General features: G+C 63.7%; 52 protein-coding genes, 1 tRNA gene and 3 pseudogenes. 39 read left to right on the top strand and 17 right to left on the bottom strand.

All coding sequences use genetic code 11. The features are described 5' to 3' along the window. Together QZ213_RS00620 and QZ213_RS00625 are read right to left on the bottom strand one after the other, a co-directional pair. A partial coding sequence (locus QZ213_RS00620; RefSeq protein WP_291684102.1) for an ABC transporter transmembrane domain-containing protein occupies positions 1-779 on the bottom strand: 779 nt, incomplete at its 3' end. Between the two features lie 102 nt (positions 780-881). After that, positions 882-1,883, bottom strand: a complete 1,002-nt coding sequence (locus QZ213_RS00625) for an ABC transporter substrate-binding protein (RefSeq protein WP_291684146.1) — start codon at positions 1,881-1,883, stop codon at positions 882-884. A 295-nt stretch (positions 1,884-2,178) separates the two neighbouring features. Between QZ213_RS00625 and QZ213_RS00630 the strand changes: the two genes are divergently transcribed. The 5 genes from QZ213_RS00630 (at position 2,179) to QZ213_RS00650 (ending at position 5,540) form a co-directional block, all read left to right on the top strand. After that, positions 2,179-2,595: a hypothetical protein gene (locus tag QZ213_RS00630; protein ID WP_291684103.1), complete on the top strand. Its 417-nt coding sequence runs from the start codon at positions 2,179-2,181 to the stop codon at positions 2,593-2,595. 160 nt (positions 2,596-2,755) lie between these two features. Beyond that, positions 2,756-3,166: a phosphoribosyl-ATP diphosphatase gene (gene hisE / locus QZ213_RS00635; RefSeq protein ID WP_291684104.1), complete on the top strand. Its 411-nt coding sequence runs from the start codon at positions 2,756-2,758 to the stop codon at positions 3,164-3,166. A gap of 46 nt (positions 3,167-3,212) precedes the next feature. Then, complete coding sequence (locus QZ213_RS00640; protein WP_291684105.1) at positions 3,213-3,812, top strand: YqaA family protein; 600 nt, start codon at positions 3,213-3,215, stop codon at positions 3,810-3,812. A gap of 55 nt (positions 3,813-3,867) precedes the next feature. Further along, complete coding sequence (locus QZ213_RS00645; protein ID WP_291684106.1) at positions 3,868-4,455, top strand: hypothetical protein; 588 nt, start codon at positions 3,868-3,870, stop codon at positions 4,453-4,455. A 116-nt stretch (positions 4,456-4,571) separates the two neighbouring features. After that, entirely contained in the window at positions 4,572-5,540 is a 969-nt protein-coding gene (locus QZ213_RS00650) for a nitronate monooxygenase family protein (RefSeq protein ID WP_291684107.1), read from the top strand. A gap of 86 nt (positions 5,541-5,626) precedes the next feature. Here QZ213_RS00650 and QZ213_RS00655 read toward each other — a convergent pair whose 3' ends face one another. Continuing rightward, positions 5,627-7,186, bottom strand: a complete 1,560-nt coding sequence (locus QZ213_RS00655; RefSeq protein WP_291684108.1) for an ABC transporter substrate-binding protein — start codon at positions 7,184-7,186, stop codon at positions 5,627-5,629. Positions 7,187-7,265: 79 nt separating this feature from the next. Next, complete coding sequence (locus QZ213_RS00660) at positions 7,266-7,868, bottom strand: hypothetical protein (protein ID WP_291684109.1); 603 nt, start codon at positions 7,866-7,868, stop codon at positions 7,266-7,268. A 618-nt stretch (positions 7,869-8,486) separates the two neighbouring features. On the opposite strand from QZ213_RS00660, the gene minC reads away from it, so the two are divergent. The 6 genes from minC to QZ213_RS00690 all read left to right on the top strand — a co-directional run bounded on the left by minC (position 8,487) and on the right by QZ213_RS00690 (position 14,846). Beyond that, positions 8,487-9,179, top strand: a complete 693-nt coding sequence (gene minC / locus QZ213_RS00665) for a septum site-determining protein MinC (RefSeq protein WP_291684110.1) — start codon at positions 8,487-8,489, stop codon at positions 9,177-9,179. Positions 9,180-9,196: 17 nt separating this feature from the next. Then, positions 9,197-10,012, top strand: coding sequence for a septum site-determining protein MinD (gene minD / locus QZ213_RS00670; RefSeq protein ID WP_291684111.1), 816 nt, complete (start codon positions 9,197-9,199; stop codon positions 10,010-10,012). Next, a complete protein-coding gene (gene minE, locus QZ213_RS00675; protein WP_291684147.1) occupies positions 10,012-10,287 on the top strand; it encodes a cell division topological specificity factor MinE in 276 nt (91 codons plus the stop codon). Before minD ends, minE begins: the two co-directional genes overlap by 1 nt. Positions 10,288-10,403: 116 nt before the next feature. Continuing rightward, positions 10,404-11,177, top strand: coding sequence for a thioesterase family protein (locus tag QZ213_RS00680; RefSeq protein WP_291684112.1), 774 nt, complete (start codon positions 10,404-10,406; stop codon positions 11,175-11,177). A gap of 118 nt (positions 11,178-11,295) precedes the next feature. Continuing rightward, complete coding sequence (locus tag QZ213_RS00685) at positions 11,296-12,795, top strand: ATPase domain-containing protein (protein ID WP_291684113.1); 1,500 nt, start codon at positions 11,296-11,298, stop codon at positions 12,793-12,795. Then, complete coding sequence (locus tag QZ213_RS00690) at positions 12,792-14,846, top strand: hybrid sensor histidine kinase/response regulator (RefSeq protein ID WP_291684114.1); 2,055 nt, start codon at positions 12,792-12,794, stop codon at positions 14,844-14,846. The genes QZ213_RS00685 and QZ213_RS00690 overlap by 4 nt, the downstream gene beginning before the upstream one ends. A gap of 157 nt (positions 14,847-15,003) precedes the next feature. Here QZ213_RS00690 and QZ213_RS00695 read toward each other — a convergent pair whose 3' ends face one another. Next, positions 15,004-16,566: an AMP-binding protein gene (locus QZ213_RS00695; RefSeq protein ID WP_291684115.1), complete on the bottom strand. Its 1,563-nt coding sequence runs from the start codon at positions 16,564-16,566 to the stop codon at positions 15,004-15,006. An 82-nt stretch (positions 16,567-16,648) separates the two neighbouring features. Here QZ213_RS00695 and QZ213_RS00700 point away from each other — a divergent pair, with 82 nt between their 5' ends. The 4 genes from QZ213_RS00700 (at position 16,649) to QZ213_RS00715 (ending at position 20,768) form a co-directional block, all read left to right on the top strand. Continuing rightward, positions 16,649-17,635: a nitronate monooxygenase gene (locus QZ213_RS00700; RefSeq protein WP_291684148.1), complete on the top strand. Its 987-nt coding sequence runs from the start codon at positions 16,649-16,651 to the stop codon at positions 17,633-17,635. Between the two features lie 95 nt (positions 17,636-17,730). Further along, positions 17,731-19,572 carry a dihydroxy-acid dehydratase gene (ilvD, locus tag QZ213_RS00705; RefSeq protein ID WP_291684116.1) on the top strand — a complete coding sequence of 614 codons (1,842 nt, stop codon included), beginning with the start codon at positions 17,731-17,733 and terminating at the stop codon, positions 19,570-19,572. Between the two features lie 162 nt (positions 19,573-19,734). Continuing rightward, positions 19,735-19,980, top strand: coding sequence for a hypothetical protein (locus tag QZ213_RS00710; RefSeq protein WP_291684117.1), 246 nt, complete (start codon positions 19,735-19,737; stop codon positions 19,978-19,980). 119 nt (positions 19,981-20,099) lie between these two features. Next, positions 20,100-20,768, top strand: coding sequence for a hypothetical protein (locus QZ213_RS00715; RefSeq protein WP_291684118.1), 669 nt, complete (start codon positions 20,100-20,102; stop codon positions 20,766-20,768). Between the two features lie 153 nt (positions 20,769-20,921). On the opposite strand, the gene QZ213_RS00720 is transcribed toward QZ213_RS00715, so the two are convergent. Both QZ213_RS00720 and QZ213_RS00725 read right to left on the bottom strand, forming a co-directional pair. After that, the gene (locus tag QZ213_RS00720) at positions 20,922-21,503 is read right to left on the bottom strand and encodes a L,D-transpeptidase (protein WP_291684149.1); all 582 of its coding nucleotides are present in this window, start codon (positions 21,501-21,503) and stop codon (positions 20,922-20,924) included. Between the two features lie 420 nt (positions 21,504-21,923). Further along, positions 21,924-22,008 (bottom strand) — tRNA-Leu (locus tag QZ213_RS00725). A gap of 283 nt (positions 22,009-22,291) precedes the next feature. On the opposite strand from QZ213_RS00725, the gene QZ213_RS00730 reads away from it, so the two are divergent. Next, a complete protein-coding gene (locus QZ213_RS00730) occupies positions 22,292-22,834 on the top strand; it encodes a disulfide bond formation protein B (RefSeq protein WP_291684119.1) in 543 nt (180 codons plus the stop codon). 22 nt (positions 22,835-22,856) lie between these two features. Here QZ213_RS00730 and QZ213_RS00735 read toward each other — a convergent pair whose 3' ends face one another. Further along, positions 22,857-23,942 (bottom strand): AbrB family transcriptional regulator, encoded by a 1,086-nt coding sequence (locus tag QZ213_RS00735; protein ID WP_291684120.1) that lies wholly within the window; start codon positions 23,940-23,942, stop codon positions 22,857-22,859. Positions 23,943-23,976: 34 nt separating this feature from the next. Here QZ213_RS00735 and QZ213_RS00740 point away from each other — a divergent pair, with 34 nt between their 5' ends. Next, entirely contained in the window at positions 23,977-24,213 is a 237-nt protein-coding gene (locus QZ213_RS00740; RefSeq protein ID WP_291684153.1) for a hypothetical protein, read from the top strand. Between the two features lie 13 nt (positions 24,214-24,226). Here the strand turns inward: QZ213_RS00740 and QZ213_RS00745 are convergent, their stop codons facing one another. Further along, a complete protein-coding gene (locus QZ213_RS00745; protein ID WP_291684121.1) occupies positions 24,227-25,090 on the bottom strand; it encodes a hypothetical protein in 864 nt (287 codons plus the stop codon). 64 nt (positions 25,091-25,154) lie between these two features. After that, complete coding sequence (gene ispH / locus QZ213_RS00750) at positions 25,155-26,105, bottom strand: 4-hydroxy-3-methylbut-2-enyl diphosphate reductase (RefSeq protein WP_291684150.1); 951 nt, start codon at positions 26,103-26,105, stop codon at positions 25,155-25,157. 150 nt (positions 26,106-26,255) lie between these two features. On the opposite strand from ispH, the gene QZ213_RS00755 reads away from it, so the two are divergent. Then, complete coding sequence (locus QZ213_RS00755) at positions 26,256-26,420, top strand: hypothetical protein (protein WP_291684122.1); 165 nt, start codon at positions 26,256-26,258, stop codon at positions 26,418-26,420. 315 nt (positions 26,421-26,735) lie between these two features. Here QZ213_RS00755 and QZ213_RS00760 read toward each other — a convergent pair whose 3' ends face one another. Continuing rightward, positions 26,736-27,509, bottom strand: coding sequence for an AraC family transcriptional regulator (locus QZ213_RS00760; RefSeq protein WP_291684123.1), 774 nt, complete (start codon positions 27,507-27,509; stop codon positions 26,736-26,738). Between the two features lie 296 nt (positions 27,510-27,805). Between QZ213_RS00760 and QZ213_RS00765 the strand changes: the two genes are divergently transcribed. From QZ213_RS00765 to QZ213_RS00785, 5 genes are all read left to right on the top strand, one after another. Further along, entirely contained in the window at positions 27,806-28,252 is a 447-nt protein-coding gene (locus tag QZ213_RS00765; RefSeq protein ID WP_291684124.1) for a nuclear transport factor 2 family protein, read from the top strand. A 36-nt stretch (positions 28,253-28,288) separates the two neighbouring features. Continuing rightward, entirely contained in the window at positions 28,289-28,897 is a 609-nt protein-coding gene (locus QZ213_RS00770; protein ID WP_291684125.1) for an FMN-dependent NADH-azoreductase, read from the top strand. Positions 28,898-29,082: 185 nt separating this feature from the next. Then, on the top strand, positions 29,083-29,907 hold the full coding sequence (locus QZ213_RS00775; protein WP_291684126.1) for an alpha/beta hydrolase: 825 nt from the start codon (positions 29,083-29,085) through the stop codon (positions 29,905-29,907). Positions 29,908-29,979: 72 nt separating this feature from the next. Beyond that, the gene (locus QZ213_RS00780; protein WP_291684127.1) at positions 29,980-30,486 is read left to right on the top strand and encodes a DUF305 domain-containing protein; all 507 of its coding nucleotides are present in this window, start codon (positions 29,980-29,982) and stop codon (positions 30,484-30,486) included. A 57-nt stretch (positions 30,487-30,543) separates the two neighbouring features. Continuing rightward, complete coding sequence (locus QZ213_RS00785) at positions 30,544-31,986, top strand: YncE family protein (RefSeq protein ID WP_291684128.1); 1,443 nt, start codon at positions 30,544-30,546, stop codon at positions 31,984-31,986. Between the two features lie 256 nt (positions 31,987-32,242). Here QZ213_RS00785 and QZ213_RS00790 read toward each other — a convergent pair whose 3' ends face one another. Further along, positions 32,243-32,512: a PsiF family protein gene (locus QZ213_RS00790; protein WP_291684151.1), complete on the bottom strand. Its 270-nt coding sequence runs from the start codon at positions 32,510-32,512 to the stop codon at positions 32,243-32,245. Positions 32,513-32,705: 193 nt separating this feature from the next. Between QZ213_RS00790 and QZ213_RS00795 the strand changes: the two genes are divergently transcribed. After that, positions 32,706-33,188: a hypothetical protein gene (locus tag QZ213_RS00795; protein WP_291684129.1), complete on the top strand. Its 483-nt coding sequence runs from the start codon at positions 32,706-32,708 to the stop codon at positions 33,186-33,188. Positions 33,189-33,329: 141 nt separating this feature from the next. On the opposite strand, the gene QZ213_RS00800 is transcribed toward QZ213_RS00795, so the two are convergent. Next, positions 33,330-33,881, bottom strand: coding sequence for a TetR/AcrR family transcriptional regulator (locus tag QZ213_RS00800; protein WP_291684130.1), 552 nt, complete (start codon positions 33,879-33,881; stop codon positions 33,330-33,332). A 98-nt stretch (positions 33,882-33,979) separates the two neighbouring features. Between QZ213_RS00800 and QZ213_RS00805 the strand changes: the two genes are divergently transcribed. The 6 genes and pseudogenes from QZ213_RS00805 (at position 33,980) to QZ213_RS00830 (ending at position 36,965) form a co-directional block, all read left to right on the top strand. Continuing rightward, positions 33,980-34,414, top strand: a complete 435-nt coding sequence (locus tag QZ213_RS00805; protein ID WP_291684131.1) for a thioesterase family protein — start codon at positions 33,980-33,982, stop codon at positions 34,412-34,414. Positions 34,415-34,422: 8 nt separating this feature from the next. Continuing rightward, positions 34,423-34,866, top strand: coding sequence for a PaaI family thioesterase (locus QZ213_RS00810; RefSeq protein ID WP_291684132.1), 444 nt, complete (start codon positions 34,423-34,425; stop codon positions 34,864-34,866). Positions 34,867-34,955: 89 nt separating this feature from the next. Then, positions 34,956-35,114, top strand: a pseudogene (locus QZ213_RS00815) (CidA/LrgA family protein); the annotation flags it as partial. A gap of 2 nt (positions 35,115-35,116) precedes the next feature. Further along, positions 35,117-35,380: pseudogene (locus QZ213_RS00820) on the top strand (LrgB family protein); the annotation flags it as partial. 89 nt (positions 35,381-35,469) lie between these two features. After that, a complete protein-coding gene (locus QZ213_RS00825) occupies positions 35,470-36,264 on the top strand; it encodes a sulfite exporter TauE/SafE family protein (protein WP_291684152.1) in 795 nt (264 codons plus the stop codon). A gap of 20 nt (positions 36,265-36,284) precedes the next feature. Then, on the top strand, positions 36,285-36,965 hold the full coding sequence (locus QZ213_RS00830) for a DsbA family protein (RefSeq protein ID WP_291684133.1): 681 nt from the start codon (positions 36,285-36,287) through the stop codon (positions 36,963-36,965). Between the two features lie 71 nt (positions 36,966-37,036). On the opposite strand, the gene QZ213_RS00835 is transcribed toward QZ213_RS00830, so the two are convergent. After that, positions 37,037-37,243, bottom strand: coding sequence for a hypothetical protein (locus tag QZ213_RS00835; protein WP_291684134.1), 207 nt, complete (start codon positions 37,241-37,243; stop codon positions 37,037-37,039). A gap of 153 nt (positions 37,244-37,396) precedes the next feature. On the opposite strand from QZ213_RS00835, the gene QZ213_RS00840 reads away from it, so the two are divergent. Continuing rightward, positions 37,397-38,137: an SDR family oxidoreductase gene (locus QZ213_RS00840; protein ID WP_291684135.1), complete on the top strand. Its 741-nt coding sequence runs from the start codon at positions 37,397-37,399 to the stop codon at positions 38,135-38,137. 3 nt (positions 38,138-38,140) lie between these two features. On the opposite strand, the gene QZ213_RS00845 is transcribed toward QZ213_RS00840, so the two are convergent. The 3 genes from QZ213_RS00845 to greA form a co-directional block, all read right to left on the bottom strand. Then, positions 38,141-39,214: a phospholipase gene (locus QZ213_RS00845; protein ID WP_291684136.1), complete on the bottom strand. Its 1,074-nt coding sequence runs from the start codon at positions 39,212-39,214 to the stop codon at positions 38,141-38,143. Positions 39,215-39,300: 86 nt separating this feature from the next. Further along, on the bottom strand, positions 39,301-40,272 hold the full coding sequence (locus tag QZ213_RS00850; RefSeq protein ID WP_291684137.1) for a S1C family serine protease: 972 nt from the start codon (positions 40,270-40,272) through the stop codon (positions 39,301-39,303). Between the two features lie 183 nt (positions 40,273-40,455). Then, complete coding sequence (gene greA / locus QZ213_RS00855) at positions 40,456-40,920, bottom strand: transcription elongation factor GreA (RefSeq protein WP_291684138.1); 465 nt, start codon at positions 40,918-40,920, stop codon at positions 40,456-40,458. Positions 40,921-41,033: 113 nt separating this feature from the next. On the opposite strand from greA, the gene QZ213_RS00860 reads away from it, so the two are divergent. The 8 genes and pseudogenes from QZ213_RS00860 to QZ213_RS00895 all read left to right on the top strand — a co-directional run. Continuing rightward, positions 41,034-41,456, top strand: coding sequence for a DUF1810 domain-containing protein (locus QZ213_RS00860; protein ID WP_291684139.1), 423 nt, complete (start codon positions 41,034-41,036; stop codon positions 41,454-41,456). Between the two features lie 156 nt (positions 41,457-41,612). After that, a complete protein-coding gene (locus QZ213_RS00865; RefSeq protein ID WP_291684140.1) occupies positions 41,613-43,031 on the top strand; it encodes a M20 family metallopeptidase in 1,419 nt (472 codons plus the stop codon). 299 nt (positions 43,032-43,330) lie between these two features. Next, entirely contained in the window at positions 43,331-45,121 is a 1,791-nt protein-coding gene (locus QZ213_RS00870) for a peptide ABC transporter substrate-binding protein (protein WP_291684141.1), read from the top strand. A gap of 28 nt (positions 45,122-45,149) precedes the next feature. Continuing rightward, a complete protein-coding gene (locus tag QZ213_RS00875) occupies positions 45,150-46,109 on the top strand; it encodes an ABC transporter permease (protein WP_291684142.1) in 960 nt (319 codons plus the stop codon). Then, positions 46,075-46,992: an ABC transporter permease gene (locus QZ213_RS00880; RefSeq protein ID WP_291684143.1), complete on the top strand. Its 918-nt coding sequence runs from the start codon at positions 46,075-46,077 to the stop codon at positions 46,990-46,992. Before QZ213_RS00875 ends, QZ213_RS00880 begins: the two co-directional genes overlap by 35 nt. Next, a complete protein-coding gene (locus QZ213_RS00885) occupies positions 46,992-47,972 on the top strand; it encodes an ABC transporter ATP-binding protein (protein ID WP_291684144.1) in 981 nt (326 codons plus the stop codon). The genes QZ213_RS00880 and QZ213_RS00885 overlap by 1 nt, the downstream gene beginning before the upstream one ends. Further along, entirely contained in the window at positions 47,969-48,967 is a 999-nt protein-coding gene (locus QZ213_RS00890) for a dipeptide ABC transporter ATP-binding protein (protein WP_291684145.1), read from the top strand. The genes QZ213_RS00885 and QZ213_RS00890 overlap by 4 nt, the downstream gene beginning before the upstream one ends. 244 nt (positions 48,968-49,211) lie before the next feature. Continuing rightward, a pseudogene (locus QZ213_RS00895) lies at positions 49,212-50,219 on the top strand (lytic transglycosylase domain-containing protein); the annotation flags it as partial.

Consider the following 50,219-nt stretch of genomic DNA (forward strand, 5'->3'; position numbering starts at 1 on the left):
ATGGTGGTCGACGCCCGCGTGATGACGGTGACCAGCGCCCACCATGACAATACCGGCATCTGCACCGCGAGCAGCTTGTCGGCGACGAAGCGCAGACCCTGCACCTCGGCATCGATGCGCACGAAGCTCTGCACCAGCGCGACATTGCCGAGCGCGTCGGAAGCGCGCGCGGACAGATCGCTGTAATGGGCCTCCACCTCGTTCTGCATGCCGTAGGTCTTACGCACCACCAGCGTCGTCAGCACCGTGAACACCACGCACAGCACGAACAGGAGAATCGCCAGCCGCCAGTTGATGTAGAGCGCGAGCGGCAACAGCACCACCAGCGACATGATCGCGGCGAAATGCTCGCGGAAAAATCCGAGCCACAGCCGCCATAATGCGTCGGTGCCGTTCAGCATCACCTTCATCAGGCGGCCGGAATGGGTGCCGGTGTGGAAGGTCAGCGGCAACTGCATGATGTGCTCGAAATAATTCGTCAGCACCGCCTGGCGCTGGCGGTGCGCCAGCCGGTCGGCGTGCAGCGCCACTGCGGCGCTGGCGCCGATGGTGAACAGGCCGAACGCCGCCCAGGCCGCCAGCAGCGGCCAGGCCGACGACGATCCGAGCGGGCCGGCCGATGGCTTGCCGGAGAGGACGTCGACGATGCGGCCGAACAGTACCGGCTCGGCGAATTGCGCGCCGGCGAGCAGCAGGTTGGCGCCAGCAAGGATCCAGCCCAGCCGCGCCTCTTTGCCGAGCAGCTCAAGGACGCGCGCGTAAAGCCGAAACAGGGACATGCCGCTAGGACTCGCATAGAGGGCTGCCGGCGCACCCGCCGTCAGAGGTTCCATTCTAATCAGGGAATGCCGGGAAGATACAGGGCGCCGGCGATGTTTTGCTCAATTGATGAGGCGCCCGTCCAGCGGCGGCAAGAAGCTCTCGTCGAAAATATCCGCCGCGGATGGCCGTTTGCGGAATTTGAAATCCTCGGCGACCTCGGCGATCGACCGGTCGAGACGGGCAGGGTCGACGGCGCCGATGCCGTAGCGCCTGACCTCGCCGGTCAGGATGTTATCGGAAATCAGCGTATGCAGCCGCTCAAGTTCCAGATCGCGGGATCCGCCATCCATCCGGCTGATGACTTCATCCACCGCGCGTTCGGGTTGCTTGATCGCGAGATGCGTCCCGGCTATCAGCGCGCGCACGAAGCCCTTCACGGCCTCGGGCCTTGCGGCACCAAACGCCGGATTGACGATGACGGCAAAACCGTAGGCCTCGCAGCCATAGTCGGCAAATCGAAGCACGGTGAGGTCGTCGGCCGGCACGCCGCGATCTCTCAGATTGACCGCCGACAGGTAGGAAAACCCGGTCACGGCGTCCACCTGACCCGCCGACAGCATCGGCTCGCGCACGGCGGCGCCGATCCCTTGCTGCTTCACACCCGCGATCTTGATTCCGTCCTGCCGCGCCAAGGCCGGCCACAGCCGGATCGACAGATCGCCGTCGGCGACGCCGAGCGTCTTGCCCTCGATATCGGAGAGCGCGTGGATGCCCCGGCTCTTGCGCGCGATGATGGCGTAGGGCGACTGGTTGAACAGCACGAACACCGCCTTGACGGGCGGCGCATCGGGTCTACCGCGAAAGCGGATCAGTTCGTTGATGTCGGCCAGCGCGAAATCGCTAGCGCCGGAGGCGACGCGTGCAATCGCGTCCGGCGAACCGCTGGCGACGTTGGTGGTGACCGCGAGGCCCTCCGAGCTGAACAGACCGCTGGCCGAGGCCAGCAAGACAGGCGCCGCGCCCGCATCGATCGGACGATCAAAGGAGAACTGGATCGGGATCGGTTGCCGCGGGGCAGCCTGTGCGCAGGCCTTGTCCGCACCGAAGCATGCAAGACCCATAAGGCCTGTCAGCACAGCCGAAACGCATTTGGCGGCAATGGTCGGACTCGCGCGCATTGGCACTACTTCGGATTCACGGGATTCACGGCACCAGCAGCCCCGGGATCCATGATGATTTGATGACGGCTGGAGCGCGGTTAACCAACACACTGCCGGTTGAAATCTGAACGGCCGATGAGCGCCACGATCTCGCCATCTATTGCTCAGACCGGGTTCGGTCTTGGGAACCTAACATGGGTTCAGCGGTTGGCTACAGGCGGCCTGACGGGCCGGGCCTCCATGGAGGATATTCGAGATGTTTACGCGAAAAGCAGTGTTTTCATCGATCGGCCGCGCCACTGTGATGGCGACGGTTGCGGCGATGGCGCTGACAGTCGTTGCGCCCTCGCTGGCTCGCGCCGGATCGGCGCCGTCGGCCCAGGGTATTTCGGCCGCGACCCCGGCCAGCGGAGCCACCGACATCAGCGCTCGCCGCAGGGGTTACGGGGGTGGAGGCGGCGCCGCTGCAGCGGCCGCGTTTGCCGGCATTGTCGGCACCGGCCTTGCGATCGCGGCCACCCAGAACCGCCGCGCCTATTATGACGATTACGATGGCGGCCCGGCCTACTACGGCGGCGGCCCCGCCTATTATGGCGGTCCCGGCTATTACGGTCCCGGCTACGGTTACCACGGCCGAAGTTCCCAGTTTGGCGGCCAACCATACCCCAACTAGCAGCGGGTGCCTGTCCAGCGGTTCTCCGCTTACCGGCTGGTAACCATGTCCGCCAACCGATCGATCCGCCGGACGCGCCCTCCCGCGCGTCCGGCGGATTTCTTCGTAATGTGCCGCGGCCGTTAACACGCTTGCCACGGGTTTGGATTAGCTTGAAATCATGAGTGATTCGCTCGAACGGCTCTATCAGGCGGTGCTCGCGGCCAAGGATCTCGATCCGGCAATCTCGCGAACCGCGCGGCTGTTCCAGCGCGGCCCGGCCAAGATGGCCAAGAAGCTGGCCGAGGAAGCCATCGAGGTCGTGATCGACGCCGTCAACCGTAATCCCGAAGCGGTGGTCCGCGAGAGCGCCGACCTGCTCTACAATCTCACGGTTTTATGGGCGTCGGCGGGTGTGCGGCCGGACGACGTGTGGCGCGAAATGGCGCAGCGCGAACGTCTGCTCGGAATCGCCGAGAAGATGCCGAAGATGCCGAAATCCACCGTGAAGATGCCCAAGACTTCACCGGCCCGGGTCGCGCGGCGACCAATTGTCGCGCTCGAAGGCCGTGGGCTCCGCAAGCGCTACTGAGATTTAACGACATTCCGCAAGACCCCGGCATGGACAAATCCGTCCCATGGTGGTTCATCGCGCCATGCTGAGACGGATCTACGACTGGTGTATTGACGCCGCCCACAAGCCCTACGCGCTCTGGATCATGGGCGCGGTAGCGTTCGCGGAAAGCTCGTTCTTTCCGGTACCCCCGGACGTGATGCTGATCCCGATGTCGCTGGCGCGCCCGCAGCGGGCCTGGCTCTACGCCCTGATCTGCACCGCGACGTCGGTGGTGGGCGGCATGCTCGGCTATGCGATCGGCGCGCTGCTCTACGATTCCATCGGGCATTGGCTGATCGAGTTCTACGGTCTTGGCGGCAAGGTCGAAGCCTTCCGTTCCTCCTACGCCGAATGGGGCGCCCTGATCATCATCGGCAAGGGCCTGACGCCGATCCCCTACAAGCTCGTGACCATCACCTCGGGTTTTGCCGGCTATAACATCTGGCTATTCGTGCTGTGCTCGATCATCGCCCGCGGCGGACGCTTCTTCATCGTCGCGATCCTGCTCAACCGCTACGGCGAATGGATCCGGGTGAGGATCGAGAAACATCTGGGGCTGTGGGTGGCGCTCGGCGCCGCCGTGCTCGTGCTCGGTTTTGTCGTCGCGTTTCGAATGATCTGAAGACCGCCGTGAAAGGCTTTGCCGCTGCGCGGGGCTTCAGGCTACGCTCGCTGTCATGAAGGCTCGATCCGACGACTTTATCGTGCCGGCGAGGGCACATGTCGCGGCCGCGGCGGCGATGCTCACGATGTTGCTGCTCACCGCCGGCGTCGCCTGGCCGCAAGCCGCCTCGGCGCCACCCGCGCTCGGCGTTCAGGAGCCGGCGCAGCAGGGCTTGCCCCAACAAGGCTTGCCCCAGCAAGGCACGCCCGGCCCGGCGCGCGAGGAAAATCCGGGACTGCTCAACGAAATCGGAAAGTTGTTCGACAAGCTACCGCCGCTGAAAGGCCCGCAGGAGACCATCGAGGATTTGAATGCGCGAGCCCGGGATGCGGCGAAGGACGCTTCCGACAGCCTGTCGCGCCTGGCCAAGCCGGCCTCCATGGTCTCCGGGCGCATGATCTGTCCGGTGTCGGCAAACGGCTCGCCGGACTGCAAGCTCGGCGCCGACAAGCTCTGCCAGTCAAAGGGCTACAAAGAGGGCAGGAGCCTCAACACCGATTCCGCCGAAACCTGCTCGGCGAAAGTGCTGATACCGGGCCGGCCCCGCAAGCCGGACGACTGCCGGACCGACAATTACGTCACCAGCGCGCTGTGCCAGTAGCGCCTTGGCGCAAGCGTAACGGATTTGCCTTGTTGGTATGATGTCTGGCATCTTTGGCTCAACCCCGCCTCTCCGTGGATCGCCAATCCCTGGAAAACCAAAAAGGATTTTACCTGATGTCCATGCCTGCCTTGTTCAAGGGCCGTCTGTCGATTCCCGTGATCGGTGCGCCGCTGTTCATCATTTCTGTGCCTGATCTCGTGATCGCGCAGTGCAAGGCGGGCGTGGTCGGATCGTTTCCGGCGCTGAACGCGCGCCCCGCAGCGCTGCTCGACGAGTGGCTGGTGCGGATCAAGGAAGAACTGGCGGCCTACGACAGGGCTCACCCCGAGCGGCCGTCGGCGCCGTTCGCCGTCAATCAGATCGTGCACCGCTCGAACAACCGGCTCGACCAGGATCTCGCGCTTTGCGAGAAGCACAAGGTGCCGATGATCATCACTTCATTGGGCGCGCGCGAAGAACTCAATCAGGCCGCGCATCGCTGGGGCGGCATCGTCTTTCACGACGTGATCAACCAGAAGTTCGCGCACAAGGCGGTCGAGAAGGGTGCGGACGGCCTGATCCTGGTGTCGGCCGGCGCCGGCGGCCACGCCGGGACGATATCGCCGTTCGCCTTCGTGGCGGAGACCCGGCAATGGTTCGACGGGCCGATCGCGCTGTCGGGCGCCATCGGCAATGGCCGCGCCATCCGTGCGGCGCGGATACTCGGGGCCGACTTCGCCTATATCGGCTCCGCGTTCATCGCCACCACCGAAGCCAACGCGGTGGAGGGATACAAGCAGATGATCACCGGTTCGGCCGCCGAGGACATCGTCTATTCCAACCTGTTCACCGGCGTGCACGGCAACTACCTGAAGCCGTCGATCGTGGCGGCCGGCATGGATCCCGACAACCTGCCGCAATCCGATCCATCGAAAATGAGTTTCGGGACCGATGCCTCGGGCGAGCGCGCCAAGCCGAAAGCCTGGAAGGAAATCTGGGGCAGCGGCCAGGGCGTGGGCAGCGTCGGGAAGGTCGTGCCGGCCGCCGAATTGATCGCGCGGTTCAGACGCGAATATGACGCAGCCGTCGATCCGTCGTTGTGAGGCGGCACGGCGTAACAAGAAGAACAAAGCCCCGGTTCTGATCTTATCAGAACCGGGGCTCTGGCGATTGCGCCGATGCCTGACGCCTATTCGAGTTCGATCGGCTGATACTTTCCATTCTCGTCAAGCGCGGTGCCCCAGATCTTGTGCGAAGCCTGGTGTTCCGAGCGGCCGAAATTGAGGGAAGTCCCGAGGCCCAGATCGATATTGCGCATGCTCTCGAGGTTGTCGATCAGCCGCTCGGTGTCGAATTGCGGACCTGCACGCTTCAGGCCCTGGATCAGCACGTTGGCGGCGACGTAGCCCTCGAACGAGACGTAATCCGGCGCCTCGCCGGGGAAATATTTGGCAAGCGCGTTCTTGTATTCGAGCACCGCGCTCGAATAGCCGGATACCGCCGGCACCACCTGGGTCACGATGACGCCGGTAGCAAAGCGCGGCCCCAACAGTCCCAGCTCCTCGGCGAGCGAGGTGCTGCCCACGAACGACACGTTGGTGTAGACCATGCCGGGATAGAGGTCGCGGGTCTTCTCGATGAACTTTGCGGCGGCCCGATAGGCCGCCACCATGACCACGGCCTTGATCGGCGGTTTCTGCAATTTCAGCTGATTGACCGCGTCGTCCACGTCCACCGTGTTTCGCTTGTAGTTGAGCCGGACGATTGCGCCGTCGTTGGCGCCGAGCGAGCGGAACGCCTTGGCGACGCCTGCGAAGCCCGCATCGCCATAGGCATCCTGCTGGGCGAAGACAGCGATCTGTCGCGGCGGTATCCGGCGCAATTTCACCAGATAGTGCACGACGGAATCGGTTTCCTCCGCGTAGCTCGCACGATAGTTGAATACATAACGATCGGGAGGATCGCTGCGCAGGATGTTGGCGCCGGTGAAGGCGCCGAAGAACAACGTCCGCCGCTCCAGCGCGTAAGGTACCCCGACGGCCGCGGTCGGCGTTCCGACGTTGCCGATGAAGCCGAACACCTGGTCCTTCTCGTAGAGCTGTTTCATGGCATCGAGCGTCCGCGTCGGCTCGTAGCCGTCGTCGGCCGCGATCAGCCTGAGCTGCCGGCCGTCCACGCCGCCCGCGTCGTTGATCCGGTTGAAGGCGGTGTCGATCCCGAGCTTCATCTGGCGGCCGAGTTCCTTGGCCGGGCCGGAAAACGGTCCCGCGATTCCGAACCGGATCTCGCGATCGGTGACGCCGCGTACCGGCGGTCCGGGCGGAACCGGCGCGATCGATGTGGCTGCTGCGGCGGCGGACGGTCCAATGACGCCCGCCAGCGACGGCCCGGCCCCCGCCGAGGGCCCGGCGATCGACCGCTCGAGGTCGGCAAGCTGGCGCTCGGCCAGCCGGCAATCCATCTTCCCGCTTGTCACGGCGGTGCGACCGTCCGCGACACTGCGATTGAGCGCCTGTGTCAGGTCGTCACGCTCGGCCTCGTTGGACGAGGCCTCCTTGATCACGGCCGAGAACTTGTCGACGATGGTCTGGATGCGCGGTCGGGCGATGTCGGTGCAGGCCAGCGCCGAACCGACGATCGGCCCGACGCGGCTCGCCAGATCGCGAACGACGTCGGTGTTGCCAGGCGCCGCGCTCGCGGCGCTCGCGAGCAGGGCGCTGAATAAAATGGCGATCCAACGAGGGGTCATCGCAAACTCCCCACCAAGGCCAATATGGACTCTTGATCAGGCATCTTCGTTTCTCCCCTCGTTTGATAGGTCGGTCGCACTATTGCTTTGTTTCGCTTGAGTTGGGTTTCTGGCGCCATTGCATGAACTGCTGAAGCAACTGATCTGACTTCTCACGCGTTGCGGGCTGCTCGCGCATTGCTGGCTGGCTGTTCTGGGCCGACGCGAGGATGGGCTGAAATTCCGCGATCGCAGGCTTCGATCCCTCGTCGCGCTGGCCGGGTTGAATCAGAACCGACTTGATCGACTTCATGATTCCAGAAGAGCCGCCACTGTCCGGCAGCCGCGACGCAGGCACCATGATGACGAAGAACAGCGCCACGATCGCGGAGACGCCGACGGCCGCGGCGAAGCGGCCGGCCACGGTGATCAGGGCCGTTCCGCGATCCAGTTCCTCCGCGAGTCCGGGAGGCTCGTGGATCACTTCGGGGTCGAGCGGGTGCCACAAGGCGTTGGAAACCGCCTTCTCCAGCTGGGTATCGAGCGAGGCCGGAGGGGAGGCCGGGCTCCTGGTCGGCTCTGGCGTTGCTTCGCGCGAAGGGGACAAGCGTGCCTCGGATCTCTCGCGCAACCAGCGCGGCGCATAGTACGCGGGTTCGTTTGGATTGAGATTGTCGTGCTCGTTCTCACTCGGGCTACTCATACGCTACTCCTCATGACGCTTGGCATTGCGGTCACCGGTCGGCGCCGCAGTACTGACCTGTTGACGTTTCTTTTGAAGTTCTTGGACGACGGTTCGAAGCGGCGAGGAGCGTCGGCACCAAGTGTACGAGACCCACCTGTACGAGATTCAAATGCTGATGAGAGAATTTGAATCAAAGATTCCGATGCAAAATCCGCATCGCGTACAGAATGCGAAGGCCCGCGAATGAGATCGCAAGACCTTGCCGTCCCCACCTCTTTCATTGCCGTGTCCCCTGGCAACTTTCCGCTCGCGTACGAACGGATGGAATTTCTTCAGCCCCAGCCGAGCCCAAGAAATAACCAAGATTGGATGGTACCGCGCCAAGACATTATTAAGCCAGAAACTCGACAGAATTGAGGTGTAGTTTTGTTAACCGACAATTTTGGTTAATCCCGCCACAAACCCGACATAACTACTCCACGGTTGCCCGCCGAGGTGTGACCGAAGAGGAATTTGATTCGACGCGATCCAGTCGGCCGGCACCCTGGGCGCCGGAAAAGCGGGGCGGCATTAATCAAGCGTTAACCAACACCGTCGATCTTTAACCATTCGATAAGGAAAGGCGAGTCGAGGATCATGCACGGAACCAGGGAGGCAACACGTCAGCTGGTTCGCATGCGCGGGCGCTCCTACGTTGCATTCGTCTTTGCTCCTGTTGTTCCGATTCATGGCTGGCTCGAGGAAATCGACGCCATGCTGGCGCGCTCGCCCGGCTTCTTTGTCGGCAAGCCGGTGGTGCTCGACCTGTCCGCGGTGGAGCTCAGCCAATCCGCCATCGCCCACCTCGTCGCCAGCCTCGAGCAGCGCAATATCCGCGTTCTCGGTATCGAGGGGGTGGACGCCGCCCATCTCACGACCAGCATGCCGCCCTTGCTGACCGGCGGCCGCCCGACCGTGCTGATTCAGAACGAGCCGAAAAAGCCCGAAGCCAAACCGAAGCCGACTTCCCTGCTGTTGGAAAGCCCGGTGCGCTCCGGCCAGTCGATCGTGTTTACCGAAGGCGACGTGACGGTGCTGGGCTCGGTCGGCTCCGGCGCCGAGATCGTCGCGGGCGGCTCGATCCATATCTACGGCGCGCTGCGCGGCCGCGCGATGGCCGGCGTCAACGGCAATTCGGCCGCGCGGATCTTCTGTCAGAAAATCGAGGCCGAGCTGTTGGCCATCGACGGCTACTACCAGACCGCTGAAGACATCGACGCGAATTTGCGCAATCGGCCGGCTCAAGCCTGGCTCGAAGGCGACATCATGAAAATTACACCGCTGAACTAATGGGCAAGGAGGCAAGAATGGCCAAAGTCTTGGTCGTAACGTCCGGCAAAGGCGGCGTCGGAAAGACGACTTCCACCGCAGCCCTCGGCGCGGCGCTGGCGCAAATGGGGGAAAAAGTAGTGGTGGTCGATTTCGACGTCGGTCTGCGCAATCTCGACCTGGTCATGGGCGCGGAACGACGGGTCGTGTTCGACCTCATCAACGTCGTCCAGGGCGTTGCCAAGCTCTCGCAGGCGCTGATTCGCGACAAGCGTCTGGAGAATTTGTGGCTGCTGCCCGCGTCGCAGACCCGGGACAAGGATGCGCTGACCGACGAGGGGGTCGGCAGCATCATCGCCGACCTGCGAACCAAGTTCGACTGGATTCTCTGCGACAGCCCGGCGGGTATCGAGCGCGGCGCCACGCTGGCCATGCGCTATGCCGACGAGGCCGTCGTCGTCACCAATCCCGAGGTCTCCTCGGTACGCGATTCCGACCGCATCATCGGCATGCTCGATTCGAAGACCGTGAAGGCCGAGAAGGGCGAGCGGGTTGAGAAGCATGTGCTGATCACCCGCTACGACTCGGGCCGCGCCTCGCGGGGTGAGATGCTCAGCATCGATGATATTCTCGAAATCCTTGCGACGCCGCTGCTTGGCATCATTCCCGAGAGCCAGGATGTCCTGCTTGCGTCCAACGTCGGCTCTCCGGTTACCCTGAACAACGCCGCCAGCGCGCCAGCCCGCGCCTATGTCGACGCCGCACGTCGCCTGATGGGGGAAACCGTGGACATGGTGGTGCCGGTCGAGCGCAAGAGCCTGATGAACCGGCTGCTGGGACGGAGGGCCGCATGATGAGTCTGCTGCGGCGCTTCGCCGGCCGTGATGCCTCCGCGCCTGTGGCACGGGAGCGGCTGCAGATTCTGCTGGCGCATGAACGCGGCTTGCGCGGCCAGCCCGACCTCTTGGGAGTGCTGCGGGCCGAGATCCTCGCCGCGGTCTCCAGGCATATCACGCTTGATCCGGACAAGGTCATCGTCAGGATGGACCGGGGCAAACACGTATCGACCCTTGAGGTCGATATTGAAGTGCCCAATGGCTTCGAAAGATCGCTCGCGGCCGCCAGCTGACAGCTCGAAAGGCGGGCTCCGGCGCGCCCCTGCTGCGGTCCCGGACAGCCCGAGCGCCGCTTGCGCATCGCGCGCCGTCCCGGTAGCGCTGGCAGCGAAAAGCGGAAATCCATTTGATGCAAGCCATCTATCGCGTCGACGGCAATCGTGTCGTCACGAGCCCCAACGCCGCCGGCCCCTGGGACAGCAGCATGCAGCATGGCTCGGCGCCGGCGGCGCTGGTGACGTGGGCCGCCGAAGCAATCCCTGCGCCGCAGCCGATGCAGATCGCGCGCGTCACCATCGATCTGATGCGCCCGGTACCGCTGGCGCCGCTGACGCTTCAGAGCGAAGTGCTGCGGGAGGGCCGCAAGATCCAGCTATGCGCGGTACGGCTGCTGGCCGGGGACGTGGTCGTGGTCGGCGCGACCATCCTCAAGATCAGGACGCAGGCGCAGACGCTGCCGGCCGATGTCGTGGATCATCCGGTCGAGCTTCCCGGACCCGAGCAGTCTCAACACGAGCCCGCGAATTTCTCCTCCAGTCCGTTCGTAACCGGCATCTCGCTGCGCGCCGCGCGGGGCCGGTTCGGCGTGCCCGGTCCGGGCGCCATCTGGTACCGGGTCGACCGGCCACTGGTCGAGGGCTTTTCGGTTTCGCAAGCCGTGCGCGCCGTGGTCGCCGCTGATTTCTGCAACGGTACTTCGGCCGCGCTGGATTTCCGGGAATGGACCTTCATCAACGCCGATCTCACCGTCAGTATGGCGCGCCAGCCGGTCGGAGAGTGGATCCTGCTCGACGGAGAATCCCTGATCGGTCCCGACGGCGCGGGCCTCGCCACCGCGCGGCTTGCCGACACTTACGGCTATTTCGGCCGCGCTGTGCAGAGCCTCGTCATCGAGAAGCGGTAAGCAGCGGCCGGCGGCCAAGCCGGGCGGCGATGTGGCCAGAGTTTCTCTCCACAAAATTAGCTCCATTTCCGGGGAACCGGTTGGTGATAATGGCGTTTGTCCCCGGTTGAGGGGTCGCATGAACTCAGTTGAATCAATCGCCGCCAAGGCGAAATCCGGCATTTGGGGGCTCGACAATATTCTGTCGGGCGGATTTTCGCGTGGCCACGTTTTTCTGGTGGAAGGTGCACCCGGCACCGGCAAGACCACCGTGGCGCTGCAGTTTCTGCTCGAAGGCGCGAGGGCCGGCGAAAAATGCCTTTACATCACCCTGTCGGAGACCGAGCGCGAGCTGCGCGACGGCGCGGCTTCCCACGGCTGGTCGCTCGACAACGGCATTGAGATCTTCGAACTGCTGCCGCCGGAAAGCCTGCTGGATTCCGACCAGCAACAGAGCCTGCTCTATTCATCCGACCTCGAACTCGGCGAAACCACCAAGCAGATTTTCGAGGCCGTCGATCGGTCGCGGCCGGATCGGGTGGTGCTGGACAGCCTTTCCGAAATCCGGCTGCTGGCGCAAAGCTCGCTGCGCTACCGGCGGCAGATTCTCGCGATCAAGCATTACTTCGCCAAGTTCAATACCACCGTGATGCTGCTCGACGATCTGACCGCCGATGTCGCGGACAAGACCGTTCACAGCGTGGCCCATGGCGTGCTGCGGCTGGAGGAACTGGCGCCGGCCTACGGCGCGGAACGGCGGCGGGCCCGCGTCATCAAGTATCGCGGCGTGAAGTTTCGCGGCGGTTATCATGATGTCACCATCACCACCGGCGGCCTGAACGTGTTTCCGCGGCTGGTAGCGTCGGAATATCGCAGCAATTTTCAGCGCAATACGATGTCGAGCGGCATCGCCGAGCTGGACCGGCTGCTGGGCGGCGGGATCGAAACCGGATCGAGCACGCTTATTCTCGGTCCCGCCGGCACCGGCAAGTCGCTGGCCGCGATCGTGTTCGTTGTTGCCGCGATCAGCCGAGGCGAGAAAGCGGCGCTGTTCGTGTTCGACGAAGAACTCGGGTTGCTGTTCTCGCGCATGAAGGGTCTTGGCATCGATCTGGAGGCGATGCAGCGCGGCGGCGATCTCTTCATCGAGCAGGTGGACGCCGCGGAACTGTCGCCCGGCGAATTTGCCCACCTGGTCCGCAAGCGGGTCGATGAGGATCGCATCAAGACCGTGGTGATCGACAGCCTCAACGGATATCAGGCGGCGATGCCAGAAGAGAATTCGCTGGTGCTGCACATGCACGAACTGCTGCAATATCTGAACCGCCGGGGTGCTGCGACCTTCATGACGGTGGCGCAGCATGGGCTGGTCGGCGACATGAAGGCGCCGGTCGATGTGACCTATCTCGCCGACACCGTCGTGCTGTTGCGTTACTTCGAAGCGCTGGGCACGGTGCGGCGCGCGATGTCGATCATCAAGAAGCGCACGGGCATGCACGAATCGACCATTCGCGAATACCGCATCGATAACCGCGGCCTCACCATCGGCGAGCCGCTCGATGGTTTCCAAGGCATATTGCGCGGCGTTCCCGTTTATGTCGGGGAGGGTCAGCCGTTGCTGCAGGAGCAAACTGCGTGAGACCGGGCGCGTCGTCCGAGCGTGCCGTTATCCTGGCTCCGACGGGACGCGACGCGGCGGTGGCCGCGGCGCTGATCAGGGAAGCCGGCTACTTTGCCAATGTCTGCACCGATCTCGCAGGCATGATGCATGAGGTCGAAGGCGGGGCCGGTCTCGCCGTGATCGCGGATGAGGCGATCAAGACCGCGGATTTGCGCGGCCTGATGCGCTGGCTGACCGATCAGCCGTCATGGTCGGATTTTCCGATCGTGCTGCTGACGCATCAGGGCGGCGGCCCGGAGCGCAATCCCGACGCCGTGCGGCTCGGACAGGTGCTCGGCAACGTCACCTTCATCGAACGTCCGTTCCATCCGACCACGCTGGTCAGCGTCGTCGGCTCCGCCGTCAGGGGCCGGCGCCGCCAGTACCAGACCCGCGCGATCCTCGAGGACCTCACCGAGAGCGAAAGCCTGCTGCAGACCGCGCTGAGCGCTGGTCATCTCGGCGCGCTCGAACTGCATTTGCCTGAACTGGAGCTCGAGGCCTCCGACACCTGCAAGAGGTTCTTCGGACGCAAACCGGGCGAGCCCTTTTCATATCAGGAGTTGCAGGCCTCCGTTCATCCCGACGATCGCCCGCGCCGCAGCGAGGTGCTGGAGCGGACCATCAAGACCGGCGGGGATTACAGCATCGAATACCGCAACATCTGGCCGGACGGCTCGCAGCACTGGGTCGACGTCCGCGCCCGCGCGGTGCGCCGGCCGGACGGCAGCATCAAGTCGCTGGTGGGCGTTTCCTCGGACATCACGGCGCGCAAGGTCGCCGAGATCGAGCGCGAGAATCTCTTGGCGCAACTGGCGGCGGAGCGGACGGCGCTGGCGAACCTGACGGCGACGCTGGAACAGCGCGTCGAGCAGCGCACCGCCGATCTGATGAAGGAAGTCGCCGCGCGCGAAAAGGCCCAGGAGCAGTTGCGGCAGGCGCAGAAGATGGAGACCATCGGCCAGCTCACCGGCGGCGTCGCGCATGATTTCAACAATCTGTTGATGGCGGTGATGGGCAATCTCGACCTGTTGCGCAAGCGCATCCCCGACGATCCGCGGCTGCACCGCCTGATCGACGGCGCGCTGCAGGGCGCCGAGCGCGGCGCGTCGCTGACGCAGCGCCTGTTGGCGTTCGCACGGCAGCAGGATCTGCGTGCGGTGCCGGTCGATCTGCGCGGCCTGATCCAGGGCATGATCGATCTGTTGGAACGCTCTTTGGGACCGCGCGTCGCGCTGCGGCTCGATCTGCCGGAAGCCCTGCCGCCGGCGCGCGTCGACGCCAACCAGCTCGAGCTTGCCATTCTCAACCTCGCGATCAATGCCCGCGACGCCATGCCGGACGGCGGCTCGATCGACATCAGGGTCGCCGAATGCCAGGCCAGCAGCGATCCGGCGCTGCAGTCCGGCCGCTACCTGAAACTGTCGGTCGTCGATACCGGCAAGGGCATGACGCCCGAGATTCTGAAGCGCGCGGTCGAGCCGTTTTTCTCTTCGAAGCCGCTCGGCAAGGGCACCGGCCTCGGCCTGTCGATGGTGCATGGACTGGCGGTGCAGCTCGGCGGTGCGCTGCAGCTGTCGAGCGCGGTGGCGCAGGGCACCACCGCGACGCTGATCCTACCCGTGGCGACATCAGCTCCCGAGGTCGACAGTCCGGCGCAGAAATCGCACAAGGTCAACCGCTCGGCAGTGATCCTGTTCGTCGACGACGATCCCCTGATCGCGCTGTCGACCACGGAAATGCTGGAGGATCTCGGCCACCACGTGATCGGCGCCAGTTCCGGCCTGCATGCGCTCGACATCATCAGGAGCGGCCGGCCGATCGACCTGATGATGACCGATCACGTGATGCCCGGCATGACCGGCATCGAGCTCGCGGCGGCCTCACGCGAATTGCGGCCGTCATTGCCGATCCTGCTCGCGACCGGTTATGCCGAACTGCCCGAAGGCGCCCAGCTCGACCTGCCGCGGCTGGCGAAGCCCTATCACCAGGACCAGCTGCGCGACCGGCTCGATCAGTTGCTGGGGTGAGGGCGACCCGGGCGCTGGCTTGATAGCGTTGAGTCCCGGGGAGAGGTGGGCTCACGCACCCTCGGTTGTCATTGCGAGCAGCGAAGCGGACGAAGCAATCCGTACCTGCGATGTTGTCGTGGATTGTTTCGCGTCGCTCGCAAAGACGAAAGAAGCGCTACCCGACCATTCGGTCGCGGCCGGCCCAGAAGCCGGCCTTCAGCACTTTCTTGTCGACCTTGCCGACGCCGGTCATCGGCAGCTCGGTGACGAATTTGATGTGCTTGGGCGCGTGCGCGGAGCCTTTGCGGGCTTTCACCAGGCTGATCAATTCCTCGGCGTTCGGTTGGGTGCCCTCGCGCGCGACCACGATCGCGGTGACGGCCTCGCCCCATTTGTCGTCGGGTACGCCGACCACGGCAACCATCGCGACGTCGGCGTGCTGCGACAGCACGTCCTCCACCTCGCGCGGGAAGATGTTGAAGCCGCCGCTGACGATCATGTCCTTCTTGCGGTCGAGGATGAACATGTAGCCGCGCTCGTCCGAGCGCGCGATGTCGCCGGTATGCAGCCAGCCGTTCTTCAGGGTTTCCGCGGTCTGTTCCGGCCGCTTCCAGTATTCGGCCATCACATGCGGCGCGCGCACGCAGATCTCGCCGGCTTCGCCGGTTGCGACCTCCTGGTCGTCGTCGTCGAGGATTTTCACCTCGCAGGCGGCGATCGGGAAACCGCAGGACAAAAACAGTTCCGGCGTCTTCGGATCGTGGTCCGCCTTGCGCAGCACCGAAACCGGATAGCATTCGGTCTGGCCGTAGAGCTGCGAGAACACCGGGCCGATCCGATTCATGCCCTCGACCAGCCGGCTCGGCGACATCGCGGACGCGCCGTAGAGCAGAAGTTCGAGCGAGGACAGATCGGTCCTGTCGAGCGCCGGATGGTCCAGCAGCACATAGATCATGGTCGGCACGAACAGCGTAAAATTGATCCGTTCGCGCGCGATGGTCGCAAACACCGCCTCCGGATCGAAACCCTTCAGCATGTGCACGGTGCCGCCGCGCATCAGCGCCGGCAGCACCTTGGTGCCGGCGACGTGGCTGATCGGCGCCACCGTGAGATAGCGCGGAATGTCGGGGATTTCGAAGTCGGCGAGGATGGCGCCGGCGAAACCGCTGGCTTCGCGATGATAGCGCAGCGCGCCCTTGGATTTGCCGGTGGTGCCGCCAGTGTAATTCAGCGTCGAGATGTCGTCGGGGCCGGCGAAACAGCGCGGGCTGGCCGCGCCTGCCTCTTCGACCGCGGCCAAGAGATCGGCGCCGTAACTGGCGGGACCGAGCGTGAACACGGTCTTCAGCTTGGGGGATTTGCTGGCGAGGTCGCCGCCGCGATCGCGGAAGGTGGCGGCGTCGATCACCAGCATCGCGGCGTCGGAATCCTCGATCTGGAACAGCTGGTCCTCGAGCGAGCCCAGCGGATGCAGCCAGGTGATCGCCAGTCGTGAAAGTTGCGCGGCAACGCCGGCGCACCAGCTGTCGGCGCGGTTGGCGGTGAGGAAGGCGACGCGAGCGCCGGGCGCAAGGTTAAGCCGCATAAATACACTCTGCATGCGCCCGATCAATTCGGTGGCGCCGGCATAGGTGATCGATCCGCCCGGCCAGCTGAACGCCGTCCGTGACGGATAGCGCGCCAGCGCCCGCAGGGTCTGCTCGCATGCCGTCGGAAACGCATAGAGCGGATGGCTCATTGTGTTCTCCCGCCTGTTTTGCTTTGGCCTCTGTCGTGCCAATGTTGCGGCAACGCTAGCACATCGAAATCGGAGTGCGGAACTGCAAACCCCGTCAGACCAGAAAACAGCCGACCCCTTAGGCCGCTTCCGCGACCGTCTCAGCCTGCCGCTGATCGCGGCGCCGATGTTTTTGGTCTCGGGCGTCGACCTCGTGGTGGCGGCCTGCCGCAACGGCGTGATCGGATCGTTCCCGACGGTGAATTGCCGCAGCCCCGAACAGCTCGATGGCTGGCTCGGCGAGATCGAACAACGATTGCAGCGGCATTCGGAAAACAGTCAAAAGCCTGCCGCGCCGGTCTGCCCGAACCTGATCGTGCACCGCTCCAACGCGCGGCTCGATGCGGACCTGCAGGTCCTGCTGCGGCACAAACCCGAGATCGTCATCACCTCGGTCGGATCGCCGGCGCCGGTTCTCGCGCCGCTGCATGATGCAGGCGCGCTGGTGCTCGCCGACGTCGCCTCGATCCGCCATGCCGAGCGCGCGGTGGCGGCCGGCGCCGACGGTCTGGTGCTGCTGACGGCGGGGGCGGGCGGTCAGACCGGCTGGCTTAATCCCTTCGTATTCGTCCGCGCCGTGCGCGCGTTCTTCGACGGGCCGATCGTGCTGGCGGGCGGGATCAGCGACGGCCACAGCCTGCGCGCGGCCGAGGCGCTCGGCTGCGATCTCGCCTACATGGGCACCAAATTCATCGCCACGGAAGAGAGCATGGCGGACCCACGCTACAAGGCGATGCTGGTCAAGAGCAGCGCCGACGATATCCTTTTGACCACCGCCTTCACCGGCCTGCAGACCAACATGCTGCGGCCATCGATCGCCGCCGCCGGCCTCGACCCCGACAACCTGCCGCCTCGCGGCGCGATCGATATCGCAGAGGATATCGACGTCGGCGCGCGCGAGAGACGCCCGGCGCGCTGGCGCGACATCTGGAGCGCGGGGCATTCGACCTCAGGCGTCACCGCGGTGCTGCCGGTCGAGGAACTGGTCGCGCGCACCATCGCCGAATACCGCGCCGCAAAAGCCCGATAGCATAGCTGCCTTCCGACAAAGCGCTTTCAAGCGGCCGATCGCGCCGCTAGAACCGCGTCCAACCCCAGATTTTCCCGACCTTCGAAGGACAGACCATGCCCGCCTACCGCTCCAGGACCACCACCCACGGCCGCAACATGGCGGGCGCCCGCGGCCTCTGGCGCGCCACCGGCATGAAGAACGAGGATTTCGGCAAGCCGATCATCGCCGTGGTCAACTCGTTTACCCAGTTCGTGCCTGGGCACGTCCATCTCAAGGACCTCGGCCAATTGGTCGCGCGCGAGATCGAGAAGGCCGGCGGCGTCGCCAAGGAGTTCAACACCATCGCGGTCGACGACGGCATCGCCATGGGGCACGACGGCATGCTCTACAGCCTGCCGTCGCGCGAAATCATCGCCGACAGTGTCGAGTATATGGTCAACGCCCATTGCGCCGACGCCATGGTGTGCATCTCCAACTGCGACAAGATCACGCCGGGCATGCTGATGGCGGCGTTGCGGATCAACATTCCGACCGTGTTCGTCTCGGGCGGGCCGATGGAGTCCGGCAAGGTCAACCTCAAGGGCAAGATCCGATCGGTCGATCTGATCGACGCCATGGTCGCGGCGGCCGACTCCACCGTCAGCGACGCCGATGTCGAGGTCATCGAACGCTCGGCCTGTCCGACCTGCGGCTCCTGCTCGGGCATGTTCACCGCAAACTCCATGAACTGCCTGACCGAGGCGCTGGGCCTGGCGCTCCCGGGCAATGGCTCGGTGCTGGCGACCCATGCCGATCGCAAGGGGCTGTTCGTCGAAGCCGGTCACCTGATCGTCGATCTGGCGCGCCGCTATTACGAACAGGACGACGAGACGGCGCTGCCGCGCACGATCGCAAGCTTCAAGGCGTTCGAGAACGCCATGACGCTGGATATCGCGATGGGCGGCTCGACCAACACGGTGCTGCATCTGTTGGCCGCCGCCTATGAAGGCGAAATACCCTTCACCATGCAGGACATCGACCGGCTGTCCCGCCGGGTGCCGGTGCTTTGCAAGGTGGCGCCGTCGGTGCCGGACGTGCACCTTGAGGACGTTCACCGCGCCGGCGGCGTGATGGCCATTCTCGGCGAACTCGACCGCGCCGGTCTGATCAATCGCGGGCTGCCGATGGTGCACAGCACCTCGATCGAGGACGCGCTGGACCGCTGGGATATCAAGCGCACCAGGAGCGAGAGTGTTCGCAAGTTCTTCATGGCGGCGCCGGGCAACGTGCCGACCCAGGTGGCTTTCAGCCAGGAACGCCGGTTCGCGGAGCTCGATACCGACCGCGCGACGGGCTGTGTCCGCGACCTCGAGCATGCCTATTCGAAGGACGGCGGCCTCGCCGTACTGTCGGGAAATCTCGCGGTGGACGGCTGCATCGTGAAGACCGCGGGTGTCGACGAGAGCATCCTGAAATTCGAGGGGCCGGCGCGGATTTTCGAAAGTCAGGACGCCGCGGTCGAAGGCATCCTCGGCGGCAGGATCAAGGCCGGCGATGTCGTCGTGGTCCGCTACGAGGGACCGCGCGGCGGTCCGGGCATGCAGGAGATGCTGTATCCAACCAGCTACCTCAAATCGAAGGGACTGGGAAAAGTGTGCGCCCTGATCACGGACGGCCGCTTCTCCGGCGGCTCCTCGGGGCTCTCGATCGGGCATATTTCACCGGAAGCGGCCGAAGGCGGCCTGATCGGGCTGGTCGAGGACGGCGACCGCATCCGGATCGACATTCCCGCCCGCTCCATCAGCCTGCTGGTCGACGACGCGATCCTGGCGCAACGCCGGGAAGCCATGCTGGGCCGCAAGACGGAAGCCTGGAAGCCCGCGAAACGAAGCCGCAAGGTGTCGATGGCGCTCAAGGCCTATGCGGCGCTGACCACCAGTGCCGCGCGCGGTGCGGTCCGCGTCGTCCGGGACTAGCCGATACCTTCGGCCCAAATGGCACCCTCGGCCCCGCGCCGGTGGTTGTACGGATGGTCTTTAAGACGCCATTAACCATCTCCCTTCAAGAATCGGGTCCAGGGCCGGCCGTCGCTCAAGGCGGCTGGCCGGTCTGCAGACCGCCCTTCGAGGGTATGCGACATGGACTCTGAGACGCTATTTGCGAAAATCCCTGCCACGATCGACGAGATCAGGGCCCGGGTCGCCTATGCGCTGGAGCGGCATCCGCTGTGCCGCAACGTCGAATTCGACATCGTCAGCATGCCCCGCACCAGCAAGAGCAACTGGACCATCAGCCTACGCTCGGTCGCGCCGGATGCGCTGTGGGAGGCCTCCGATATCGTCGCCGACATCCAGGAGGCGTACGACCTGTTGATCGCGGCCTGATTTTTCCCCGCCTAAAGCGTTGACTTGTCACATTGTTTTTCCTGGCCGTGGTTAGGCCTTAATTAATGCCCGATTGTCGGTAAAGTGATCAGGGTCGAAGGCCCGGAACGGAGAGTTGCTTGACGAAAGCCATGACCATCATCGCGCTGGCCTGTCTCATCGTCGTTGGCGCGGCCGCCACCAGCATTCTTGGCCGCGACAGCGTGCCGTCGGCCCGGGCGGATATGGCTGCCTCCATCGTCATAAGTCCGGTCGCCAATCGGGAAAGCAAGCAGGACAAGCTCGCGGTGACGCGATTGGCGCTCGCCTCGTTCGATCCGCCGCAGACCGCAAGCCTGAGCGAGCCCTTGCGGCAGGCCTATGCATCCGCAGTACCCGCCGACATCGAGATGCCGAAGTTCGCGGCCCCGACGGCCGAGCCGTCGGTGCAGGTCGTGCCGCCGAAGCCGAAGGCCGCCGCCAAGCCGGCGCCGCAGAAGTCTTACACGCTGCTCAGCGATGAGCAGATCGCCGGCATCAAGGAACGCTTGAGGCTCTCCTCCGACCAGGAATATTACTGGCCGGCGGTGGAAACCGCGCTGCGCGCCGTGGCCCGGAAGATCCACGCCAGCCGCCGTGGCGATGCGCACACGACCGGCGTGCCGCCGATCGATCCCGACGCCGCTGAGGTTCAGCAGCTGAAATCCGCCGCGATGCCGCTTCTGTTCCAGCTCCGCGAAGACCAGAAGCAGGAAGTGCGTTCGCTCGCGCGCTTGATCGGCCTGGAAAGGGTCGCCGCGCAGATTTGAGGCGGCTTCGCAATCGAAAAAGTCGCCGCCGATGGCTTGAAGCAAGAGGCGGCTCGATCAGCCAGAAGCCGGACGATGCCACGGCCTACTACAAACCACGGCAATTCCCGTCTCGAAACCGGCGTTTCGGCGCATACGCTGAAATAATCGCGCCTACGTGCTCTGACGCTGTGCGAGGACGACGACAGTCGTGCCTGGCTTCACCCGGTCAAAGAGATCGATGACATCCTCGTTGGTCATGCGGATGCAACCGGATGATATGGCTTGGCCGATATATTCCGGCTGGTTGGTGCCGTGGATGCGGTACAGGGTGTCCTTGTTGCCCTCGTAAAGGTAGAGCGCTCGCGCACCCAGCGGATTAGCCGGGCCTCCGGGAACGCGTGCCGGGTAGGGGCCGAGCCGCGCCTGAATCTCCGGCGTCGGGATCCAATCAGGCCATTCAGCCATGCGACCGACCTTGGCGACACCGGAGAACGCCATCGCTTCCTCCCCCACCGCCACGCCGTAGCGGATAGCCTTGCCTCCCGGCAGGACGTAGTAGAGATAACGCGCGTCGGTATCGACCAGGATCGTGCCCGGCGCCTCCTTGCGCGAATAGTCGACGAAATGCCGGCGGAAGGACTCTGGTATGGTCGCCTGCGCATAAGGCGCGTGCGACAGCAAGAGCCGGTCCCTTGGGGTTAGACTGGCATCCGACGACGGTGCGAGCGTCGCCTGCATGCAACCGCCCAGCATGAAGCCGAGCAGCGCGACGAGCAAGAACGGGAGCCCGTATCTCGGCACCGCCAGCCCTCCAAAGCGTTACGTCGCTTCATTTGCTTCTCGAAAAGTGCAGAAATCAAGGCATCGCGAGGCAACCCGCTAAAGGTCGGCCGCCCGTCTACGCCGCAGTGCCGATCGGTCCGAAGAAACGGCGTGCACTCGCAGGTGGGCACATCACGCCGCGAGGCCCCGCGCGTTCGTCTTGGCGTCATGGCGAGGAGCGTAGCGACGAGGCAATCCAGCTTTCATTCCTGATGTACGATGGATTGCTTCGCCTGGCCTGTCCTCGGGCGCGCATTGGCGCGACCCGTTGGCTCGCAATGACGGTTTGAGAACCGCTTGCGTCCTTGCTGTTCAGTCGGCCTGCCGGGCCGAAGCTTCAGCGAAGGCGGATGGTGCCCCTGGCCGGAATCGAACCAGCACTCCTTGCGGAACTCGATTTTGAGTCGAGCGCGTCTACCAATTCCGCCACAGGGGCTTTCGCATATCGGCCGGAAAGCCGGAGGTCGCGAAACCGGCGGAATATAGCGGTCGGGGAGGGCCGGTCAACCCGCAGCGATCCGGGATATCCCGAAGACATAAGGTGCCGCTGATCTGGATCGGCTTCGCCCGGCCGCGCGCGTGACAGCAGGGGCGGATGCGCGGTCCGGTGCCGAGCCGTTTCACTGTGTCATCGCGCTGACAAAACACCGTCCTGTGATCGCGCCTGCCTCGACAGGGCCGGACGCGCAGGTTAGGACGCCTTCGCACAGGAGATCGCCGTGACCTCAGATATCGTTGCAAACCCCTCGCATGCGCGCGGCGACGCCAGCCCGGCGCTGACGGCGGCGCTCGCGATCACGGTGATCGCGGCCGCGACCCTGGCGGGGGCGTGGTTCATTCAGCTGGTGCTGGGCATCCAGCCGTGTGAACTCTGCCTCGCTCAGCGCTACGCCTATTATCTGGTGGTGCCGCTTGCCGCACTGATCGCGATCGCCGCGGCAAAGGATGCGCCGCGTGGCGCGCTGGTGGCGGGCCTTGCCGTCGTCGCGCTCGCAACGCTCGGCAATTCCGGGCTCGCCGCCTATCACTCCGGCGTGGAATGGGGATTCTGGCCGGGGCCGACCGCCTGCACCGGCCCGGTCGGGAATCTCGGTAACGCCGGCGATCTGCTGTCGCGGCTCGACACCGTCAAGGTGGTCCGCTGCGACGAAGTGCAGTGGAAGTTTCTCGGCCTGTCGCTGGCCGGCTACGACGTGCTGATCTCGCTTCTGATGGCCGCGATCGCGGCCCGGGGCGTCGTCAGGTCCGCCAAGAGAAGCTAATCGTCGAACCTAATCGCCGGATCTAATCGTCGACATCTTCCTGCGGCCGTCCGAACAGATGGACGATGCCGGGCGTCGCGATGGTGACAAAGACAAAACGCGACAGATGATGCGCGCCGACGAAGATCGGGTCGATGTGCAGTGTCAGGGCCAGCGCCAGCATGGCGTCCATGGCGCCCGGCGCGAAGGCGACGATGACGTCGGCGAACCGCACATGGGTGGTCAGCGCGATCAACGCGACGAAAACCGCCGAAATCGCGATGGCGATGGCGAACGACCCCAGCGCCGCATTGATATGGCTGAACAGGGTCTTCGGCTTCATCCGCGCAAAGCGCGAACCGATCAGCGCGCCGATGCCGATCAGCGCGATCGCCCGCAGCCAAGGCGGCAGGGTGCCCTCGATCACGCCGGTGCCATGCAGCACGCTAGAGCCGATCATCGCGCCGAACATCCAGCTTGCCGGAAACTTGATCAGTCGCAGCAACAGCGCGACCGCGACCGAGGCCGCGATCAGCTCGGCGAGCTCGATCGGCGAGGCGATCGCCGTCACGGCCGCGGGCGGGGATGACGGCGCGATCCCGGTCAGCGCCAGCAACATCGGCAGCGCCGCGGTGAGGATGATCACGCGCATCGTCTGCACCACCGCGATCCCCGACACGTCGGCACCGCGCTCGATGGCGAGCATCGTGATCTGTGACAGGGCGCCGGGGCTTCCGGCCAGGAATGCCGAGGTGCGGTCCCAGCCATGGACGCGCTGCAGATAGAGGCTCGAGCCGAAGGTCGAGCAGAAGGTGGCCAGCGCCAGCAGCCCGATGGTCAGGGGATAGGCGCCCATGTGTTGCAGGAGTTGCCGCGACACCAGCGAGCCCAGCGAAATCCCGAGCAGCACCAGCACGGTCTGGGTCAGGTGCGCCGGCACCACCAGCGGCCTGCCTGCGATCGCCGCGATGCCGACCGCGATCATGGCGCCTGAAATCAGCCCGCCCGGAAGATGCGCCAGCAGAAACAGCGCGCCTCCAGCGGTGCCGATCACGAGCGTTTCGAGCACATTGAGGATTTTGGCGCGGGTGGGGATGGCAAAGGCCATCGATGCGGGGATCAGGCTCACGCCGCCTTATGACAAATTCGTGCACGAGGGACAAATGCGCCAGCGCGATGCAGCAATGCGCGGGTTCGGGCCGGCCGTCGTCATCATGGCGATGGCGGCTTTTGAACCGCCGCCAGCCCAGGTACAGGCCGCCTTGCCCCGGGCTCAAATTAACGAGCCTGTGCTGATCGAGCCGCTGCCGCTCTTGTTTCAGTTGCGCGAAGACCAGAAGCGCGAAGTGCGTTCGCTCGCGCGCATCATAGGCGTCGAAAAAGTCGCCCCGATGATCTGATCGGCGCAAGTACTTATGCCGAATACCGGCCAGTCTCGCGCGCCCAGTCCAGATGGCCGCGAATCCAGCACTTCAGCATCCGCACATACGAGCGGACGTCCGCATCGGTCAGGTCGAGGGACGGAAGCTGCGCGACATCTCCCAGGAAGTCGCGGACCTCATTGTCATGGAGCGCCACCGCCTGTTGGACCGCTTCCGAAACCGTCAGCCCGCGTTCGTTCATCAGGACCATCACCAGATTGTGGATTTCTCCGTGTAGGACCTCCTTTTCGTAAGTGAACAGGTCATTGGCCCAGCCCACGATGTTGCTGGCGCGGGTGGCCAATCGCCGTAGAACCGGGTGCGTACGGGTATCGTTGGACAGGCTGAACCCATCCAGCAGTTCCGCCAGGGCAAACATTACCTTGAGGCCGACGGTGACCTCGCGGAGCCGCAAATACGAGGCAACGTCCGGAATACGGTCGCGCTCGCGGTTCCGAGCTTCGATCGCGAAACCTTCGAACAGCTCCTCCAGCTGGTCGACGAAGCGCGTGACATGGCTGGACGGCGCGAGCGCCAATAGGCGTTGCCGGAGATCCAGCATTGCCGATCCGAACGGTCCGTTGCGCGGACAATCCGTTCCGCTACGAAACAGGTTGAGCAATTCCAGCAGATCGCTCTCCACCTCGGTGGCGTATCGTTGCTTCTCGATATGGTCATCAAGGGTGCAAAACAGTACCAGCCAATCGGCCGCCCATTGCAGCCCGTGCGGCATCGCCGTCGGAAACGCGCGGGCCGCAAGCCAGCCTGTTCTGGCTTTTTCAGCCGACATTGCGCGCTGCTCGGTTTCCAGCAACCCCTGCGACCGCGCCCAACGGATGGAGTTTTCATGAGCCAATGATGCTCCCGGATGAACCTCCGGTTCGAAGGGACAGTAAAGCAATGGTATGGCCATGGCATTCTTATCGATCGTGTGAGGGAGCGAGGCTGACGTGGTCCAGTTCGGCAGGTAACCGGAATTCGACTGTCTCTTCGCGGCCCGGCAGCAGCGATAAGGAAACCGGTCCTACCCGCAGCAACGCTTCGATGACACCATTGACCAGCGCCTCCGGGGTCGGTGCGCCCGCGGTGATGCCAACGGCCATGGCATTCTGGAGCCAGGCGGGGTTCATCTCGCTTCCGTTGGCAACGAGGTAGCTGGGAACGCCGAGTTCGGCACCAATCTCGCGAAGCCGGTTGGCATTCGAACTGTTTGAGGCGCCCACAACGAGGATCACATCGACGATCTTGCAGAGGGCACGCAGCCCGGCCTGGCGGTTTTGGGTCGCGTAGCAGATGTCGCGGGTATGCGGTCCCTCGATATCGGGAAATCGAGCTTTGAGCGCGGCGATGATCTCCCGGGTGTCGTCCACGCTCAATGTCGTCTGCGTGACGTAGGCGAGCGGGGTATCGTCTGGCAGGTCGAGTGCCGCAACGTCTTCGACGCGCTGCACCAGGGTCATGGGGCTATCGACTTGTCCCATCGTTCCGACTACTTCGGGATGATTTTCATGTCCGATCAGGATCAGCGAGCGGCCCTTTGAGGCATAACGCCTGGCATGATGATGTACCTTGGTCACGAGCGGGCAGGTCGCATCGAGTACCTGCAAACCGCGGGCGGCGGCTTCCCTCTCGACATGCCTTGCAACGCCATGCGCGCTGAAAACGGTTGGCGCGTTCGCCGGGATCTCATCCAGCTCCTCGACAAAGACGGCGCCCTTCGCCTTCAGGCATTCGACGACATGCTTGTTGTGAACGATTTCGTGACGCACATATACCGGCGCGCCATAGCGCTCGATTGCGCGTTCAACGATCTCGATGGCGCGCACGACGCCTGCGCAGAAGCCACGGGGTTGAGCCAGCACGACCTGCATGACACGGCGGCCCGGCAGGGGGCGTCCGGATATTGCCGGCGGCGGTTCCAGGAGCTGCATCTCTGACATCGTTCCTTGCCTTTCACTCCAGCCCCGATCCAGCCCGTGCCGACTTGGGCTCGAGCTCGCAGCGCCAGGCATTATTGCGACATGGATATTCCGGGATCGACGCTGTCAGAAGCGCCGCGCGATCGCATCAATCGAACGGTTGGTGTGAGACAAGGAGCTGTTGGTGAATCGATGGTATTGCTAACGGATCGTGCATCCGTTCCGGATAATTTCGTTTTCAGTCGAGAAAACGACATCGCCGGATAGAGGAGGGGCCTCTGAATGAGCTGCTGGCGTGCGCCGATGGTTGGTCGCATTGCAAAGGGTGCCGCTGCTCGCGCTCGATCGGTTGAATCGACACATCCGTAGGAAGAAGGGCCTTGGTGCCCCAGTGGACGGTCTGGCGATGTTCTCAGATCGGGCGGTCGGGTCCGCCATTGCGCTTCTTTTGGACGAGAAGGGCGCCTTCGCCGACAGCCGGGTCCCTTCGTGCCGTGTCGATACTTCTGTCCTTTGCTCGCATATTTTATCGATTCCTTGCCTGATTAACCGACCATGGAAAGAGGCAAGCGACGAACCATGTTAATCGAATGCACTCCGCCAGGTGGCGGGAGGCGTTCCGATTTGGCGCACGAAAACGCGCGACAGGTGACTCTGATCGAAGAAGCCGCAAGCAACTGCGATCTGGCTTAGCGGCATCTTGGGGTCCGCCATCAGGCGCTGCGCCAAAGCAATGCGGCGCTGCAGAACCCATCGATGGGTCGACACTCCCAAAGCGGCTTTGAAGCCTCGGCCCAGCGAGCTTATGGAAGCGTTGCCGGCAGTAGCGATGTCGGCGAGGCCGATATCGCTACTCAAGTTGGCCTCGATATATTCCAGGGCACGGCTGAGCTGGTGGCTGGTGAGTCCTTGTTGATCCGGAAATCTTCTTGCGTGGAACACGCCGTATGTTTCGGCAATGTGATCTCGCACCGCGAGAAACAAGTGATCCAGATATAACTGCCTGATCTCGTTCGGCCGCTCCAATGCGGGAAGCATGGCCTGCGCGACATGCAACATCACCGGATCATAGCAGATCTGTTGGATGTCGAACTTCAAATCTAGGAAAGTGTGCCCCCGATCTGCCGCGAAGTCTTGGAAACCACTACGCGGCAGAAACAAGTTAAGATTGTCGTACGGATCCTTTAGGTCAGCAACCCATGACTCGCGTAGGTCGTAGATATTGAGCGCGCCGGGCTTGCTACCGGGCCTCACTTTCGGACGACCATCATGAAATACGTTTGTTGGCCCAAGCGGCCGCATCTCGACCGATATCATGAATCGATCGGCGAGAGGCGTTGGTTCGAGTAATCCCAAGCACGTACCGTCGTCCTTGTATCGGCTGAAGAAAAGCGGCCGTCCCCACCGGGCCGGTGCGGATACGGTGCTTTCGACCTCTGGACGCTTGGCACTTTCGAAGCCTGGTCGGTCGAAACGCCCGCTCGTTTGTCGATCGGTGCTTATCTGTCGACCCCTACCGATTTATCCAAACAAAAGACGAAAATGTACAAGAGCTATCGTGGGAGAGTTTGCAATATATCACCGTAAGTGAAGGGCGCAAAGCATCCGCGGGCTCGCTCTCGGACGCTTTTCAATTGAGCACGGACAACCGAATGCAGAACCAAGTGGAGAGCCCAAGATACGCTGCCTACAAGGCCGTCAGGCCTTACTTCGACCTGGTCCGGGGGGCGCTAGGCAACTTGGTCGATGGCGAGCACTTTTTCGACATCGTCTCTGAGGACATCGTCTACGAAGTCCTCTACGACTTCCCGGGCTGGCCCCGCATTGTCCGGGGGCGCGCCGATCTGATGGCTCAGTTCGCCGGCTACGGCGACAACATCAAGCTCCAGGCTGCGGACAAGCTGATCACCCACAAGACGGACGATGGTCGTGTCGTCGTAATCGAGTATGAAGTCCATGGGACCATCCTCGCGACAGGTGTGAAGTATAACAATCGCTTCGCCTCAATCATAAGGATTGAAAGTCGGAAAATCTTGCACTGGAGAGACTACATGGACTCTCTTGCGGCATGGAACGCGCTGACGGCGGGCGTTCGCTAAAACATCGGCATTCCGCAAAATGTCGGGAGACTTTCTATGAAGCAAATACTCATGATTGAGGTGAGCCCCAGGGGGAAGGACTCAGCAAGTCGATCCGTAACCGATACGCTCGCCGCACGGTTGACCGGGCTCCATCCGTCAGCAAAGCTTATTCGCCGTGACCTGGCCTCCGAGGATCTGCCCCACCTGGATGATATTACGCTCCGGGCGATCTCGACGAGGGATCCGGCCGAAGCGGAGAGGTTGAAAAAGGCGGCGCGCCAGTCGGATCGCCTGACCGACGAGTTGTTGGAATCCGAACTTCTTGTGATTGCAACGCCTATGTGGAACTTCGGGATCCCTTCCGCACTCAAAGCCTGGATTGACCTGATCGTGCGGCCGGGTAGGACCTTCCGGTACTCCGATGGCGGTGTCGTCGGCCTGGCGAAGGACAAGAAAGCAGTCCTGGTCATTGCTTCAGGCGGAGTTTTTACAGAAGGCCCATGGCTCCCATGGGATTTTGTTGAACCCTACCTGCGGCAAATATTGGGCTTCATTGGCATAGTGGATGTGCAGACTGTTCGAGCCGAGGGGATGAATCTTCCCTTGTTGGCTGCCGAGGTCGTGCCAAAGGCGAACAAGGCTGTCGGCGAGCTTGCTCTATGAGCGCTGCGCTAACCAATGAGAAAGCTTAAACGAGAAACACAGACCTCTTCAACTCCATTACCGCGTCCCGACGCGAGGTCGTCGTCGGCGGTACAGTCGCGGCGCTCGCGTCAGTTACGCCGCGTGTCGCGGTAGCCGAAAGTACAGCAATTCCCTCCTCCGACCGAAGCAAAGGAGCCCATGTTATGGAAAAGATGACCACGAAGGACGGCGTCGAAATCTTCTACAAAGATTGGGGCCGCGGCCAACCAATCGTCTTTCACCACGGCTGGCCGCTCAGTTCCGACGACTGGGACACCCAAATGCTGTTCTTCCTTCAGCACGACTATCGCGTCGTTGGATTCGATCGCCGCGGTCATGGTCGCTCAAGTCAGGTGGCGGAGGGTCACGACATGGACCATTACGCCGCCGACGCCGCCGCCATCGTCGAGCACCTCGATCTGCGTGATGCCGTCCATATCGGCCACTCCACAGGAGGTGGCGTCGTGGTCCGCTATGTTGCACGTCACGGCAAGGGCCGGGTCGCCAAAGCCGTGTTGATGTCGGCCGTCACGCCGATCATGGTGAGGACGCCGAGTAATCCGGACGGCCTGCCGATTGATGTCTTCGACGGCCTCCGCAAAGGATTGGCGGCAAACCGGGCACAGTTCTATCGCGACGTTCCATCGGGTCCGTTCTATGGCTTCAACCGCGCTGGCGCGAAGCCGCTAGAGGGCGTGATCGAGAATTGGTGGCGACAGGGCATGATGGGCGGAGCAAAAGCCCATTACGATGGTATCAAGGCGTTCTCCGAGACGGACCAAACGGAAGACCTGAAGAACATTGAAGTGCCGACGCTTGTGATGCACGGCGACGACGATCAGATAGTTCCGTACAAGGACGCCGCGTTGCTGGCGATCAAACTGCTGAGGAATGGCACGCTGAAAATCTATCCCGGTTTCCCGCACGGCATGCTCACCACCAATGCCGACGTAATCAATCAGGATATCCTCGCCTTCATTCGCAGCTAACAGGTGTTTTGGAGGTCTCCGGCGGTGGAGAAAATCCACTCGCACAAGTGTCAACTCTGTCCGGAGGTAGCGATGGTTTTGTTGTCTCGCTTCTTTTTCCGCAAACGTGCGATCTCGCTGGTGGCGACGGCCTTGGTTGCGGCGACGTCAGTCGCCTTGGCGCAGTTGCCGGCCGAGTTTGTTGCGGATCGACCCGGCTATTGCGACGAGCAGCCGTTTCTGGCGGAGAACGACGCCGCCATGAACAAGATGATGTCGGACATGGCGATCAGGCCGACCGGCGATGTCGACCGCGATTTCGTCGCGATGATGGTGCCGCATCACCAGGGCGCGATCGATATGGCCCAGGCCGTGCTTCGATACGGCCACAACGAGCAGCTTCGTCGCCTGGCGCAGGAAATCGTCGTGACCCAGCAGCAGGAAATCGCCGCCATGCGTCTTGCGGTCGGCGAAGAATTGCCGCCGTCAGTGGCGTCCCCGACGCAGCCGGGTGCAGCGACCGCATCGCAGCCCAACCCGATGTCTTCCTACATGAGTTCTCACGACGCGATGTCGCACCATTCAATGAACATGAAATAGGGGCAGAACATGAAGCGTGGCCTTTTGAAGTTGTTTTTTCTTGCAAGCGTTTGTCTGATGGGACAGCCGGCGGCCTGGGCCGGCCAAGCGCCCGGCGCGGCGTCCGACCCGGATATTCTGGTCAGTCACCGCGACCGGGTTTATTCGGCGGAGCAATTCTCCAACACCGTCTCGGTGACTGATCCCGTCGACAACAAGCTGGTCGGCGTTATCAGGCTCGGTGACCCGCAGCCGGGCAATTTCAGTCCGCTCTACAAGGGACAGGTCCTGGTCCACGGAATGGGTTTCTCGCCGGACCACAAGACCGTCGCCGTGGTTTCGATCGGCAGCAACTCCGTCACCTTCATCGATACGGCGACCAACGCGGCCAAGCACACCACCTATGTTGGTCGTTCCCCGCATGAGGCATTCTTCACGCCCGACGGCAAGGAGGTTTGGGTCACCGTTCGCGGCGAAGACTATATCGCTGTGCTCGATGGCCAGAATTTTGAGGAGAAGTCGCGCATCAAGGTGCCAGCCGGACCTGGTATGCAAAGTTTCTCACCGGACGGCAAATACGGCTATGTCTGCTCCTCGTTCAATCCAGAGACGGTCGTCATCACCGTTGCGGACCACCAAATCGTCGGTCACGTCAAGCAGGACAGCCCGTTCTGTCCGAACGTCGCCGCCACGCCCGATGGCAAGCAGGTCTGGTTCACGCTGAAAGACATCGGCAGGACCGAGGTGTTCGACGCAAAACCGCCGTTCTCGGTACTGAAATCGATCGACACAGGGCCGATCACCAACCACGTCAATTTCGCCCACAACGCCAACGGTACCTTTGCTTACGTCACGGTAGGCGGACTGAACGAGGTCAAGGTATTTCGTACCGATGACTTCTCGCAAGTCGCCACGATACCGGTCGGCAAGCTGCCGCATGGTGTCTGGCCATCCGGCGACGGCAGCCGGGTTTATGTCGGGTTGGAAAATGCCGACGGCATGGCCGCGATCGATACCCTCACCAACAAGCTGATCGCGACCAGCCCGGTCGGTCAGGCGCCGCAGGCGATCATCTATGTTCCGAACGCGGTGCCAGAGGGCGACGGCACGCAGGGACTGCAACCGCTCGGCGTCGCCGGCCAGACCGCTCATCTTTCGCTCGGCGCGGCAGCGGGCCGCAGAACGGTCGGTGATGCCGGCCGGATTGTCGGCGAGGAAAAGGCTCCCACCAGCGTCTCGCTGTTCGATCAGGGCTTGATCCAGGTGCTGCAGGCGTCCGTGACTGGCCTTGAGCCCAAGCATGCCTACATTCTCGCGCTCTCGCATGAGCGGGATGGCGAGAGCCCGTTGGAGCCGCTGGCCGCCTTCATGACCAGTCCCGCAGGCTCAGCGATCGTCAATGCAACCGGTGCGATCCGGCAGGTGGTGCAGGGCGAGGACAAGATCGAGCGACGTTATCTGGTGATCGCGGAGGGCCATGCCGACAAGCTGGGTCCTGTGGTGCAGGTGCAATTGAAATAGCGAAGAATGGAAACGCGTTCAGGCGGGCTGCGGTCAATAGCGTCAGTTATGCCCTTCGGGCGATATGCGATAGAGAGTTCGCTTCCGGTTGTGAGCGGGTTCGATTGCGATGCGATAGCTGCGATCTTTAGCGAAAATTATCTTGTATTGTCAATGATGTAAGCTGTACTGGCCGGAATCGAACCAGCACTCCTTGCGGAACTCGATTTGCGTGCGGGTCGCCCTCCCCCGTGCAGGGGGGAGGGCGAGGCAAGTATTACGTCTTCGGCTTGGCGGCGGCGTCCTTCGCGGCCTTCTTGCATTCGGACATGAACTTCTTGCGCTCCTTGCCGTGGACGCCCTTGGTATCGGCTTCCTTCGAGCATTCGAGCGATTCCGCGCTCCGCGGCTTCTCGGCCTTCTTTTCCGCGGGCGCCGCCTTTGCGGCCGGCGCAGGGGTCGCCGGCGCGGTAGTCTGCGCGAACGCCGAACTGATCAGGAACAGGGACGCGAAGGCGGTCGCGGCCACGCGGGAAGAGATATTCATCATGGGAGCACCTCGGGTTGAAGAGGGCCGCAACCTCGCGCCGCAATGCTGAACCGTGGATGAATGAAGCGGCCGAGGCCTGCATTTTCGCCGCACGATATTTTGGAGCCGTGCGGGTTCGCTCCGTTGTCACCCGCCGTCGCTGCGCTAGGATGGGGGACTTGCCGATCGTTACGCCCCAGGGAGTCCAAAGATGACAATTCAAGCAAAATTATTGTGCACTCTTGCGGTGACAGGTTTTGCCGCGTTCGTCGCGACCGCGCCGGCGCAGGCCCTGACCACGCAGGAATGCAGTGCGAAATACCAGGCCGCCAAGACCGCCGGCACGCTCAATGGCCAGAAGTGGAATGATTTCCGCAAAGCCCAATGCGGGGCTGACGCCGCCGCGGCGCCCGTCGCCGCGCCGGCTGCTGCGCCGGCCGCACCCGCGGCGCCGAAGGAGGCCGAAGCCAAGCCGAAGAAGGAAGCGGCTCCGGCCGCTGCGCCTGCCGGCCCGGCAGTATTCCCGACGGCCGTGGATCCGAAATATGCAAAGGAAACCGCCGGCAAGGCCCGCATGCATACCTGCGTCGATCAATACAACGCCAACAAGGCCACCAACGGCAATGGCGGCATGAAGTGGATCGAGAAGGGCGGCGGCTATTACAGCGAGTGTAACAAGAAGCTGAAGGGCTGAGCGCTCTCCATCTCTTTTGTTTGGCGCGTTTCTTCACGCGAACCGGCTTCCACCCCGCATCAAGTGCGGAGCATGCTTCGCTTGAAAACGCCATGCAGATGGGCGCGGCCGGATGAAGTCATCTTTCGGCTGCGCTTAAGTCTACTCGTCGAGCAGTTTTTCGGCCGATTTCGCGATCAGCTGCGCGCGCTTGCGCGGACCGCGTTCGAGAAACAACAGGCTCTGGCCGAAGATGAAGCAATAAAACAGGAAAGCCTGCGCGTCGGCCTCCTCGGGCGCAAGACCGGTGGCGCGATAGAGCTGCCCGACATTCTTCAGCCGCGCCGCATCGACGCTGGCGACCGCCAGCGCCGCCGCCTCGTCGGACCGGGCCCATTGCCGGATCGCCAGTTCGACCGCCATGCCCTCGGTATTCATGCGCTCCGAATAAAGCTGGATCAGCGCCCTCAGGCGCCCGCGCGCGCTGGCGCCGTCCAGGCTGGTCTGCTGCTCGATCGCGGCGATGCGACCCATGCACCAGTGTCGCAGCATGCCCTCGAGCAGCGCCGCGCGATCCCTGAAGCGCCGGTAGAAGCCGCCCTTGGTGACGCCGAGGTGCTTCGCCAACACCTCGACCCGCACCCCCTCGACGCCGGATCTCGCGAGTTCCCTGAACCCGGCCTCGATCCAGGCGTCGCCTTTGCCATCGGTCATTTGTCCACGCCTCACCGACTCTTGATACGGTGCCGTATTGCTAGCCCGCCGGGATCCTGATACGCTACCGTATCAAGAATCGAGGGCGGGAGCGATCGATGGAATCGGCAGCCACCTATTGCGGCACGGTCTATCCGTGGCAGTGCGACCATGTCGGCCACATGAACATCATGTGGTATGTCGGCAAGTTCGACGAGGCCAACTGGAATCTGTTCGCGCGGATCGGTCTGACGCCGACTTACTTGCGCCAATCCAACCGCGGCATGGCCGCGGTGCAGCAGAACATCACCTACACGCGCGAATTGGTGGCCGGCGATATCGTCGAGATCAAGAGCAGGCTGCTGGAGATCCGCGAAAAATCCATCCGCTTCCTGCACGAGATGCGCAACGCCGAAACCGGCGAGATCGCCTCCACTTGCGAAATTACCGGCGTTCACATGGACCGGCAGGCGCGCAGGGCTGCCCCCTTCGAAGACGTGATCCGAAGGACGGCCGCAAGACTGCTCGCCTTTCCCGAACCGGTCAGCGCGTGAGACCAGGCGTGCCGCGCTTCGAGCCCAAGAACCCGGATTATCTGAAGGTCGCGACCGCGACCTTCGAGCGGCAGCAGGCAATGCGGGCGCTCGGCATCTCGATCGCCCGGCTCGAACCGGGCGAGGTCGACCTGTCGATGCCGTATTCGGCGGACTTTACCCAGCAGAACGGATTCGTTCATGCGGGGATCATCACCGCGGGGCTCGACAGCGCCTGCGGCATCGCCGCCTTTACGCTGATGCCACAGGGTTCCGACGTCCTGACGGTGGAATTCAAGACCAACCTGTTGGCACCGGCGAAGGGCGATCGATTTGCATTTCGTGCTCACGTCGTAAAACCCGGTCGTACCCTGACGGTGTGCGAGGCCCGCGCCCTTGCCGAAACAGGCGGAGTTGAAACCCTGATCGCGACCATGACCGGAACCCTGATGGCGTTGCCGCGGCGCGGCTGATGAGGTCACCGCGGGCTGCTCAGGCCGGCGATTGACAAGCGCGCGCCGGGACCGCCTGATGCGCGAATTCTCCGCGCACGGGCCGTTCGATGATCGCAAGCCTCAGCCTGCGCGGCCTTTCGCTGCCGCTGCCGGGCCCGGTGGTCGGTCTCCTGCTTTTACTGCTGCTGTTGGTGGCGCGCGACCGGTTTACCATTCTCGCGCGCGGACCCCTACAAGGCGGCGGCGTGGAGAATGCCAGCCGCGGCCCGCCGATCCGTCGCTGACGGCAGTCGCGGTCATCCTCACCGGCATCATGGGCGCGATGATCGTTACGCCCCTGATGAACCGGATAGGGACCAGGGATCTCCGTGCCCGCGGATTCGCGGTCGGGATCGCGGCGCACGGCATCGGCACCGCGCGGGCCTTTCAGGTCGACGCGGTCGCGGGCGTGTTCGCCAGCATCGCCATGAGCCTCAACGCGCTCGTGACGTCGCTGCTGGTGCCGCTGGCGGTGACGCTTCTGGTGCGCTGATATCAATTGCAGTTTTGCGATAACGCCGTCATAGAGTTTTGCAGAAGATCCCGCTGGAGGCCCCTCGTGCAAGTGATGTTCCCGACTTGATAATTTCAGTGACGCAGGGCGCGCTCGGGCTGGCATCGGGAACGCTGGTCGGGTTTTCGCTGGGGCTGGTCGGCGGCGGCGGATCGGTCCTCGCGGTGCCGCTGATGGTCTATGTGGTCGGCGTGCCCGATCCCCATGTGGCGATCGGAACCAGCGCGATCGCGGTGGCCACCAACGCCGCGTTCAATCTGTCGAATCATGCGCGCGGCGGTACGGTGAAATGGTCATGCGCGCTGACCTTCGCGGCCGCCGGAATCATCGGCGCGTTTGTGGGGTCGATCTTCGGCAAGATGCTCGACGGCCAGAAGCTGCTGGCGCTGTTTGCGCTGGTGATGCTGGTCATCGCGGCACTGATGCTGAAGACGCGGGCGCGGGCCGGACTCCCCGACGTGCAGATGAACTGGTCCAACATGCCCGCGATTGTCGGGCTGGGGCTTGCGACCGGGACCCTGTCCGGCTTCTTCGGCATCGGCGGCGGATTCCTGATCGTACCGGCGCTGATGCTGGCGACGGGAATGTCGATCATGAACGCAGTCTCATCGTCGCTGGTCGCGGTCACGGCTTTCGGGTTGACCACTGCCGCCAGTTACGCCTGGTCCGGGCTGGTCTCATGGGGGCTGGCGGGATTGTTCATCACGGGCGGCATCGCCGGCGGATTGATAGGCACCCGGTTGGCGCGGCTTTTGGCGGCGCGGCGCGGGGCGCTGAATACCGTATTTGCCGCTGTCATTATCGCGGTGGCGCTCTATATGTTGGTGCGCAGTTTGACCCCCATTCTGACGGGTCCGTCCTGAGAGACCGCCGGGAGACCAAGATGAAAAAATCGATCGATCCGGCGCGGCCGTATCAAGGGCGCAGCCGGCGCGAGACGCTCGGTCTGCTCGGCGCCGGCGCTGTCATGCTCGGTCTCCAGATCGCGCCACGCCCGGCGCTGGCGCAAGACAATGACGAGACGGTGCTCACCGAGGCGCTGGTATTGCGCGATCCGGACATTCCGGTGGCGGGCAATCCCAAGGGCGACATCACGATCGTCGAATATTTCGACTATCAGTGTCCGTATTGCCGCAAGCTCGAACCCGAATTGCAGCAGGTGGTGCATGACGACGGCAAGGTCAGGCTGGTGCAGAAGGACTGGCCGATTCTCGGGCCGGTTTCGGTCGTCGCCGCGCGGATGGCGCTGGCCTGCAAATACCAGGATAAATATCTCGGGGCACATGACGCCCTGATCGGCGTTAATTCGAAACTGACCGAGCCGCGCATCAGCGAGCTGCTCGCGGGCGCCGGAATCGATGTCGATCGCGCCAAGCGCGACCTCGATACCAACGCCAAAGCGATCGACACTATCCTGGCGCGCAACAACGATCAGGCCACCGCGTTCGGCTTCAACGGCACGCCGTCCTTCATCATCGGTAAATTCCGGGTGCCGGGCGTTCTCACCATGGAGCAGTTCGCCATGGCCATTGCCGATGCGCGGAAGGCCGCCAAGAAGAAATAGCTGAGAAATAGGCGCAGCAAAACGCCCTCGCCTTGGGCGAGGGCGCAGACGTTTGGGGTATATTTCGCCGATTACTTCGACGACAGCCGGATCCAGTCGTCATGCGCGCGCGTCTTCAGCGCGTGCCAGTCGGTGGCGGCGACGTCCCAGTTCACGATGGTGCGATTGGCTTGCGCCACCTGGCCGTTCGCGACCGTCGAGGTCTGCATCGAGTCGTAAGCGTAGACGCCCGCGACCAATAGCAGCGCCCCCAAGATCATTCCCAGAAAAACCCGCATGGCAAACCTCCGGTGAGAGCACGAACAACGTGCTTCAGCGCGAATGGTTCCATGCCCAGGAAATCGCCAGCCGTTGAGCCCTGCGCGGGCTTGAAAGAACTGTTGCCAGTGCATCAATGTGTGAGAATGCCCATTTGCCCGCGAGGAGAAAACATGACCGACAAGACCAGCAAGGTAGCGATCGTGACCGGCGCCTCGCGCGGCATCGGCGCTGCGGTGGCGGAGCGGCTCGCGGCGGACGGTTTCACGGTCGTCGTCAACTACTCCGGCGATGTCAAATCCGCCGAGGCGCTGGCCCGGAAGATCGAGGGCAAAGGCGGCCGGGCGCTCACCGCCAAGGCCGACGTCAGCGATCCCAACGCCGTGCGCGGCTTGTTCGACGCGGCGGAAGCCACGCTCGGCGGGGTCGACGTGCTCGTCAATAATGCCGGGATCATGAGGCTTGCCAAAATCGCCGACAGCGACGATGCGCTGTTCGACCAGCAGATCGCGGTCAACCTCAAGGGCAGTTTCAATGCGATGCGCGAGGCCGGCAAGCGGCTGCGCGACGGCGGCCGAATCGTGAATTTCTCGACCAGCGTGGTCGGGACCAGGCTGGAGACTTACGGCGTCTATGCCGCCACCAAATCGGCGATCGAGACGATGACGGCGATCCTGTCGAAGGAGATGCGCGGCCGCCACATCACCGTCAACGCCGTCGCGCCGGGCCCGACCTCGACCGACCTGTTCCTCGACGGCAAGTCGCCGGAGCTGATCGATCGTCTGGCCAAGATGAATCCGCTGGAGCGGCTGGCCACGCCGCAGGATATCGCCTCCGTCGTCGCATTCCTGGTCGGCCCCGACGGCGGCTGGGTCAACGGCCAGGTGCTGCGCGCCAATGGCGGCATGGTGTGATCATCATCGCTCGCCGCCCAGCCAGTTCAGGATCGGCGCGTTCATCTCGCGGGGATAGCAATGGCTGAGATCGTCGAGCTCCCGGTAGGTGACGTCGGCGCCGGCCGCCGATAGGGCGTCCCGCGTTTGCCGCGCCACCTGCACCGGAAACATCCAGTCGAGCCGGCCGTGCACGAGATAGACCGGCAGGCCGCGCAATCTCTCCGCATCCGCCATCTCCGCCATCAGCGGATGGAACGTGGCGGCGACCGGCGCCAGGTGGGTGAAGGGCGAGGCGCTCCCGAGTCCGGTGACGTAGCAGAAGGTGCCGCCGTCGCTCATTCCGGTCAGCAGCAGTCTTGCCGGATCCACGTTCCAGCGGCTGCGCACGGCATCGAGAATGCGACTGAGGTTTGCGGTGTCGGCGTCTTCCCCCATCAAGGCCCAGGTGCTCCCGGTCGCGGTCGGCGCGACCAGGATGGCGCCAAGACTGCGCGCGTCGCGCAGCCAGCTCCACAGGAAGCCGCGGCCGTTGCCGCTGCCGCCATGCAGCGCCATCACCAGCGGCCAGGCGCGGTCGGGCGTGTAATATTCCGGCACATAGAGCGAGAAGCCGCCACGGCTGCCGGGTTCATTGTTGTTGTGAAGGATGCCGGTGTTTTCGTTTGCGGGTTCCGTGAAGCGCGCCAGCAGTCCGGCATCCTCGCGCAGGCCGGGATCGAGAAAGAAGCTGCTCACCGGCGGCAGTCTTGCCGTGAGGGGATAAAGCGCCTCCTGCGCGCGGGGGGCGTGGCGCAGCGCCCGAAACACGGCGATCAGATCCCCGTTGCCGTGCTGGACCGCGCGCAATCCCGCAAAGGCGGCCAGCGCCGCATCGCTCGCGGTTTCGAGCGAGGACCTGAGCCCGGCGAACTGCTCCGGCCAGCCGGAGAGCCGCGGACGGACGGCCTGCAAGGACTGATCCGGCTCGCCCGCGGCCTCCATGACAGCTGCGAATTCCGGCGGATTCAGATGGCGGGCGACGAAGGAGAGCGCTTCGAGCGATTGCAACAGCGGCGGCAGCACGGCCACGATATCGTCGACCACGGCCTCGCTCATCGCCCGTCTCCGCTCGCGCGCTCCCTCGCGATAATTCTAGAGCGCCAACTCGGGACAAACCAGGGCGTTTGTCCCGGGATCGCGCACTAATGCAGCCGCGGGCCCTTCAGCAGCTTGCCGCGGTCGGTCGAGGTCAGCGTTACGTCGAAGGTGACGCCGTCATGGTAGACGGTCAATGGCACGTCGACGCCCGCCGGTCCGAGCGCCCAGAGTTTCCGGTAGAAGGCGCTTTGACTCGATATCTTCTCGCCCTTCACCGCCAGGATGACGTCGCCGGCCTTGAGCTCGGCGCGTGCCGCGGGGCCCTTGGCGGAGATGCCGATCACCACCACCCTGTTGTCGATCTCGGTCGAGTACATTCCGAGCCATGGCCGGGAAGGCCTGTTGACGCGGCCGAACTTGCGCAAATCGTCGAGCACCGGCGTCAGGAGATCGATCGGCACGATCATGTTGACATGCTCGGCCTTGCCTTCGCGCTCGCGCTCGAGCTGGAGCGAGCCGATGCCGATCAACTCGCCGCGGGTCGAGATCAGCCCGGTGCCGCCCCAGTTGGGATGCGCCGGATAGGTGAAGATCGCCTCGTCCAGCAGATATTCCCAGTAACCCGCGAACTCCTGCTTGGCGGCGATCTGGCACGCGACCGATCGGGTGCGCCCGCCGGCGCCGCCCACCACGACGCGGTCGCCGATCTGGGCGGAGCGGGAGGAACCAAGCGGCAGCGGATCGAGATCGATGTGGCCAAGCGCCTGCACCAGGCCGAAGCCGCTCTCGAAATCGAATCCGAGCGCATGGCCTTCCACGACGCGGCCGTCGCCGAGATGCAGCCAGACCGATTCAGCCTCGGTGATCAAATAGCCGATGGTCAGCACCAGCCCGTCATCGATCACGACGCCATTGCCTGCGCGCTCGGTGCCCAGCGTCTCCGCGCTGAAGGCGTCGCCGGGGATAATCGAATGCAGCCCGACCACCGAGGAAAGCACGCGATCGAGATCGAAACTGTAGTCGCCGGGGCGGGGCTGATACGCCGGCGGCACTTTCCATTCAGTCAAAGAGGGCATGGAGAATCTCCTGGCCTTTGGCCGCGCCGCAACTTCGCAGGTTTGAGAATTGCGGCGCGCGAAATCGATGACGATCTTATGTCGCAAACGGCCGTCGCGAAAGTCTCGATGATCCGGACTCACACACATTCCCCGCGCCGCCCGCCGGGTTTTGGAGCCGAATACCGTTTCGTATAACAGTGGTTACCGGATGCGGATGATCTCGGCTTCGCCGGCGCCGGCGGCAACGACATCGCCGGCGCGCTTGCCGAACATCGCGCGCGCCAGCGGCGAGACATGGGAGATCGTACCCAGGGCGGGATCGGCCTCGTCCTCGCCGACAATCCGGAACGTCTGCTCCCTTCCGTCATCGCGCAGGATGGTCACGGATGTGCCGAACCGGACTTCTGAAAAGTCCGAGGGGGCGGGGACCACGCGCGCCGTCGCCCGCCGCACGGTCCAATAGCGAAGGTCTCTGCCTGCCGCCGCAAGCGCGGCGCGATCGGCCGTCGCCTGCGCCTGGGCGTAGGCTTCGCCGGCTTCCGCGAGCGCCCGTTCGATCTGCGCGAGGCCGGTTTCGGTGACATCGTTGGGATGCTCCGAGACCGGCCGGTCCGGCAGATCTTCGAGGTAATCGGCGTCCTGTTCTCTTACGAAGGCTCTGCTCATCGGGGGTGACCAAATAGGTTGCGAACGAACAGGGAAAGGAACAATCATCGGACGGTTCCGTTCCCTGGCCGAGGCGGCGCCGAGCCTGGCCAAACCGAAGCGAGTCCAGCGCCATGACCGATCCCTTCGACCTCACGCGCTTTGTCGATGCACAGGCGCCGGTCTATCCGCATGTTGTCTCGGAACTGCGCCAGGGCCGGAAGCAAAGTCACTGGATGTGGTTCATTTTCCCTCAACTGGCCGGTCTCGGGCATAGCGCGATGGCGCAACGGTATGCGCTTTCCTCTCGCGACGAGGCGCTGGCCTATCTCGGGCACTCCATTTTGGGGCCGAGACTCCGGGAATGCACGGCGCTCGTAAATGCGGTCGAGGGCCGTACCATCCGGGAAATTCTCGGCAGCCCCGACGACCTTAAATTTCGTTCTTCGATGACATTGTTCGCCGCGGTATCTCCTGAGCCGGAATTCGCCGCGGCGATCGGGAAATTCTACGGCGGCACACCGGACCACAAGACGCTGGAGCTGATCGGCGGCTGATCCGACGAAACGCCCGGCTTCGAAAGCGCGCGCAGATGAAGATATCGACTGAAGCCGCCTTGGCGCCGGCCGCACGGCTGGTGCTCCGGCGGGTGCTAGGCGGTGTCCGGCGAAGCTGATAACGATCTCACTCTCACAGGGATCAGGGGCAGGTGGATGGACAACCGTAGTGACATTTGGCGTGGCGTCGACACGATCAAAGCGCGTTTCGTCGCCCTGAGCGACCGGGTCTGGGCGATGCCCGAAGTGTGCTACACCGAAGCGCGTTCCTCCGCCGAACATCTGGCCGAGCTGCGCCATCAGGGTTTCCGCATCACGGAGAATGTCGCAGCCATTCCCACGGCCCTGACGGGCGAGTGGGGTGAGGGCGGCCCCGTCATCGCCTTCCTCGGTGAATACGACGCGCTGCCTGGTCTGAGCCAGGAGGCTGACGTGGCGGAGCCCCGCCCGCTGGAAGCGGGCGGCCATGGCCATGGCTGCGGCCACAATTTGCTCGGCTCGGCCGCGTTGCTCGCCGCCACCGCCGTGAAGGACTGGCTTGCCGCCCACAAGGTGCCCGGGCGCGTGCGCTATTACGGATGCCCCGCCGAGGAGGGTGGTGCTGCGAAAGCCTTCATGGTGCGCGCAGGCGCCTTCGATGACGTCGACGTCGCGTTGACCTGGCACCCGTCCAGCTTCTGGGAGGTGGTGGTAACGCCTTCGCTGGCCAACACGCGCGCCGATTTCATCTTCACCGGCCGCACCTCGCATGCCGCTGCCTCCCCGCATCTGGGCCGCAGCGCGCTGGACGCGGTGGAGCTGATGAATGTCGGCGTGAACTACATGCGCGAGCACATGCCGAGCGACGCCCGCGTCCACTATGCCCTGCTCGACGCCGGCGGCATTGCGCCCAATGTGGTGCAGGCCCATGCCCGCGTGCGCTATTCGATCCGCGCCCGCGACCTGCCCGGAATGAACGAGCTGGTGGAGCGTGTCCACAAGATCGCGCAGGGGGCGGCGCTGATGACCGAAACCAGGATGGAGATGCGGATCATTTCCGCCGTCTCCAATGTCCTGCCCAACACGCCTCTGGAGCAAATGCTGCACAGGGTCATGGAGGAGCTCGGTCCCCCGCATTTCGACGAGGCCGACAAGGATTTCGCCACCAAGATCCGCGCGACGCTGACCGAGAAGGACATCGCCACCGTCTATCACACCATCGGCATGGACCCCACCGACCGCCCGCTGGCCGATTTCCTGGTTCCGCTCGACGCCAGGCGCAACCCGCTGATCGGCTCGACCGATGTGGGCGACGTGAGCTGGGTGGTCCCAACCGTACAGGTCCACGCCCCGACGGTCGCGATCGGCACCCCGCTCCACACCTGGCAGGTGGTGGCGCAGGGCAAGAGCCCGGCTGCCCACAAGGCCATGGTACAGGCCGCCAAGGCGATGGCGGGACTCGGCGTCAAGGCGCTGACCGAGCCGGATCTGATCGCCGCCGCCAAGGCCGACTTGCGAAAGCGCACCGCCCGCACGCCCTATGTCAGCCCGTTGCCGGACAATGTCGCGCCCCCGCTGGACATGTCCCTGACCTGATCCCGGTGTGGCTTTATGACGTGACTTTGCGACGTGAGTTGGCGATCAAATTTTCAGCAACCCAGGACGCGCTGGAACGGGCTTTGCCGCATAGATACCGATGGACTGCCGAAATGGTGTGCGCCATAGCGGTCTTTTGCCCAATCAACAACCAGAAAACCTGCGGCGCCCCCGCCGCAAGAAGTTGACGTGCGGGGCGTTCGGTGTGCCATCTTCTCTGGGACACTTTTTCTCAAAACACTTGGCGCGGGCGCCTCTCAAGGCCGCCTGCGACCCCACGAGAACCGGACGAGGTGACCATGCTGGATAATGAACTGCGAACCATGATCGACGGGGTGAAGGACGGCCGCATGGATCGCCGCGCCTTCATTCAGCGCATGATCGGTCTCGGCCTCACCGCTCCCATGGCCACGCAACTTCTTGCCATCGGCGGCGTGGCCATGGCCCAGAGCCCGTCACCCTACACGCCGACCAAGCGCGGCGGGGGCGGCCCGCTGAAGCTGCTCTGGTGGCAGGGGCCGACCCTGCTCAATCCGCATTTCGCCACCGGCACCAAGGACCAGGATGCTTCGCGCATCTTCTACGAGCCTTTCGCGAGCTGGGACGTGGACGGAAACCTCAATGCCATCCTCGCGGCCGAAATTCCGTCGATCCAGAACGGCGGCCTGTCCGCCGACGCCAAGTCGGTGACCTGGAAACTCAAGCCCGGCGTCAAATGGCATGACGGAAAACCCTGCACCGCCGACGACGTCGTGTTCACCTGGGACTACGTCCGCGATCCCGCCACCGCGGCGGTCAGCGTCGGCGTCTACCGCGACCTCACCGTGGAAAAGGTGGATGATCTGACGGTCCGCGTCCTGTTCGACAAGCCGACCCCGTTCTGGGCCAGTCCCTTCGTCGGGGCCTATGGCTGCATCCTGCCGAAACATCTGTTCGCCGACTACAAGGGCGCCAAGTCCCGCGAAGCCTCGGCCAACCTGGCGCCGGTCGGCACCGGCCCCTACAAGTTTATCGAGTTCAAGCCGGGCGATCTCATCCGAGCCGAGCTCAACCCCGACTACCACATGCCGAACCGCCCCTACTTCGACACGTTCGAATTGAAGGGCGGCGGCGACGCCGTCTCCGCGGCGCGCGCCATCATCCAGACCGGCGAATATGATTATTCCTGGAACATGCAGGTGGAGGATGAGGTCTTGCTGCGCCTCGAAAAGGGCGGCAAGGGCAGGACGATCTACGCGGTCGGCGGCGACATCGAGTTCATCGCCGTCAATTTCACCGACCCCAGTACCGAGGTCGACGGCGAGCGGTCTTCGATGAAGACCAGGCATCCGATCTTGTCCGATTCCGTCGTGCGCAAGGCGCTTGCGCTGCTGGTCGACCGGGAATCCATCCAGAAAGCCATTTACGGCCGTGCCGGACGCGTCACCGCCAATTACCTCAACGGGCCCGAGAAGTTCGTCTCCAAGAACACCTCGTGGGAATTCAGCGTCGAAAAGGCGGCCAGGCTGCTTGATGAAGCCGGATGGAAGCCGGGCGCGGACGGCGTCCGCGAGAAGGACGGCAAGAAGCTGAAACTGCTTTACCAGACCTCGATCAACGGCCCGCGCCAGAAGACGCAGGCGATCGTCAAGCAGGCCATGCAGAAAGCCGGAATCGACGTGGAGCTGAAATCGGTCGTGGCCTCGGTGTTCTTTTCCTCCGATGTGGCCAATCCCGACACCTACGCCAAATTCTACGCCGACATCGAGATGTTCCAGATCCCGATGACCCAGCCCGATCCCGCCCAGCACATGCGCCGCTATCATTCGCGCTACGTGGCCACCAAGGAGAACAAGTGGCAGGGCACGAATTTCCCGCGCTGGGTCAATGCGGAGTACGATGCGGCCGTTGACGCCGCCGAGAACGAAATCGATCCGGTCAAGCGCGCCGCCCTCTACATCAAGTGCAACGATCTGCTTTGGCAGGAAAATGCGTTCATCCCCGTCATGCATCGCATCAAGGTCGGCGCCAGCGCCAACTCCCTGCGCCCGGTGATGAGCGGCTGGGCCAACGATCTGGACAATCTGCAGGACTGGTATCGGGAGACGTGAGGACGGGGCGCCGACCGAGTGTTCCCTCATGAACCAGTACATCCTGCGTCGCCTGCTGATCGCCATTCCAAGCCTGCTCGGCATTTCGCTGGTTCTGTTCACCGTGCTCGCGCTTGCGCCCGGTGATCCCTTTTCGGAACTGGCGACCAATCCGAACGTGCCACCCGAGGTGGGTCTCGCGCTTCGGGCCAAGTTCGGCCTCGACGATCCGATCTATCTTCGCTACCTGCATTGGCTCGTCGCCATGGCGCAGGGCGACTGGGGCTTTTCCTTTGTCAGCCGGATGAACGTGGACACGCTGATCCTGCAGCGGCTGCCGACCACGCTCTACGTGATCGGCTCGGCGCAGCTGCTGGCGCTTCTGATTGCGATTCCGGTCGGCGTCTATGCAGCCACCAGGCCCTATTCGCTGTTCGACCAGGTCGCCAACACGCTCGCCTTCATCGGTTTTTCGCTGCCGACCTTCTTCACCGGCATCCTGTTCATCCTGATCTTTTCGGTAAAGCTGGACTGGCTGCCTTTCGTCTATTCGACCGACATCAAGGGGACCGGCATCGTCTGGCTCGGCCAACAGATCAGGCAGGCGATCATGCCCGTCATGGTGCTCGGCCTGTTTCAGGCGGCTTCGATGACCCGCTTCGTGCGCTCGGCCATGCTGGACGTGATCCGCCTCGATTACGTCACCACTGCCCGTTCCAAGGGCCTGGGGCAGGCCAGGGTCATCGTCAGGCATGTGATGCGCAACGCCATGATTCCGGTCGTCACCCTGATCGCGCTGCAGATTCCCGCCGTGTTCGGCGGCGCCATCGTCACCGAGCAGATCTTCCGCATTCCCGGCATCGGCTCGCTGCTGATTTCCTCCATTCTCTCCAACGACACGCCGGTGGTGATGGCGGTGACCTTCGTCTTCGCGTGCCTGGTGGTGCTCTTCAACCTGATCGCGGACATACTGTATGGCTGGCTTGATCCTCGCATCTCCCTCCGCTGAGCGGCGCACTTTTTCGCCCTGGCGCGAGACCTGGCGTCGCTATCGCCGCCACAAGCTCGCCTTGGTCAGCGGGGTGCTGCTGCTTGTGCTGGTCGCGGCTGTCGTGTTCGGCCCCTTTCTGTGGCGCGTCCCCATCGACGGGATCGATTTCAGCGCGCACCTCGAGGGGCCTTCGCTCGCCCATCCCTTCGGCACCGACGATCTGGGTCAGGATATCCTCGCCCGTATGATCTATGGCGGACGCATCTCGCTCGCCGTCGGCCTTGCAGCGATGACGGTCTCGGTGATCGTCGGCACGCTGATCGGCGCGCTCGCCGGCATGTCGCGCGGCGCGCTGGGTCATGGGCTGATGTGGCTCACGGATCTCTTCCTCTCGCTGCCGCAATTGCCGCTGCTGCTTCTTCTCATCTATTTGTTCCGCGACGGGCTCAAGGCCGTGTTCGGCCCCGAGGGCGGCATCTTCATCCTGATCGTGCTGGTGATCGGCGGACTGCGCTGGATGCCGGTCGCCCGCCTGGTGCGCGCCCAGTTCCTCTCGCTGCGCGAGAAAGAGTTCGTCGAAGCCGCGCGCGCGCTCGGCGCCAGTCCGATGCGGCAGGTGGTCCGCCACATCCTTCCCAACGCGCTCGGACCGGTGATCATTGCGGGCACGATCGATGTCGCCGCCGCCATCATCGCTGAATCGACGCTATCCTTTCTCGGTCTCGGCTTTCCGCCGGATACCCCGACCTGGGGACGCCTGCTGTATGACGCCAAGGACTATCTCGACATCGCCGCGCACTGGGCGCTGTTTCCGGGCGGCGCCATCTTCATCGCGGTGGTGGCCATCAATTTCATCGGCGACGGGTTGCGCGACGCGCTCGATGCGCGACGGGTGATCTGATGGCGCCGTTGCTCGAGATAAAAGGCCTGAAGACCCACTTTGCCACCGACGACGGCATTGTGAGGGCGGTCGACGGCGTGGATATCACCATCAACCGGGGCGAGACGCTCTGCGTGGTCGGCGAGTCCGGCTGCGGCAAAACCGTCACGGCGATGTCGATCCTGCAGCTGATCGCGATGCCGCCGGGCCGCATTGTCGAAGGCCAGATCATCTTCGAGGGCCGCGACCTCGTGCCGCTCACCAGCCCCCAACTGGACGAGGTCCGCTCCAAGGAGATCGGCTTCATCTTCCAGGAGCCCATGACCTCGCTCAACCCGGTCTTGACCGTCGGCGAGCAGATCGCGGAAACCCTGCGCGTCCATGAACGCCTGCCGCAGAAGCAGGCGCTCGCCAGGACGATCGAGATGCTGAAACTGGTGCAGATTCCCAATGCGGAAGGGCGCGTGCATGATTATCCGCATCAGTTCTCGGGCGGCATGCGCCAGCGCGTCATGATCGCCATGGCGCTGGCCTGCCAGCCCAAGCTCGTCATCGCCGACGAGCCCACCACCGCGCTCGACGTGACCATCCAGGCGCAAATCCTCGATTTGCTGCAGGACATGAAGGAGCGTTTCGGCATGGCGGTGATGCTGATCACCCATGCGATGGGCGTGGTGGCCGAAACCGCGCAGCGCGTCGTGGTGATGTACGCCGGCAAAGTCGTCGAGGAAGCCGCCGTCGACAGGCTGTTCGAAAACCCCAGCCACCCCTATACGCAGGGCCTGATCCGCTCCATTCCGCGCATCGACCTGGCCAGCCAACACAAAACGCGGCTGGAGGTCATCGCCGGGTCCGTGCCGATCCTGATCAATCCCGCCCCCGGTTGCCGGTTCGCGCCGCGCTGCCGCTACGCGATGAGCGTGTGCAGGGAACGGGAGCCGGTCCTGCGCGAGATCGCCGCTTCCCATCGCATGGCCTGCCATCTCGGAGAGGCGCCATGAACGAATCCTTGATGCGCGGGCCCCCGAGCAGCGAACCCTTGCTGCGCGTCACCGATCTCACCAAGTATTTTCCCGTGCTCGGCGGCCTGTTGTCGCGTGAGGTCGGGCGCGTTCATGCGGTGGACGGCGTGTCGTTTTCCGTCAATCGCGGCGAGACGCTGGGACTGGTCGGCGAATCCGGCTGCGGCAAGTCCACCACCGGTCGCTGCATCCTGCGCCTCATCGAGCCCAGTTCAGGCGAGGTCGTGTTTGCCGGGCAGGACGTGCTGGGTCTCGGCGGCAACGACTTGCGCGCCTTGCGGCGCAGGATGCAGCTCGTGTTCCAGGACCCTTTCGCCTCGCTTAATCCGCGCATGACCGTGGGCGCGATCATCGGTGAAGCCCTGACGATCCACAAGCTCGGCGCCTCGGCAAGGGAACGGGAGCAGCGTGTCGCGAGCCTGCTGGTCAAGGTCGGGCTGAAGGGCGAGCACATGCGCCGCTACCCGCATGAATTTTCCGGCGGCCAGCGCCAGCGCATCGTGATCGCCCGCGCGCTCGCGGTGGAGCCCGAACTCATCGTCTGCGACGAGCCGGTGTCGGCGCTCGATGTGTCGATTCAGGCGCAGGTGATCAATCTTCTGGAAGATCTGCAGAGCGAATTGAATCTCACTTATCTGTTCGTGGCTCACGATCTTTCGGTGGTGGAGCATATCTCCGACCGCGTGGCGGTGATGTATCTCGGCCGCATCGTCGAACTGGCCAAGGCAAACGATCTCTACCGCAATCCGCAACACCCCTACACCCAGGCGCTGCTCTCCGCCGTGCCGGTGCCGGACCCGAAGGTGAAGCGCAAGCGGATCCGCTTGCAAGGCGATGTGCCGAGCCCGATGAACCCGCCGCAAGGCTGCCATTTTCACACGCGCTGCCCGATGGCCGAGCCACGCTGCCGTGAAATCGCGCCTGAACTGAAGCAGGGAAGCGACGGGCATTTCGTGGCCTGCCACTTGGCGTGATGTGGAGCCGACGAAAACGACCTTGCGATCGACAAGCGCTTTGAAACCTGCCGTCAAGCGTGATGGTAGCTCAGTAATGGTGGTGGCGTCAGACCGTCTCACGATCGTCTGAGTTCCACTGGCGTCAGGTTTTCCCGTGCTGTTGCCGAAACGCGACAGTTGCAAGTCGTCGCTGTGATACCCTCCGGTGAGCGCCAGCCGTCTGAAGCATGCTTCGTCCGGTTGGTTAGTGGGGGACCACGCAATGAACCAGTGCTTGCGTTCGCTGTCTTGTTTCCTGATCTTGGCTGTGCTCGCCGTATGTTCGACTGACGCCGCAGCACGAGCCAGCCACAAGCTTCAGCAGGCCAGGAAGCCGCATCAGCAGCCGCATGAGGCGACACGCGTGCGGCACGACCGCCATGCCGTCCTCAGGAAAGCCGGTCATTCGAAGAAGCACGAGGCGGCGGCGAAGCCGACGCGGGCGGGCGACGTGCCGCGTCCTTCCGTGGACGCATCCGCGCTGTCGGGTGATCTCGCGGCGGTAAGGAATGCGATCGATCTGGCGCGCAAGGCCAAGACAAGCGACGCGACCGCCATCCAGAAGACAATCGGCGACCCGGCGGCGCGGAAACTCGTTGAATGGTTCATCCTGCGCCATCCCGAGACCAATTCGAACTTCGGCCGATACGCGGCGTTCATGGCCGATAATCCGGGTTGGCCGAGCATGGCGCAGATGCGCAAGCGGGCCGAAGCGCAGCTATGGCAGGAACGCGGCGACGCCGCCACCGTTCATGGTTTCATGGGCGATCAGCCGACGAGCGCCAAGGGTCGCTTCGCGCTCGCGCGGGTGCTGCTCGCCGAAGGCAACCGTGACGGTGCGGCAAGCCTGGTTCGCCGAGCCTGGCGGTCGGATGAATTGTCGGAGCGTTCCGAGACCGATGCGATGGAGCTATTCCACGACCTGCTGACGCGCGAGGACCATCGTGCGCGAATGGACAAGCGCATCGGCGCCAAGGATCTTGCGGGCGCCAGGCGCGTCGCGCAGCGGCTCGGCAGCGACGAGCTTGCGATCGTGAAGGCCTGTGCCGCGGGGAGCGCCGACAAGGCGCTCGATTTGCTCAACGAGGTTCCGGCCGAGGCCCGCGGCGATCTCGGCTACACGCTTTGCCGGATGCGCTGGATGGTGCGTCACGACCGGATCGATGACGCCACCCGTCTTGTGCTGTCGGCAGCCCCGGAGACAATGGCGCTGCAGGATACCGACGAATGG

The organism is Bradyrhizobium sp. (assembly GCF_017881085.1).
Lineage (GTDB): Bacteria > Pseudomonadota > Alphaproteobacteria > Rhizobiales > Xanthobacteraceae > Bradyrhizobium.

Bases quoted from the DNA above. Each gene is read 5' to 3' on its own strand.
- QZ213_RS00625 (WP_291684146.1), bottom strand. From the start codon at position 1,883: ATGGGTCTTGCATGCTTCGGTGCGGACAAGGCCTGCGCACAGGCTGCC.
- QZ213_RS00630 (WP_291684103.1), top strand. From the start codon at position 2,179: ATGTTTACGCGAAAAGCAGTGTTTTCATCGATCGGCCGCGCCACTGTG.
- hisE (WP_291684104.1), top strand. From the start codon at position 2,756: ATGAGTGATTCGCTCGAACGGCTCTATCAGGCGGTGCTCGCGGCCAAG.
- QZ213_RS00640 (WP_291684105.1), top strand. From the start codon at position 3,213: ATGGTGGTTCATCGCGCCATGCTGAGACGGATCTACGACTGGTGTATT.
- QZ213_RS00645 (WP_291684106.1), top strand. From the start codon at position 3,868: ATGAAGGCTCGATCCGACGACTTTATCGTGCCGGCGAGGGCACATGTC.
- QZ213_RS00650 (WP_291684107.1), top strand. From the start codon at position 4,572: ATGTCCATGCCTGCCTTGTTCAAGGGCCGTCTGTCGATTCCCGTGATC.
- QZ213_RS00655 (WP_291684108.1), bottom strand. From the start codon at position 7,186: ATGACCCCTCGTTGGATCGCCATTTTATTCAGCGCCCTGCTCGCGAGC.
- QZ213_RS00660 (WP_291684109.1), bottom strand. From the start codon at position 7,868: ATGAGTAGCCCGAGTGAGAACGAGCACGACAATCTCAATCCAAACGAA.
- minC (WP_291684110.1), top strand. From the start codon at position 8,487: ATGCACGGAACCAGGGAGGCAACACGTCAGCTGGTTCGCATGCGCGGG.
- minD (WP_291684111.1), top strand. From the start codon at position 9,197: ATGGCCAAAGTCTTGGTCGTAACGTCCGGCAAAGGCGGCGTCGGAAAG.
- minE (WP_291684147.1), top strand. From the start codon at position 10,012: ATGAGTCTGCTGCGGCGCTTCGCCGGCCGTGATGCCTCCGCGCCTGTG.
- QZ213_RS00680 (WP_291684112.1), top strand. From the start codon at position 10,404: ATGCAAGCCATCTATCGCGTCGACGGCAATCGTGTCGTCACGAGCCCC.
- QZ213_RS00685 (WP_291684113.1), top strand. From the start codon at position 11,296: ATGAACTCAGTTGAATCAATCGCCGCCAAGGCGAAATCCGGCATTTGG.
- QZ213_RS00695 (WP_291684115.1), bottom strand. From the start codon at position 16,566: ATGAGCCATCCGCTCTATGCGTTTCCGACGGCATGCGAGCAGACCCTG.
- ilvD (WP_291684116.1), top strand. From the start codon at position 17,731: ATGCCCGCCTACCGCTCCAGGACCACCACCCACGGCCGCAACATGGCG.
- QZ213_RS00710 (WP_291684117.1), top strand. From the start codon at position 19,735: ATGGACTCTGAGACGCTATTTGCGAAAATCCCTGCCACGATCGACGAG.
- QZ213_RS00720 (WP_291684149.1), bottom strand. From the start codon at position 21,503: ATGCTGGGCGGTTGCATGCAGGCGACGCTCGCACCGTCGTCGGATGCC.
- QZ213_RS00740 (WP_291684153.1), top strand. From the start codon at position 23,977: ATGCGCCAGCGCGATGCAGCAATGCGCGGGTTCGGGCCGGCCGTCGTC.
- ispH (WP_291684150.1), bottom strand. From the start codon at position 26,105: ATGCAGGTCGTGCTGGCTCAACCCCGTGGCTTCTGCGCAGGCGTCGTG.
- QZ213_RS00755 (WP_291684122.1), top strand. From the start codon at position 26,256: ATGGATATTCCGGGATCGACGCTGTCAGAAGCGCCGCGCGATCGCATC.
- QZ213_RS00765 (WP_291684124.1), top strand. From the start codon at position 27,806: ATGCAGAACCAAGTGGAGAGCCCAAGATACGCTGCCTACAAGGCCGTC.
- QZ213_RS00770 (WP_291684125.1), top strand. From the start codon at position 28,289: ATGAAGCAAATACTCATGATTGAGGTGAGCCCCAGGGGGAAGGACTCA.
- QZ213_RS00775 (WP_291684126.1), top strand. From the start codon at position 29,083: ATGGAAAAGATGACCACGAAGGACGGCGTCGAAATCTTCTACAAAGAT.
- QZ213_RS00780 (WP_291684127.1), top strand. From the start codon at position 29,980: ATGGTTTTGTTGTCTCGCTTCTTTTTCCGCAAACGTGCGATCTCGCTG.
- QZ213_RS00785 (WP_291684128.1), top strand. From the start codon at position 30,544: ATGGGACAGCCGGCGGCCTGGGCCGGCCAAGCGCCCGGCGCGGCGTCC.
- QZ213_RS00790 (WP_291684151.1), bottom strand. From the start codon at position 32,512: ATGAATATCTCTTCCCGCGTGGCCGCGACCGCCTTCGCGTCCCTGTTC.
- QZ213_RS00795 (WP_291684129.1), top strand. From the start codon at position 32,706: ATGACAATTCAAGCAAAATTATTGTGCACTCTTGCGGTGACAGGTTTT.
- QZ213_RS00800 (WP_291684130.1), bottom strand. From the start codon at position 33,881: ATGACCGATGGCAAAGGCGACGCCTGGATCGAGGCCGGGTTCAGGGAA.
- QZ213_RS00805 (WP_291684131.1), top strand. From the start codon at position 33,980: ATGGAATCGGCAGCCACCTATTGCGGCACGGTCTATCCGTGGCAGTGC.
- QZ213_RS00830 (WP_291684133.1), top strand. From the start codon at position 36,285: ATGAAAAAATCGATCGATCCGGCGCGGCCGTATCAAGGGCGCAGCCGG.
- QZ213_RS00835 (WP_291684134.1), bottom strand. From the start codon at position 37,243: ATGCGGGTTTTTCTGGGAATGATCTTGGGGGCGCTGCTATTGGTCGCG.
- QZ213_RS00840 (WP_291684135.1), top strand. From the start codon at position 37,397: ATGACCGACAAGACCAGCAAGGTAGCGATCGTGACCGGCGCCTCGCGC.
- QZ213_RS00845 (WP_291684136.1), bottom strand. From the start codon at position 39,214: ATGAGCGAGGCCGTGGTCGACGATATCGTGGCCGTGCTGCCGCCGCTG.
- QZ213_RS00850 (WP_291684137.1), bottom strand. From the start codon at position 40,272: ATGCCCTCTTTGACTGAATGGAAAGTGCCGCCGGCGTATCAGCCCCGC.
- greA (WP_291684138.1), bottom strand. From the start codon at position 40,920: ATGAGCAGAGCCTTCGTAAGAGAACAGGACGCCGATTACCTCGAAGAT.
- QZ213_RS00860 (WP_291684139.1), top strand. From the start codon at position 41,034: ATGACCGATCCCTTCGACCTCACGCGCTTTGTCGATGCACAGGCGCCG.
- QZ213_RS00865 (WP_291684140.1), top strand. From the start codon at position 41,613: ATGGACAACCGTAGTGACATTTGGCGTGGCGTCGACACGATCAAAGCG.
- QZ213_RS00870 (WP_291684141.1), top strand. From the start codon at position 43,331: ATGCTGGATAATGAACTGCGAACCATGATCGACGGGGTGAAGGACGGC.
- QZ213_RS00875 (WP_291684142.1), top strand. From the start codon at position 45,150: ATGAACCAGTACATCCTGCGTCGCCTGCTGATCGCCATTCCAAGCCTG.
- QZ213_RS00880 (WP_291684143.1), top strand. From the start codon at position 46,075: ATGGCTGGCTTGATCCTCGCATCTCCCTCCGCTGAGCGGCGCACTTTT.
- QZ213_RS00885 (WP_291684144.1), top strand. From the start codon at position 46,992: ATGGCGCCGTTGCTCGAGATAAAAGGCCTGAAGACCCACTTTGCCACC.
- QZ213_RS00890 (WP_291684145.1), top strand. From the start codon at position 47,969: ATGAACGAATCCTTGATGCGCGGGCCCCCGAGCAGCGAACCCTTGCTG.